The organism is Cypionkella sp. (assembly GCF_034376685.1).
Taxonomy (GTDB): domain Bacteria; phylum Pseudomonadota; class Alphaproteobacteria; order Rhodobacterales; family Rhodobacteraceae; genus Cypionkella.
On record NZ_JAXMJJ010000078.1, the window covers coordinates 1 to 56,084 of the forward strand.

The window sequence follows — 56,084 nt, forward strand, 5'->3', positions numbered from 1 at the left end:
CCACAAACCGTGAAGCTTTTAACTAGATCATCGGTAGCGTGATCACTCACATTCCCTACTAGCCCAGATATGAGAACGTTTTGACGCCGATGCGCCCAAACCGCCCACATATCCCTTCAACTACTATCAATTTCAAAGAGCGATCTTCCGACAAAAATTCCAACGGGCGCTAAACTCTTAGCGCTTCGTCGAAGGCCTTATCTTCAGATTTTCCGAACCTTAACAACCGCTTACGCTTCGTTTCGTTTCGTCACCGTCACTGTTTCGCTTCGGTAAGGCGGTGTTTAGGGAAAGCCGCCGGAAGCCGCAATAGCAAAAAACACCTCTCAACTCACTTTTTTACAGATTTGTGAATTTATCCATGAATTCGCACAGTTGGCGGAAGCTTCATCCGCGAACACCCCCCTTTCGCGCAACAATCTTACCGCTGATTGCTGCGTCGCGGCGCGACTCAGGCGGTTTGCAGTGCCTTTTTCCGCGCCTTGAGTCGGCGGGCGAGCAAAAGTCCCGCCACAGCCGCAAAATAAAGTGCTGATTCCAGTGTGTAGACCTTCCCGATCATCACAAAATGCACCGCGCCCGCCAAAGTCGCCGGATAAGCCAGCCAATGCAGCCGTTTCCAGCGCAAAGCGCCGAGTCGCTTCACCATCGTATTGTTCGACGTCACCGCCAGAGGAATCAGCGCCACGAACGCCAGCATGCCCACGATGATAAACGGCCGCTTGGTAAGCTCGGTCAGAATCTCGGACCAGCGCAGTGCGAGGTCCAGCACCACCCATGTCATCAGATGCAGTGCGATGAACATGAAGCCCGTCAGCCCCAAGGCGCGGCGGAATTTCAGCAGGTTCACCCCATACCAGCGCAAGGGGGTGATGCAGAGGGTGGCGATCAGAATTTGCAGGCCCTTGGTGCCCAGATCGCGCTCCAGCACCTTCGCGGGGTCAGGCGTGGCGAGGGCTGCGTAGATCACCCAGGCCGCCAGCGCTATGCCAGCTATATATATAGTATAGGCCGGGATGCGGCGGGCGGTTTGATTGATGGCGTCGAGCATCAGTAATCCTTCGTCAGATCTTGGCCCGTATATAGGCTGGCGACCTGATCGCCGTAGCCGTTGAACTTCACCGTATCGACACGGCCCGCGAACAGCCCGCCCCCGATGCGGCGTTCCGAGGCTTGGCTCCAGCGCGGGTGATCGACCTCGGGGTTCACGTTGGCATAGAAGCCGTATTCATTCGCGGCGAGGGTGTTCCAGGTTGTCACTGGCTGTTCGGCCACCAGACTGATCCGCACAATCGACTTGATCGACTTGAAGCCATATTTCCACGGCACCACCAAACGGATCGGCGCGCCGTTCTGGTTCGGCATCGGTTTGCCATACAATCCCGTCGCCATGATGGTCAGCGGGTGCATCGCTTCGTCCAGCCGCAGGCCTTCGCGGTAGGGCCAGTCGATCATACCGCCGTTGATGCCGGGCATCTCTTCCGGGCGGACCAGAGTTTCAAACGCCACATATTTCGCTTCCGGCTTCACCCCCAGCTTTTGCAGCAGGCCCGACAGTTGGAAGCCTTGCCACGGCACGATCATCGACCACGCTTCCACGCAGCGGAAACGATAGATGCGTTCCTCGATGGGTTGGCCTGCGATCAGGTCCGCCAGCGCATAGCTGCCGGGGTTGTCGACGAGGCCGTCCACCACCACAGACCACGGGTCGGTTTTCAGTTTGCCTGCGTAGGCGGCGGGGTCGGCCTTGTCGTAGCCAAATTCGTAGTAGTTGTTGTAGGTGGTGATGTCCTCGAAAGTATTCGGGGTCTCATCGGTGGAATAGGGGCTGGTCTGGGCGAGGGCGGGGCTTGCGATGGAAAGCGCGGCGGCTCCGGCGATCAGGGCGCGGCGGTTCAGGAACAGGTGTTGCGGGGTGATGTCGGCGGCCGTGTATTCGGGACGGTAGGGCATGACGGGTCTCCTCTGAAGCTTGAGGATTAAGATGGCTCAGCTTCAGGAAAAGACAAAATCATCTGATCTCACATCTGTGACAGGGGGTTGAAATATATCAAGGCGGGTTATGTCCACGTGTGGACACAGCCGCTGCTCTAGCAATTTCAATATGTTATGGGGTGCTCGTTAGGAACTTATTAAGACTTAGGGCAAAGCGGTCTGGCCGTATCGTCATGCAAACGGAATAAAACTCTGCCGCAGCCTCTGTCAGATCAGCCGCTCCGCCAGTGTTTCGCAGATTTCCCACGCATTATTACAAGTGCCGATTGTCTCGAGCAGCAGTACGGGCAGCCCTGCCCAGTATCAGAAAGGCTGCCCGCAGTGTCTTACTTCATCAGATCCGCCACCGGGATCGGGGCCGAGATGGTCCAGCTATCAACCACGGCGGGCTTGCCCTTTTCAGTATCGACGATCAGGTATTTCGCCGAATTCTGGTGATGTAGTTCAGAGGTGAACGTGCGCGGGCCGAACAGGGTCGGCTCGTCCTTCATCTTCTCCAGCTCGGCCACCACGGCAGCGGTTTCGGTGGTGCCTGCACGCTCCACCGCTTTGGCCCAGACGTCGATCATCACATAGCCGGGATAGACGTATTGAGTGGACGGGTCCGCGCCCGTGGCTTCCTTATACTTGGCGTTGAACTTGGTGACTTCCGGGTTCGGATCGTCGCCATAGACCGAGCCTTGCACCGGGACGTAGAAGTTCGAGAGGTCCGGCACCGCCGACTGCCAATAAGACCCATCGACGCCCGAGCCGTTCAGGATCATCGTATTGATCCCAGCGGCGCGGATTTGCTTGATAGCAGAGACGGCCCCCGGCATCATGGTGCAGAGCATGATCGCATCGGGTTCTTCTGGCAGCGATTTGATCCGGGTGATCTGGGCGGCAATCGAGGCATCTTCATTCTTGAAGGTATCTTCGCCAACCAGTGTTGCACCTTCCAGCTTGGGTAGCATGTAGTCAAAGCCATCGCAGATGCCTTTGTTATACTCGGTCCAGGTGTCGAGCAGGCGGTAATAGGTGCGGGCTTCTTTCTTGGTGTAGGACCATTCCGCCATCGTGGCACCCTGAACCGCTGCCAGCACCGAGGCCGAGAACGAATTCGGGCCAACGCCTTGGATCCCGGCCTTGATCGACTCGGCGCAAAGGAAGAAAGACGGCAGGCCTGCACCTTCTGCCGCAAGCGCCGCCGGGGCACCAAAGTCATAGTCGCAAGAGACCACGACCATATCAGCGCCAGCGTCGATCACTGACAGGCCCGCTTTGGCCCCCTCGGCACGGTCGGTCTTGGTGTCGGCATTCACAACCTCGATCTGCTTGCCGAGCAGACCGCCCGCCTCGTTAATCTCCTTGATGCGAATCATCGCGGCGTCTTGGGCGGGCTTGTCATAGCCCTGCATGAAGCCGGATTCGGCGGTGGCAAAGCCGACGATGATCTTGTCGTCATCTTGCGCAAGCGCCGGGGTGACAAGGGCGGTCGCCCCCAGCAGCGCGAGGCTGAGTTTGGTTAGGGTTTTCATCTGGATACTCCTTGTTGGGTGGGCTTATTGCCGGGGTCTTCGCCCGGATTCTTTAGGTTGGCCGTTTCGGATCGAGGAAACGGCCAGCGCAATTCGGAATTGGCCATGATGCCAGCGGGGCGGCGGATCAGGATCAGGATCATCACGATGCCCAAAGCGATCTCTTGCAGCCCGTTCGGGATGGCGAGGGTGGTGGTGCCGACGGTCACGCCCGCCTCTAGCCAGCGCAGGGCCTGGATCAGCGAGGACAGGATCACCACGCCCAGCACCGCGCCCGACAGGCTGCCGATGCCGCCGACGACCAGCATCGACAGGGTGGTGAAGGTGAGTGTCAGATAGAACGTGTCAGGGGTGACGACGCCGATGGAATGGGCAAACAGCGCGCCGCCCATGCCCATTACCGCACCGGACAGGATGAAGGCGATCAGACGTTGCTTGGGGATATCGACGCCCGAGGCGGCGGCGGCGGTGGGTTCATCCCGTGCGGCACGCAGAGCAAGGCCCGCGCGGGAAATCGCATGCAGCCATGCCACGATCACGGCGATGATGGCGGCGATCAGATAGGGCCAGATTGAGCGGATGATCGGGATGCCGACGACGGATGAGGTTGCGGCGGTGACGCTCTCCCAGTTGGAATAGATGGTGTTGATCATCGCCAACATGGCAAAGGTGGCGATAGAGGCCGCAATGCCGGACAGCCGCATCAGGATCTTGCCGAACAATGCCGCCCAGATAGCGGCCCATAAAGCGGCGAAGATCGCCCCGGCCCAGTAGGGCAGTTGCGTGTTCATCAGCCAATCGGGCAGGCCGGGCAGCAGGGTTTGCTTCATCATCGGTGGCATGGTCAGCCAGGCTGCGGCGTAGGCTCCCAAACAGGTGAAGCCGATATGGCCGAACGACATCACCCCGGAGTTGCCGATGAAGATATAGAGGCCGACGACGAGAATGACGCGCAGGAAGATGTCGATCACTGTCTGGTTGAACGGGCGCGAGCCTGCGGCGACGGCGATCAAAGCGATGGCGATCAGGATCAGCGTCAGCAGGATCGGGGTGGAAATGGTGCGGCGGATCACCGACATGTCAGACCCTCTCTTTCGTGCCGCGCGCGGCGATCAGGCCTTGGGGGCGGAAAATCAGCACCATAATCACCGCGCCATAGACGAAGGCATCGCGGAACGGGCGCGCATCAATCGGCAGCACGGTTTGCATGACGACCGAGGCCGCCCCGAGCAGGAAACCCGCAAGGACGGCTCCGGGCAGCGACCCGAGGCCGCCGATCACCGTGGCGATGAAGGCCATCAGCATCACCGACGCGCCCATCTGGATATCAACGGTTCCGGTTTGCGCGGCAAGGATCAGGCCGATGGCGGCGGCAAGTGCGCCCGACAGCGCGAAGGCCCCCATGATCACCCGGTTGGCGCGCACGCCGAGCATGCGGGCCATGGTGAAATTCTCCGCCGCCGCGCGCATTTCCAACCCGAAGCGGGTGCGTTTCAGAAAGGCGGTGAGGGCGAACAGGATGGCGATGGTGGCTGCGATGGTGATGACTTGCAGCAGGGGAATACGCGCGCCAAGGATTTCAACGGGTTGGCTGAGGGCGGGCAAAAGTGAGATGGATTTCGGGCGGCTGGAGAACAGCATCAGCAGGAAATAGCGGATCACGAAGCCCAGCGCGAAAGAGGCGATCATCATGGTGGCCGGATTGGCGCGGCGAAAGCGGCGGAACACGATGATTTCCGACAGCACCGACAGGCCAGCCCCCATCGCCAGCACAAAGGGGATCAGCAGGAACCACGGCAATTCGCCCGCGAACACGATGGCGACGGCATCAACCGAAGGCCACAGCAGCGCGAAGATCGAGAACGAGATCACATCGCCATGCGCGAAGTTGACCAAACGCATCACGCCGAAGATCAGCGCGATGCCCAGTGCGCCAAGGGCATAAAGCGAACCAAGGCTGAGCGCGTCAAACAGGGTTTGCATCAATGCTCTCCATATCCAAAATAGGCGGCTTGCATGGCTTCGGATTGGCCCATCGCGCGGGCATCGCCATCCAACAGGATTTCACCGCCGCGCATCAGGATCATCCGCCCCCCCACCAGTTGCGCGCGGGTCGAGGATTGCTCGACAATCAGCAGGGTCAGCGCGCGGTGGGCGCGCAATGCGATCAATCGTTCATAAACCTGATCGGTGATGTTGGGGGCAAGGCCGAGACTGGGTTCATCAATCGCGATCAGCCGCGGGTTGGTCATCAGTGCGCGCCCGATCACCAGCATTTGCTGTTGGCCACCCGACAGCAGACCCGCCTGCGAATGGCGGCGGTCTTTCAGGATCGGGAAGGTGGCATAGACGGCTTCCAACTCGGTCGCGGCCCGGCTGCGCCAGTTGCGGGTGGCGGCGTGCATCCCGGTGCCGACCAGCAGATTTTCCTCGATGGTCAGGCTGCCAAACACCTCGCGCCCCTCGGGCACCATCGACAGGCCCATGCGGGCGATATCCTCGGGCGCGTGTCCAGTGATGTCTTGGCCGCCAAAATCAACCCGACCGCCAGCAGGCGGCGTCACCCCGGCGATGGCGCGCAACAGGCTGGATTTGCCCGCGCCATTCGGCCCAGTGATAAACAGAATCTCACCTTCGGTCAGGGTGAAGGTGACGTTGCGCACCGCGGTCAAGCGGCCATAGCGGATCGTCAGGTTGGACAGCGCAAGCAGGCTCATGCCAACACCTCCAACACCGGAAGGTTGGTCTCGGCGGCGGTGCCCATATAGGCGTGGCGGACTTTCTCGCTGGCGCGGATGCTGGCAGGATCGCCCGTCTCAATCACCACACCGGAATCCAGCACGACGATATGATCGCACAGGCTGAGGACCAGCCCGACGTTATGCTCGATCAACAGCACGCCGCAGCCGATCTCGGAGGCGATGCGGCGGATCAGGGCGGCAAGATCGGCGGCTTCGGGGCCAGACATGCCAGCGGCGGGCTCATCCAGCAGGATATATTCAGGCTTGCCGATCAAGGCGCGGCCAATCGCAACCCGGCGTTCATCGGTATAGGGCAGGGTTCCGGCGATGCGGTTTTGCAGCGCGCCAATGCCGATCCAATCGAGCATCGCGGCGGCTTCAGCCCGCGCCTTGCTGCGCGATTGACCCAGACCGACGCCGGTGACTTCCAGATTGTCGATCACCGCCAGATCGCGGAACAACCGCCCACCTTGAAAGGTGCGCGCGATGCCGCGGCGGCGGATTTCATGTGGCTTCAACCCCGAGAGGTTCAGTTTGGCCGAGGCGGTGTTCAAAGACACCGCCCCGCCCGTGGGGCTTTGAAACCCGGTCAGCACATTGACAAGCGTGGTTTTGCCCGCACCATTCGGGCCGATCAGCCCGGTGATCTGGCCGGGCGTGATCGTCAGATCGACATCCGACAGGGCCTTCAGCCCCGCGAAGGCAACCGACAGCTTGTCTGCGCTGAGTTGGCTCATTTCTTCTCCTTGCGGGTGATCAGGTAAGAGCCGGAGGCGTCTAAAGTGGCGCTCCACCCCGGCTCGATAACGATGGTGGTCGTGACTTCTTCGATCACCGCAGGGCCTGCGATCTCTGCCCCAGCCCCCAACGCGCCGCCTTCGTAGATCGGCGTGCGGATGCGGCTGCCATCGGCGGAAAACACCGCTTCCCGGTAGGCTTTGATCGCCTGATCGGCGGCTTTGCCGGGGGCGATGTGCATCCGCTTCGGCTTATCGACCAGCCCGTAAACCGTGCTTTCGATGTTCACCACCTCGACCGTCGAGTGCGGTTCCGAATAGGTATAAAGCTGTTCGTGGCGGGCGTGGAAGGCGGCCTTGATCTGGTCGATGGTTTGGGCGTTCACCGGGAAGTTGCCGATTTCCACCGTGCATTCATGGACTTGGCCGACATAGCGCATATCAAGGCTGCGCTTGATCATGGTGTTGCCAGCCGCAAAGCCATCGGAGGTCAGATGCGCGATACCTTGCGCTTCAATCTCGGTGAACAACTGGTCAATCCGGGTATAAGCCGCGTCATTGTCCAGCCGCAGCACCGCCGTGGCCATGTAGTTATACTTCACGTCCGAGATGATCTGACCAAAGGCGCACAGGCCCGAAGCGAGTTTCGGCAACACGATGGTGTCGATGCCCATATCCGCCGCCAGCGCTGTGATATGCGCCGCCGTGGCACCGCCCGCGCCCACCAGCACGAAATCGCGCGGGTCATAGCCGCGTTCAATCGTGACGCGGCGGATGCCGTTGACCATGTTGGCGTTGACGATGGTGAACATGCCATAGGCGGCGCGTTCCACCGTCAGGCCCAGAGGATCAGCGATGCTTTTCACCGCGTCATAGGCCTTTTGCGCATCCAGTGGCAGGCGGCCGCCAACCAAGCCATCGGGGTTCAGATAGCCCAGCACGATGTTGGCGTCCGATACCGTCGGCAGTTGCCCGCCTTGACCGTAGCAGGCTGGCCCCGGATCGGACCCCGCCGATTGCGGACCCATTTGCAGCAGGCCCATCTCATCAATCCAACCGATTGACCCGCCGCCTGCGCCCAGAGTTTCGACCTGAATCATCGGCACGCCAATGCGGTAACGCAGGAAGTCGATGTTCTTGTTGATATTGGTCGAGCCGTCTTTGGTCAGGGTGATGTCAAACGAGGTGCCGCCCATATCCACCGTGATCACATCGGTTTTGCCAAACGGCGCACAGACATAGAGGCCAGCGGCGGGGGCCGAAGCGGGGCCGGAGTTGATGGCATAGACCGAGCGGTCGGTCATCGCCTGCCCAATCGCAAGGCCGCCGTTGGATTGGTAATACCGCACGGGTTGCTTCGCGCCGAGCTGCTGGAAATAGGCATCCACGGCGGTGACATAGCGCTTCATGATCGGTGCCAAGTAGGCGTTAACCACCGCCGTTGAGGTGCGGGTGTATTCGCGGACTTGCGGATAAAGTTCCGATCCCATCGTCAGGATCACCCCCGGCATCATCTCGCGCACAATCTCCCCGGCGCGGCGTTCATGACTGGGGACGAGCACCGACCAGACGAAGCTGATCGCCACGGTTTCCACCCCCTCAGCGATGAAAATCTCGCAGGCGGCGCGCACATCTTCTTCGGTCAGCGGCGTGCGGATTTCGCCGTTGGACAGGATACGCTCGCGCACGCCGCGGCGCAGGTAGCGCGGCACCAGCATGGTGGCGGGCGGGTAATCGGGATCGTAGCGGTAGCCGTCTTCTTTATGGCCGAGGCGGATCTCAAGCGAGTCCTCATGCCCCGCCGTGCAGATCAGCCCGGTTTTCGCCCCCTTGTGCTGGATCAGCGCGTTCAGGCCCACGGTGGTGCCGTTGATACAGAGATCGCAGTTCGAGATGATCTCGGTGGCCGAGACCCCGAGCTCTTCGGTCATCAGCGCTAGACCGTTCTTGATCGCCAAGGTGGGGTCTTGCGGGGTGGAAAGCGCCTTGAACAGCCGGACTTGCCCGGTTTGATCGGCGAGGACGAAATCGGTGAAGGTGCCACCGGCATCAATGCCCAAACGGTAATCGGTTTTCATCGCGGCGCCCTCCTATTTCGCGGCCACGGCGCGACGACGCGCACGCAGGGTTTCGGTTGCCGCCATATCGACGGTCAGGCTTTCGGCATCGCTGACGATCACGCCGTAATCGGCTTCCGCCCCCTTCACGGAAACAAGGCCGTTCTTGATATCCCACACCACCTTTTCCACCGCCCGATCCATCGGGTCGCCATAGCCACCGCCACCGGGGTTCATGTTGGTGATGCGATCACCGGGTTTGATCACCTTGATCACGTTCTCGCGGATGGTTTCGGAATGCGCGCCCTCGACCAGTTCCAGCCGCCCGACCTTTTCGTCGATCATGGTCGAACTGGCCCCTGCCGCGCCGACTGCCGGGATGCGGCGACCTTCGCCAAAGGTGATGAAGGTCATGTCGTCAGACAGCGGCTCCACCTCCCATGCGGTGCCGGAACCGCCACGGAATTTGCCCGCCCCGCCACTGTCGGTCATCAGCCCGTAGCGGTGGATGATGATCGGATAGCTGTATTCCAGCAGTTCCACGTCACCGCTGGTCAAAGCGCCAAAGCAGCATTCCGGGCCGCAGGCGTGCCAGCCGTCTTGCGCAGGCGTCGCCCCCGCGCCTGAAATAATGGTGGCCAGCACCATCGTCACATATTCCTCGTCGTGGCGCTTATCCCATCCGGCGATGTTCAGCCCGTTGGCATGGCCCCAGCTGGCCGACACTTTCGACGGCACGGCCTTTTCAAACGCCAGACGCACCGCATCGGTCAGGGTTTCCATCGGCGTGGTGGTACAGTTCATGTGGGGCGCGGGTTCGCGGGCGTTACACAACGTCCCCTTCGGCCCCATATCGACCGAGATGCAGCGATAGAGGCCCTCGTTATACGGCGGCGGCAGTTGCGCGAACATCATCAGGCCAAGGTAAACGCCGGAATAGCTGTTCCCCTCGTAGCTGTTGATGAAATACGGGATCTGCGGCGGGCTGGAGATTTCGATGTGGCAGCTGTCTGCCTTGATCGTCACCTTAGCGGTGATGGTCAGATCGCCAAAACCATGGCCAGCATCTTCAACAATCGCCGAGCCTTCATAGGTGCCATCGGGCACGGTGGCGATCAGGCTGCGCATCTGCTTTTCAGCCATGTCCAAAAGCGTGTCGATGCAGGCATCCACCACGTCTTCGCCATACTTATCCAACATCGCGATCAAGGCACGCTCGCCGACCTGACAGGCCCCGATCAGCGCGTTGAAATCACCTTCCTGATCGCGCCGCGCCCGCATGTTGGTGAAGATGAAGTTCAAAACGTCTTTACGCGGCACGCCGCGATCCCAGATTTTCACCGGGGGAATGCGCAGGCATTCGGCATAGATTTCCTTGGCATTGGGGTTATAGCCCGCAGGCACCGGGCCGCCGATATCGGTCAGATGGCCCTTGCAGACGGTCCAATACTTCAGCTTTCCCTTGTAAAACACCGGCTTGTAAAAACAGGTATCAATCGCGTGGCTGCCACCCCAGGCCGGATCGTTGTGGATCAGCAGATCGCCTTCATGGATGTCGCCCTCAAAATACCCCGCCACCACCTTCATCGCCGGGATCAAGCTGCCGAGGTGGATCGGAATATCCTGCCCCTGCAAGATCATCTCGGGCCGCGCATTGAACAGCGCGGTGGAATAGTCGTGCGCCAGATTGAACACCGACGAACGCGCGGTTTTCTCAAGCGACAGCGTCATCTCGCGCTGCGTGGTTTCCAGAATGCCGCGAACGACCGATAGTGTGATCGGATCAACCTTCGTGGCGGATGTGGTGGCGCTGGCCATGCCTATTCCCCTTCAAATGCGCGGCGCAAAAGGGGGGTGTTCGGGCAAGCGGCCCGAGACTTCAGCAAAAACTCCCCGTTGCGCGGCGTCTTCTGCACCGTTGCAGCGGTCAGGCTAGGCGGCGCGGGCGGCAGGCGTCTTTGCGCCGGGTGCATGGGTTTTTGTCGCAGAGCGCATTTTGACAAATTGCGCGCAACCGGCGCTTTACAGAAAGAATATTGCGTGGCCAGATTGGGGAAACTGCGGGGGCTGCGATGAAGACCACCATCACCACCAAAGGCGTCGATCTGGCCGCGCGCAGCCGTCACTGGCACGAGGCGATTGGGCAGGCCTATTTCCCACTCGACCTGAGCTTCCGCCGCCCCGAGGCATTTGATGGCGAATTGACCATGTGGCAGTTGGGCGAGGTGTCGCTGTCGCGGCTGACCTCTGACGCGTTGATGTATCGCCGCCTGCCGAAACATTTGCAGATCCAAGGCCCCGAGGAGTTTCTGGTCACTCTGCCCGCGAAATCGGAATTGCTGTTTGCCCAAGGCGGGCGCGAGGTGCGCGCCAATCCCGGCGCGTTCTTCATCGAGCGCAGCCATGAACCCTATGAGTTCAGTCATGCCGAACCCGCAGATCTGTGGGTGATGAAGCTGTCGCTCGCCATGTTGGGCGGCCGGGTGCGCGCGCCGGATCGGTTTTGCAGCTTGCAGTTCGATGCCACCAATGGCGCCAATGGGCTGTTCGTCGACATGGTGCATCTGATCCCGCAGCGCTACGACGCGATGACCGAAGAAGCCCGCAGCATGGTCGGGCGACAGTTGGCGGATTTGCTGGCGCTTGCCTTGCAGTCGGATGAACGGGTGCTGAGTTCGGGCGGCTCGACGGTGCGGATGGCGCATCTGGCGCGGATCGAAAGCTTTGTGCGCCGTCATATCGACAACCCCGATCTGGGGCCGGATGAGGTGGCGGCGGGCTGTGGCGTCTCGGTGCGCTATCTGCATGAATTGCTGCGCGATACCAACCAGACCTTGGGCAGTTGGATCCGCGATCAACGCTTGGCAGCGGCGCGCGAAGATCTGACCAACCCACGCGACAAGCGCGCGATTGGTGAGATCGCCTATGCCCGCGGCTTTGCCGATCAGGCGCAGTTCAGCCGCGCGTTTCGGCAGCGCTACGGCATCACCCCGAAAGAGGCGCGGGCGCGGGAGTGACGGGGAAACGGTGATGCGCATCGTTCCCCCCTTTTCTTAGCGCTGCAGGTGGGCGCGAACGCGGGCAATCGCGGCTTGGCGATCGTGGCGCGCGGCCAAGGCCTGATCCAGCGTCACCTCGACAAACCGCGCCGGGCTGTGCGGCTGCAACTGGCCGATCAGATCCATATCGGCGGAAATAATCGTGCCCAGCATCATGTAGCCGCCGCCCGACACCGCATCGCGGTGCAGCACGATGGGTTCAGTGCCGGATGGCACCTGCACCGAGCCATAGGGATAGCAGGCATCAACGATATTCGACGGATCAGACCCCGCCCCGAAGGGCGGCGTGCGGGGCACGAAATCCAGCGCTTTGCCGCCCTTGAAACGGTAGCCGATGCGGTCAGCCTCGGGCGCGACTTTCCAGGTGTCGGTGAAGAACTGCTTGCCCGCCTCCGCCGTAACACGGTGCCAATATAGCCCCGGCAGCATCCGCAACTCTGCCGGATTGCCGGGACCACGGCGCAGGTTGGCGGGAACGGAGCCTTTGCCCATACCCCCCTTCCCCAAAGGCAGCGTGTCGCCTGCCCTCAACGCGCGGCCCTCATGCCCGCCCAAAGCGCCCAAGGTATAGGTGGAGCGCGAACCGAGCTTCACCGGCACATCAATGCCACCGGAAACTGCAATATACGCCCGCGCGCCGGATTTCAGGAAACCGAATGACAGCTTGTCCCCGGCTTTCACCGGAAAAGCCTCCCATGTCGCACGCTCATCGCCGTTGACTTTGGGGGGCAACTCACCACCCGTCACCGCCACCGTCGCGGCTGTGGTGAATTCAATCTCCGGCCCCATGAACACCGCCTCCAGCACCGCGGCGCCTTCATCATTGCCGACCAGCATATTGGCCGCGCGCAAGGCGAAGCGGTCCATCCCGCCCGAAATCGGGATGCCGAGATGATAGTAACCGGGGCGGCCAAGGTCTTGCACGGTGGTCGACAGACCGGGGGTGAGGATCTTAACGGCCATGAAGAACCTCCATCAGCTTGGCATTGGTGGCGTCGATATTTTTGTTGAACTCGGTCAGCGAAAAGCTGGCCTCGCGGATGGTGGGCAGGAATGTGTTGGCGTTCACCGCCTCAATATCCGCGTCATATTGATCGCGATTGATCGGCTTCCACTTCACGATATCGCCGGGGCGGAACAGGCACATCTCATCGCGCAGGTAGCTAACCTGCTGGTTCGGATCGTAAATCGGCATCGGGGTGACGCCGAACATCTGATAGCCGCCCGCCCCGCGCACCGAATAGATGCAGCTGAAACAGCCGCCGTGACCAATGGTCAGCTTGGGCGTATCGGTGCGCGGGCGCAGGTATTTTGGCACCTGCAACTGCCGCTTGCGCTCCACCATCTGATACAGGAACGGCAACCCCGCCACGAAGCCGACCATCGAGACGAACCAAGGCTGGCTGGAATGCGCCTGCACAAAATCCTCAACCGTGCCAAGCCCGTTCACTGCCGCCGCATATTCCAGATCGGTGGCTTTGGGGTCTTGGTGACGCTCGCGAAACCGCATCAGGGTTTCATGCGTCCACGGGTCTTGGTAATAGACCGGGATTTCCATGATGCGGGTTTTCAGGGTGGCGTCAGATTTGGACGCTGCCCCCTCCATCGACTGCAATTCACGCAAAAGGTCGCTGGGCTTGATCTGGTCAGGATCGTATTTCACCTGAAAACTGGCATTGGCCGGGCAAATCTCGGTCACGCCCTTGATGCCCGCCTGCTTGACCGCGTTGGTCATCGACAGGCTGGTGAAAAACGCTTCCAGCGACATTTCTTCCGAGACTTCCGCGAAGATATGTTCGTCGCCACCAAAGCTGAAACGGATCGACATGGGCTTCTCCTATGGCTCAAGGGGGGTCAGGCGGGCGGCGTTGGCCTCAAGCCAACCCTCCAGCCAGCGGGTGTGAAAATCGCCTGCTTGGACGGAAGGGTCAGCGGCCAAAGCCTGAAACAGCGGCTTGGTGGTTTTCAGCCCGTCGATCTGCAATTCCGACAGCGCCCGGGCCATGCGGGTGATCGCGGCTTCACGGGTTTCGGCGTGGACGATCAGCTTGGCGAGCAGCGAGTCGTAGAACGGCGGCACGGTGTAGCCGGGATAGAGCATCGAATCAAAGCGCACGCCGGGGCCGCCGGGGATGCGCAAGCTGTCCACGGTGCCGGGGAAGGGCGCGAAATCGCGGGCGGGGTCTTCGGCGTTCAGGCGCACTTCGATGGCATGGCCTTTGACCGTCACATCGGCTTGGTTCAGCCGCAACGGCTCGCCGCCCGCGATACGCAGCATTTCAGCGACCAGATCAATGCCGGTGATCATTTCGGTGACCGGATGTTCGACCTGAATTCGGGTGTTCATCTCGATAAAATAGAAACGGTCGGCATCTTCATCGTAGAGATATTCCACCGTCCCCGCGCCGGAATAATTCACCGCAAGTGCCAGCCGAACGGCGCTGCTACACAGCTCATCGCGCAACTGCGGCGACAAAGCGCGCGACGGCGCTTCCTCCCACACCTTCTGACGGCGACGTTGCAAGGAACACTCGCGTTCAAAGCAATGGATCGCGTCGGTGCCATCGGCCAGCACCTGCACTTCGATATGCCGCGCCTTGGTGATGACCTTTTCCATATAAAGCCCGCCATCGCCAAAGGCGGCCAAAGCCTCGGCCTGCGCTTGCGGGAAGGCTTGTTCAAACTCGACCAGATCCTGCGCGATGCGGATACCGCGCCCGCCGCCGCCCGCTGCGGCCTTGATCATCACCGGAAAGCCGGTGTCGATCAGAATATGCCGCGCGGCGTCAATGCCATCGACCCGCCCGATTGATCCGGGCACGATGGGAACCCCCGCCGCATGGGCCGCCCCCCGCGCGGCGACCTTATCGCCCATCAGCCGGATCGCATCACCGGAAGGCCCGACAAACACCAGCCCCGCCGCCGTCACCGCATCGGAAAAGCCCGCGTTTTCAGCGAGGAACCCATAACCCGGATGCACGGAATCGCAGCCGGTATCCGCCGCCGCTTTCAGGATCGCCGCGATGTTCAGATAGCTTTTCTTCGCCGCTGGTGGGCCGATATTCACCGCTTCATCCGCCAGCTGCACATGCAAAGCGGTGGCGTCGGCGTCGGAATACACCGCAACGGTGGCGATCCCCAGATCCTGCGCGGCGCGGATGATCCGCACCGCAATCTCGCCCCGGTTGGCAATCAGCAGCTTTTTCAGCATCAGGACAATTCCGCCAGAACCGCGCCCGCCATCACTGGCTCTTCATTGTCGGTCACGAAGGTGATCGCAGAACCCGCGACTTCGGATTTCACCTCGTGGAAGCTTTTCATCACTTCGATCAGCCCGATCACATCGCCCACCGCCACCGCATCACCATCCACCTTGAACGGTGGGGTTTCGGGGGAAGACCAGCGGTAGAAGGTGCCGGGAAGCGGCGATTGGATGACGGGCATAATGGCCTCCGTTAAGAAAGGATAGCGCGCACGGCGCGGGCGATGTCGATGGCATTCGGGGTATCGGAATGGATGCACACGCTTTCGCAGCGCAGCGGAATGTAGCTGCCATCGGTCGCGGTGCCGAGGTTTTCCTGCATGGCGCGGCGCACCCGCTCGGCCATCAAAGCAGGGTCTTTGGCGTCATGTTCGCGGGTGACGATCAGGCTGCCATCGGGGCGATAGTCCAGATCGCCGTAGAATTCCGCGATGAAAGCATGGCCGCGCGCGGGGTAGATGGTTTCGTGCAAGGTGCCGGTCATGCCCAGCAGCGGCACGCCATACACATCGGCAACATCGCAGACCGCATGGGCAATCTCTTCCTGCCGCGCCGCCATACCATACAGGCTGCCATGCGGCTTGATATGGTTCAGCTCGACCCCTTCGGCGCGCAGAAACCCGCACAAAGCGCCGATCTGGTAGATCATGCAGTTGGCCATTTCCTCGCGGCCCATCTTCATCTCACGGCGGCCAAAGCCTTGCAGATCGGGCAAGGACGGATGCGCGCCGACCTTGACGCCATGCTGTTTCGCCAGCCGCACCGTGGCGCGCATGTGGTCGAAATCGCTGGCGTGAAAGCCGCAAGCGACGTTGGCAATGTCGATAAACGGCATCATTCCGGCATCATCGCCCATCCGATACAGCCCGTAGCTTTCGCCCATGTCACAGTTGATGGTTACAGCCATAGTTCCCCCAAGGCGTTGACATACATCAGCCTGCGACGGACGCGCTCTATTGTAAAATATGGTTTTTTGTGGTGCGTTATCTAAAATTCAGATACATTATCTTCAGGGCTGGAACAGACGGAGGCGGCTTTGGCTTTGACCTTGAAACAGTTGCGCTATTTCATGGCGGCGGCGGAAACCGGCCAGATCAGCCATGCCGCGATGGAGCTGAATATCTCGCAATCCGCGATCACAACCGCCGTGCAGGGGCTAGAATCGCAACTGGGCGTGCGGCTGTTTGAACGTTCCGCGCAAGGCGTGGTGCCAACGATTGAGGGCGCGCGATTCCTGAACCACGCCCGCAACATTCTGGCCGCCGTCGAGGATGCCGAGCGTCTGCCGCTGGGCCGCGATCGGCAGGTGACCGGGCGGTTGCGGCTGGGCACCACCTATACCGTCGCCGGCTACTTCATGTCGCGCCACTACGCCCGCTTTCGCCGCGCCCATCCTGACATTCAGATCGAAATGATGGAAATGCCGCGTTTGGCAGTCGAGGAAGGTCTGGCGACCGGCAGTCTGGATATGGCGGTGATGCTGGTGTCGAACCTTGCCAACTCTGCCGGGCTGGAGCAGGAAATCTTGATGCGTTCGCGGCGCAGGCTTTGGCTGTCAACCGATCACCCGCTGCTGACGCGCGAGCGGATCACCTTGCATGACGTCTCGCAGCAGCCCTATGTGATGCTGACTGTGGATGAGGCGAAGGATACCGCCAGCCGCTACTGGGCGAAAACCGGCTTTGCGCCTGCGGTGTGCTTCACCACCAGTTCGGTTGAGGCCGTGCGCTCAATGGTCGCCAATGGCGTCGGGGTGACGATCTTGTCCGACATGGTCTATCGGCCGTGGTCGCTGGAGGGCCAGCGGATCGAAATTCGCGCGGTGGCCGATACGATCCCCAGCATGGATGTCGGGCTCGCCTGGCGCAAATCACAGCCGCTGACGCCCGCCGCCGCTGTGTTCCGCGCCTTCATGTCGGTGGCGATGGGCGGCGGCGGTTAAGCGGGTTCAGTCGACCACCACTGGAATCGCGTCGTGATCATGCGCGCATTGGCCGTGATCGCCCAAAATCTCGATCACACGGCAGTCGGCAATGGTGCCGTGAGCGCATTGGACGACCATGCGTTGCAGCTCTTGCTCCAGCGCCTTCAGCCGGGCAATACGCGCCTGCACCGCACCCAGCTGGGCCTTTGCAATCGCATCGGCGGCAGAACAGGGCAGATCAGGACGATCCGACAGGCTGAGCAGATCGCGGATCGCCTCCAGCGGAAAGCCAAGCTCCCGCGCGTGGCGGATGAAGGCCAACCGCTGCCGCGCGCCACGGCCATACAGCCGCTGATTGCCGCTGCTGCGTTCGGGTGGCGGCAGCAGGCCGATTTGCTCATAATAGCGCACCGTCGGCACCTTCACCCCGGTCTCGGCGGCCAATTTTCCGATGGTCAGCATGAAAAACCTCTTGAAGCTATAGCTACTAGAGACATTAGCTTTAAGGCTCACAGACGGCAAGGGGCCCGTCTTGGGGGTATAAGAGGCTGAAATGACTGCACTATCCAGCAAAGAATCACTTGAGTGGCACATATCCGGCATGGATTGCGCCGCCTGTGCGCGCAAAATCCAGACCGCCGTTGAACGCTTGCCGGGGGTCAGTGGCGTTGAAATCACCCTGATGAACGAACGCCTGCGGCTGATCCTTGCCCCCGACATCACCGCCGCAGATCAAGTTGAGCGCGCCGTGCAGTCGCTGGGTTACGGCATCGCAGCGCCCACGCCTGCATCGCAGGACCAGCACGGCCATGATCACGCCCCGCACAGCCCCACAAAACAAACCGAACCGCGCTGGTATCAGACCGCCAAGGCGCGGCTGGTGTTTTTCACCGGCATCCTGCTGGCCGCCAGTCAGATCGCAACATGGACGGTGCTCGCCGATCACGCGGTTTGGGCCTTTGCGCTGGCCTGTCTGGTTGGCCTCTTGCCAGTGGCGCGCAAAGCACTGGCGGCGCTGCGGGCGGGTATGCCGTTTACCATCGAAATGCTGATGACGATTGCTGCAACCGGCGCTTTGTTCATTGGTGAGGCGCAGGAAGCCGCACTGGTGGTGTTCCTGTTCGCGGTGGGGGAATTGCTGGAAGGCGTCGCCACCAACATGGCGCGCGACGGCATCCGCGCTTTGGCCAAACTGGTGCCCGCCACAGCACTTCTGGAACATGACGGCCACAGCCACGAAGTCGCCGCCGAAACCCTGCGCCCCGGTCAGATTATTCAGGTGCGCCCCGGTGATCGGCTGGCGGTCGATGGCGAAATCGTCACGGGCACCTCGGGCATCGACGAAAGCGCTGTGACCGGCGAAAGCATTCCGGTGACCAAAGGGCCGGGGGCCACGGTGCTGGCGGGCACCATCAACACCGAGGCCGTGCTGCGCGTCCGCGTGATGAAGGCGAGTGCGGACAGCACGCTCGCCCGCATCGCCCAGATGGTCGCCGATGCCGAAGCCGCCCGCGCGCCCACCGAGCGCTTCATCGACCGCTTCAGCCGCTGGTATATGCCCGCGATTGTCGGCGTCGCTGTGCTGCTAGCCCTGCTGCCGCCGCTTGCGATGGGCGCGGATTGGGGCACCTGGACCTACCGCGCGCTGGCGCTGTTGCTGATCGGCTGCCCCTGCGCCTTGGTGATCTCGGTGCCCGCCGCCATTGCCGCAGCGCTTTCCACCGGCGCCCGGCACGGCTTGCTGATCAAGGGCGGCGCGGTGATCGAAGCGATGGCAAACCTGCACACCGTGGCTTTGGACAAGACCGGCACCCTGACCGAAGGCCGCCCGGTGCTGACCGACACTCTGCCCGCTGACGGCACCCCGGCGGCCACACTGTTGCAACTGGCGGCGACGGTCGAGGCAGGTTCCACCCATCCGCTGGCCAAGGCGATCCTCGCACAGGCCAAGGCCGACGGGTTGACGCTGCTGGCCAACAGCGATGCCCGCGCCCATCCCGGCAAGGGGGTCGAAGCCCGCATCGACGGCGCGCTGGTGCAGGTCCGCGTGGCCGATGCCGTCGTGCCTGCGGTGGCGCAGCTGCAATCCGAGGGCAAAACGGTGGTGCAGGTCACCCGTGACGGTGTCAGTCTTGGTCTGCTGGCCCTGCGCGACGAGCCTCGCGCCGAGGCCGCCGAAGCCTTGGCGCAACTGGCGGGCCTTGGGCTGGAGACGGTGATGCTGACCGGCGACAATCTGGGCTCGGCCACGGTGGCGGCAAACCGTCTGGGCATCCGCGCGCAGGCGGGTCTGCTGCCCGAAGGCAAGATCGTCGCCATTCAAAAGCTCGCGGCAGAGGGCGGCGTGATGATGGTCGGCGACGGCATCAACGATGCGCCCGCCTTGCGGCAGGCCAGCGTGGGGGTGGCGATGGGGGCGGGCACCGATGTGGCGCTGGAGACCGCCGACGCCGCGATCCTGCGCAACAAACTGACCGACCTGCCCGCGATGATCCGGCTGTCGCGCGCCGCGATGGCGAATATCCGGCAGAACGTCGCGGTGGCCTTGGGGTTGAAAGCGGTGTTTCTGGTGACCTCGGTTCTGGGCCTCACCGGCCTCTGGATCGCCGTGCTGGCCGATACCGGGGCCACCGTGCTGGTCACCCTGAACGCGATGCGGCTTCTGGCACGCGATCCCCGGAAGGCCGGGTGAGTGTCCACGCGTGGACAGGGTGGGGGCGGATGGAATTTCAAGGGGTTAGCGGGTGGGTGTTAGGGAGTTGTTAAGGGTTGGGATATAGTGCCAAATGCATTCCACAACGTCCAAAGGATAGTACCAGTGAAATATGACGCGGATATCTTGTTCAATCGTGCGCGGTGGCAAGACCTGATTGTATCGCAAGACTTGCTGTTCAAACCCGAGGCTCTGTCGAAAATGTCAGATGGTCTTCGCTCGGACTTCCATGAAGGGCACGCGCAAGGACGCAAGCTGCCCGTCATCCCCACCGAGGCCTACGCCAATGACCTCCTAGTATCATTTGACAATCACGTTGCTGGCTATGATCTACCATGTCTTCTATCAGCAAACCGTCCAACGCGCGGACGCGTGATGTTTTGCGCACAAGACCCTTTGCGCAACGGCGACCAAAAAGGCATCACCGTTGGCACTTTCTTTGGGATCGACAGTGATTACTTGCGCCAATCACGCCGCCACTACGGTGTTCTATGGCAGTTGATTCGGCGCTGTGTGGAAAATGGCTATGATGTCTGGGTGACTGACGCGATGAAGCTGTATGCGAAGGAAGCGCCCATAGCTTCGCAACTCTATGACATCTGTGGCGACGTGTTGCGCCGCGAAGTGGAACTGTTCAATCCAGATCACATTGTAGCCTTTGGAAATCGCGCAAGATATCTTCTTGATAGCTTCAAATTGAGCAGGCCAGTGATCTACGAGCGCCATCCAACGGCGCGAGGATCATCCGCAGCTTGGGCGAAGGAAGGCGCAACGCGCAGTTACTGCGCAACACCGCAAGGTCGGCTTGAAGCAAAGGTCGATAGGTATTGCCGGGACATTTTTGGGTTTGATCTGCCTCCCGCCAACCTAATTGATTCCTCAAATAGCTGAGGGCCGCCGAGCAAAGGCGTTTGTACTACAGGCTTCTGTACTACAGGCTTCGACCAAAAATGGGGGAAGTGTTTGGCTGGTTACGCCGGGTGTATGCGTGGTACGAGAAACCACCACGGGGCAGCGCCTGACCGTCGGGTGGGCGCTGCAATCGTTGTTCTAGGCGCGTTATGCCTCAGCCAACTCCCCAGAAATTCGGCGCGGGACGCTGCAATAGCGCCTGCCCGATGGGGCGGTCAGGCGCTGCCCGGCGGGCTTCGCCCTTGATTCCGGGCAAGGGGAGCGGTTTGCTTGGCAGGCGGGAAAGGGGAATGCGGACCCAATAGAAAACGCCTGCCCAAGCGAATGGGCAGGCGCACGTCTTAGACCCCAGCCTTAGAACGGCGAGTCGGGGAAGTAATAGGCGGCGGCGTTGTCTTTGGTGATCAGCGTCGCATCCAAGGTGAAGGTGCCGCGCATCGGCACTTGGCCGTAGAGGTTGGCCACGGTCATCTCCAAAGCGGTGCCGACCATCGCTGGCGGATACAGCACGTCAACCGGGATCATCTTGTCGCCGTCCATGACCTTCTTGATCATGTCTTTCGACCCAGCCCCTGCCACGACATATTGAATGTCGGTACGGCCCGATTGCTCAATCGCCTGCAACACGCCAACGGCCATGTCGTCATCCTGGCACCAAACCACGTCGATTTTCGGGAACTTGGTCAGGTAATCCTGCATGACTTTGAAGGCGTCATCGCGGTTCCAGTTGCCGAACTGACGGTCCAGCACCTTGACGCCCGAGCCTTCGATCGCCTTGTCAAAGCCGTCCTGACGGGTCTGGTCGATCGGAATCGGCATGCCACGGATCACCACAACTTCGGCCTCCGGGGTGGTGGCTTTGATGTAGTTGCCCGCGGTTTCGCCCAAGGCATAGTTGTTACCGGCGATATAGAGATCGCGCACGGTGTCGTCGTTCACCGACGGCGCGCGGTCCACGATGGTCACGAAAGTGCCCTTGGATTTGATCTCTTTGATCGAGTTCACCAGCGGATCGGGGTCGCTTGGCAGGATCACCAGCGCATCCATCCCTTGAGTTTCAAGGTCTTGCAGCGCGTTGGCCTGAGACGCCGGATCGGGCGAGGTCTTGACGATGATGGTCAGGCCCGGATGTTTCGCCATCAGGCTTTCGGCCACCCGGTTGGCGTGAAACACCACGCCCGAGGTCCAGCCGTGGTCAGCCGCCGGAATTGAGACGCCGACGGTGTAGGCTTGATCCTGAGCAAACCCCGCCGTGCTGCCCAATGCCAGGGTCGCGACGGTCGCAAGACTTAATAGTCCTTTACGCATTTTATTCCTCCCTTTGGTCGGGTCTGGCAGAATGCAGCCGGGCGACCCAAACCCCGGCCGATGTTTCAGGATTTCCGCACCAGTGACCGCTGCACCAGCATGGCGATGATGATGATCGCGCCTTGGATTGCGCCGATCAGGTATTCGGAAATGAAGTTCGACAGCAGCATGATGTTGCCCACCAGCTCCAGAATAAAGGCGCCACAAATGGTGCCCCAGACCCGGCTTGCACCGCCCTTCAGCGCGGTGCCGCCGATCACCACGGCGGTGATCGCCTGCAGCTCCCACAGGATGCCGGTGGTGGCCGAGGTCGACCCCAAGCGCGGCACATAGAGCATCACCGCGATGGCGACGCAGACACCTTGAATGACGAACGCCGTGGTGCGGACGCGGTCGACCTTGATGCCGGAATAGCGGGCGACATGGGGGTTCGAGCCGACAGCCACGACATGGCGACCATAGCGCATCCGGTAGAGCACGAAGGCTGCGATCGAGGTCACCACCAGCACGACGATAATCGGAACCGGCACGCCCAGAACCACACCAAAATAGGCCGGGCGGTACAGGTCTTGCTGTTCCGCCGATTGCAGGGTGATCGCCCCGCCCTGTGACAGCCAAGTGGTCAGGCCGCGATAGATCCCCATCGTGCCCAGCGTGGCGATGAAGGGTTCTATCTTGCCGACCGTTGTTATCAATCCGTTCGCCAACCCGCACAGCCCACCCACCACCAAGGCCAGCAGGATCGCCGCCGCAATCATCATCCCCGGATCGGCAATCGCGTTGGAATTCATGAACAAGATCATCAGGCTGGCAACAAAGGCCACCATCGAACCCACCGAAAGATCCAGATCACCCGAGGAAATCACAAAGGTCGCCCCCACCGCGATCAGCGCGATAAAGGCGCTGCGGGTGGCGACATTGGCCAGATTGTTCACGCTGATGAAGTTGGAATTCACCATCGCCCCCAGCAAAAGCAGCAGCGCCAGCGCCACGAACGGCGCCACCGCGCGCAAATCCACATCCTGCCAGCGCCGTTTCGGCTCCACCTGATCTTCGGTTGTCACATTGTCCCCCATCTATGCCCCCAACCTAAGCCACGGCCTTCTGCTTCAACCCTGCGGAATAGCGCATGATTTCCTGCTCGTTGATCTCATCGCCTTCCAGCACGCCAACGATCCGCCCGGCCCGCATCACCACCACGCGGCTGCACATGCCGATGATCTCGGGCATCTCCGACGACACCACGATCACCGAGCAGCCCTCGCGCGCCAAAGCCGCGATGAAATGGTAAATCTGTTGCTTGGTGCCAACGTCGATGCCGCGCGTCGGCTCGTCGATAATCAGGATGTTCGGGGTGATCTCCATCACCTTGGCCAGCAGCAGTTTTTGCTGGTTGCCGCCCGACATCCGCCCCGCCACCACGCTTGCATCCCGCACCCGGATATCAAACCGCCGCCGCGCCCGTGCCAGCGCCTTCTTCTCACTCGCCGGGCTGAGATAGCCCCAGCGGCCATGCTGATCCAAGGATTGCAGCGTCAGATTGCTGGTCATATCCGACCCCAGCAACAAGCCCTTGGATTTGCGATCCTTGGTCATATAGGCCAGACCCGCCGCCGTGGTCGCCTGAATATCGCCTGACGGCATCAGCTTGCCACCCACGCGCACCTCACCCGAGACACGCGGATAAAGCCCGGCAATCGCCTCCATCAACTCGGTGCGACCCGAGCCGATCATGCCGGAAAATCCCAAAATCTCACCCTTGCGCAGATCGAAATGCGCGTCGCGGACATGCAGGGTGTTCAGCCCCACCACCGACAGCACACGGGCCTCATCGACGTTGGGTTCCGATTTCTGCGGATACAGGCTGGAAAGCTCGCGCCCCACCATCAACTGCGCAATCGACTCACCATCCAGCATCGCGGTCGGCGCGGTTTTCACCCATTGGCCATCGCGCAGCACCGTCACCCGGTCGGACAGTTCAGTGACTTCATCCAGCTTGTGCGAGACGAACACAAAGCTGGTGCCCAGATCGCGCAGCTTGCGCACTTGCTTGAACAAGGCTTCGGTCTCATCGCGCGACAGCACCGCAGTCGGCTCGTCCATGAACACAATGCGGGCGTCGCGGCTGATCGCCTTGGCAATCTCGACCATCTGCTTGTCAGCGACCGACAGGCTAGAAATCTGCGCGGTCTCGCTGATGTGCGAGCCGAGCATATCCAGCACCCGCCGCGTCTCACGCCGCATAAACTTGCGGTCCAGCAGGCCAAAATGCGCAACTTCTCGGCCCAGAAACAGGCTTTCGGTGACGGTCAGATGTTCCGCCAGATTGAATTCCTGATGGATCACCACGATGCCAAGCGCCTCTGCCGAGCCGTTCGGCGGCAGTTTGACCGGTTGGCCATCCAGAAAAATCTCGCCCGAGGTGGGTTGTTCAAACCCGGAAAGCACTTTCACCAGCGTCGATTTGCCCGCGCCATTCTCACCCATCAGCGCGTGAATCTCGCCGCGCCGCAGGTCGAAATCGACGCTGAACAGCACCTGAACGCCGCTAAAGGATTTGCTGATCCGCTGGGCCGACAGCACGACATCGCCGCGCGTCGCTGACACGGTATCATCGCGTGCAGACACCAGAATGTCGCCACCGCCCACAGGCTCTGACTCCATGACTTCCCCCCTCGCGGCTCCTCTCCGCCCTCTATGTGTAGTGCGTTGCATTTTTTATGTAAAGGTTTACATTCGAACATTGCAACGTCCGCTTTGCACCTTGAGCGCGACCCCTATAGGCTGTGGTCAAGCAACCAAAGGCTCTGCCCCCTTGTCGAACTCCCCCGCCACCATCGAAGATGTCGCCCGCATTGCCGAGGTGTCGATCGCCACGGTATCGCGCGCGATCCACCTGCCGGAAAAGGTTGCGGTCTCGACCCGGCTGAAGGTCAATCAGGCGATCGCGCTGACCGGATATACCCCCAACGCTATGGCACGCAGCCTGCGCTTGGGCAAATCCAACATGATCCTCGTGGTCGCCCCAGACATTGGCGACCCGAACTTTTCCAGCATTCTGGTGGGGTTGGAGAATGAAGCCCGCGCGCATGGCTACGGCGTGCTGATCGGCCATACCCAGAATGATGCGCAGCGCGGCATGGAGTATCTGAAATTCTTCAGCTCGAACCAAGCCGCCGGGATGATCCTGTTCACCGGCATTCTGCCGTTCGGCCACCAGTCGATGACCGCCCGCCTGCCCCCCACCGTGGGCGTGTTTGAACCGGTGTTCAACGGCGGTATCCCCTACGTTGGCGTCGATGATCTGGAAGGCGCGCGCAAGGCGGTGGATCTGCTGATCTCGGAAGGCCACCGCAAGATCGCCTTCATCGGCGATGCGCGCAACCGGCTGGCCTATGTCCGCCGCCGGATGGGCTGCGAGGCAGGGCTGGACGCCGCAGGGATTCCCGCCACCTCTCGCATGGTGATCGACGGCGATGGCACGATTGAAAGCGGCCGCCTCGCGGTCGATCAGCTGTTCCTGCGCGACACCCTGCCCACCGCCTTCATGTGCGTAAACGACCAGACCGCGATTGGCGTGATGCTGGGGCTCACCGCGCGTGGCTACGATGTGCCGCGCGATTTCTCGGTGACGGGGTTCGACGACGTGCCGCAGGCCAGCTTTATGCAGCCGTCGCTGACCACGATTCGCCAGCCACGCGGGCTGATCGGCAAGCACGCGATGACCCTGCTGCTGCAACTTTTGTCCGATACCCAACCGGATGAGACCGAGATTCTACTGCGCCCCGATCTGGTGGTGCGCAATTCCGTCGGCCCGCCGCCGCGGCGTTAGTGCAGGCCCAACCGCGCCGCATCAAACCCGGCCTCGGCAAAGATCGCCAGCAATCGGGCATCAAAACTGTCGGCGGCAATATCCAGACAGTGCTGGCCAAAATACCAATGTAGCGCCTTTGCATAGTCCGGCGGATCGGCCAAAGCCTGCGCCAAAGCCGCACTGAACTCCCCCGGCTGCCGCACGGTTTCGACCAACGCGTGGAAATCCGACCGCCCGAACAGCACCGCAGGCTTGCCGTGCAAAAACCCCTCCATCGCGGTGGCGGAGTTGATCGACACCGTCGCCACACACGCTGCCAGAATGTCATGCACATTCGCATCAGTGGTGATCGGCGCAAACCCCTTCGCCTGCACCGCCGCGATGATCTCTGCCCCCAGTTCCGGCTTCAACGGATGCGGCTTGACCAGCACCGGACGACCCCCGGCGCCTGCGCAAACCGCCTCCAACATCGCTTCAAAACTGCAATAGGCCTGCCCGATCCGCTGCGGCGCAGGTCCTTGCAGGAACACCGCAATCGCGCCCTGCGGCAGATCACTGACCGCCTTCGCTGTTTGTAGCGCGAGCGTCGCGGCACCGCGAAGCGCTGCTGCAACGCGACAAGATAGGCCTGCGCCACCGCCTCATCGACCGCCGCCGGATCATAGCGCAAGCCGCCTATCCGGCTCGCCGCCTGTATGCCAACAGGATCGACGTGGAAGAACCCTTCAAAATAAGCCGTCGCGGCGTTCAGCACGCCCGGCCGCTGCCCACGCCCATTCTCGACGATATGCAGATCGCCATCTTCGCGCCATGCATCGGCGTCAAAGCCTTCCACCAGCGCAACACCGACACCCCGCGCCGCCAGACAGTCCCGAATCCGGCCATAAAGCAACGGCGGCCTCAAACCGCCCATCGCTGCAACCATCCGCGCCGGAACATGCAGCACGACGCGAGCTGTCACAGCCGCGCCTCTACAATCGCCACGGCTGCGGCAATCGCGGCCTCTATTGGCAGTTCCGAGGTATCAATCACCACCGCATCCAGCGCAGGCTTTAGCGGAGCAGCACTGCGCCCCATATCCCGCGCATCGCGCTCGATCACTTCCGCCAGCACGCGGGCTTCATCGCCGCCAACCTCCAGCCAACGCCGATGCGCCCGCACTTCGGCACTCGCCGTCACATACAGCTTCACCTCGGCCTCGGGACAAATCACCGTGCCAATGTCGCGACCATCCAGCACAGCACCGCCCTCAGCCCGCGCAAACCGCCGCTGAAAATCGACCAAAGCCGCCCGCACTTCGGGGATCACCGCCGCCACACTCGCCGCCTGCCCCGCCGCCAATGTCCGCAAATCATCGCGCGCCAGATCGGCCGCAGAAAGCCCGCGCGCCGCCGCCACCGGATCACCGCCCAGCGCACCCACCGCCCGATACAACAACCCAGTATCCAGATGCGCAAAACCAAACCGCGCAGCCAGCGCCCGCCCAATCGTGCCCTTGCCCGCCGCCGCAGGCCCATCAATGGCCACTGTAAAGCGCATGGTCATCCTCTGTGCTCAAATATCCTCGGGGTCTGAGGGGGCGAGCCCCCTCACTTAGCTGTCCAGCTTGCGCGGCGCTTCCGGCGGATAGGCATAGGCATTCGAGACAATCATGCCGCCCTGCTCCAGCACCTCCGACACCGCATCATCTTCCTCAAACTGGAACTCATAGGCGTCAAACGGGAAGGCCTTGGCATCGACCAAGCCCTCCAGCGAAATGATGATGATGCCCTCGGCCTCAAAATCTTCCACCAACTGCTGCAAGGCTTCGGCAGCGGTTTCGGCCTTGATCACCGCCAGTTGGTAGTGCCCGCCATACTCGCCCTCATCCTCATCAGCCCATTCCATATCAAACGCGTCGATGCAGACCGCATAACAGCCCGAGGCCACACCGTCCGACTCATCCGGTTCAAACGGATGCGGTTCCGAGACACAAATCTCGCCCGAGCCTTGGGCGGTTTCCGCCATGCCATCAATGTCGATCTCAAACGGCAGGATTTCATCGTCAAACGCCTCAACTGCACCGGCGTGCAATACGCGGTCCAGCCGCAAGCCATTGACGGAAATCGAGTTCGCCAAGGTCGCCAAGGCCTCCGACAAATCCTCAGCCGTCAACACAAAGAACCGCGCCTCGCCGCCATACTCGGCCCCATCGGGCATATTGACCGGGCCTTCCGAGTCAAACACCTCGACGGCTGCATAAAAAGTTCCCATCTGATGCCCTTCCTTTGGCGTAAGAACGGCCCGCTAAAGCGCGCCTTTCCGTCTCTATACCCCGACGCAAAGCCAAGCGCCACCAGACCCCGCGCCCGGAGTCTGGCGTAGGCTGCGCGATTCACGCACCGCCCGCTAGCGCACGAGCCGCCGTTTCCGCCACAGACTTGCCAGCGCCAAAGCTGCCGCCAGCCCCAGACAGCCAAATTTCAACCCGGTCACAATCCTCAACGTGTCCGTCGCAGCGCCGCCAGGGATGCCCGTTTCCAGCACGCTGGTGACAAGCCGGTTTTCCGCCAGATCAAAGCAAAGATACAGCAGCGCGGGCACAGCCCAAAGCCAACCCCGCCGCCAGACCGCCGCGATCAAGCTCGCCGCAAGGCAGATCATCAAGACAGAGTCAGCCCTGTGCAGCGGGCCAAGGTAGATCGCCTTGGCAGTGGGGGTCAGCCCCGCAAGATAGGCCTGCGCTTGCTCAAAACTGTAAAGATGCAGATCAAACGGTGGCAGAGCGCCGACATAGACTTGCCCTGCAAAGTATCGCCAAACGCCATAGGCGAGCGCGGTTCCCACCGGCAAAGCCCAATACAGATATTTCATCCCGCCCCCCCTGCCGCTGTCGCGACAACGCGATCATGCCCTGTCGGTTCGGTCAAGCTTGCAGCGTCAAAGGTTAAGAAAGCCTTAAATTGATCGACCTAAGTATTTGATTTTAAGGTATATAAAATGGTCCCGAGTTGGGACCAGCCAAATCCTACTGCCCGCCGTGGCTCAAAGTCGCGCCCAAGCCGGTCATCAGCCCCTCAAAAATCGGGAACGAGGTCACGATGGGCGAGGCATCATCCACCGAAACCGGCTTCTTCGCGGCCATCCCCAGCACCAGAAAAGACATCGCAATCCGGTGATCAATATGGGTGGCACAGGTGACCCCACCGGGCACCCCGCCTGCCCCCATGCCGTGAACGATCAAGGTATCCTCATCCTCCTCGATCTTCACTCCGCAAGCCTCCAACCCCCGCGCCATCGCGTCGATGCGGTCGGATTCCTTGACCCGCAGTTCCTTCACCCCGCGCATGATCGTCTTGCCCGTCGAACAGGCCGCGACCACCGACAGGATCGGATATTCATCAATCATCGACGGCGCGCGCTCCGGTGGCACCTCGATACCCTTCATATTATCGCTGAACCGCACCCTCAGGTCAGCGACAGGCTCGCCCCCCTCGGTGCGCGGGTTCTGAAACTCAATCACCGCGCCCATTTCCACCAACGTCAGGTAGAGGCCGTTGCGGGTCAGGTTCTGGCTGACGCCGGGCACGAAGATATCCGAGCCTTCGACGATCAGTGCGGCACAGACCGGGAAAGCTGCTGAAGACGGATCGCGCGGCACTGCCACAGTTTGCGGTCGCAGTTCCGGCTGGCCGGTCAGGGTGATGACATTGCCCTCGCTGGTCTTCTCGACGGTCAGTTGCGCGCCAAACCCCAGCAGCATCCGCTCGGAATGATCCCGCGTCGGCTCGCGTTCAATCACCACGGTCTGCCCCGGCGCGTTCAGACCCGCCAGCAGCACCGCCGATTTCACCTGCGCCGAAGCGACGGGGAGGGCATAGCGCACCGGAACCGGATTGGCCGCCCCCACCACCGTCATCGGCAAGCGGCCACCCTTGCGGCCATAAGCCTGAGTGCCGAACAGCGACAGCGGATCGGTCACCCGCCCCATCGGCCGTTTGCGCAGGCTGGCATCGCCGGTAAAGGTCGCGGTCATCGGCGTCGTCGCCATCGTGCCCATGATCAAGCGCACCCCGGTGCCCGAGTTGCCGCAGTCAATCACATCGGCAGGCTCCTGAAAGCCACCGACACCGACACCATTCACCGACCAAGCGCCCGGACCGTGCTGGATCACCGTCGCCCCAAACGCCCGCATCGCTTTCGCGGTATCCAGCACATCCTGGCCTTCCAGCAGCCCGGTGATCTTGGTTTCCCCCACCGCCATCGCGCCGAAAATCAACGCGCGATGGCTGATCGACTTGTCGCCCGGCACCGAAGCGGTGCCTTTCAGCGGCCCGGATTTCGAGGCGGTCATCGGTTGGGCGGTGGCATGGGCGGACATCGGCACTCTCCTGCGCGGAATTTGCAAGTCTGATAGCGCAAGCAACGCGCGGGGTCCACGGTTGACCTTATAGGGCTGCGCGCTTGGCCCCCATCGAGGGGGCCGCGCACGCTGCTGCCGCAGGATGGATTTGAAACAGCTGCAAGGGTTTTGACCGAGAAGCCTCCGGCGGGAGTATTTCGAAAAGAGCAACGGCTTCAGGGTTTGCTCTTTCTGAAATACTCCCGCGCGGAGCGCATCCGACCGTCGTGTCAGGCGTTGCGCTGGAAAGTGAGGTAATACGGTGGGCGGCCTTCACGCAGGGCTTTTTGCTCGTAGCGGGTGGAGAGCCAGTCAGACCACGGCTGATCACCTTGATCGCGCAGGGTGAAGCCTGCTTGTGGGACTTCTTCCAGGGTTTGGCGGACATAGTCGGGGATATCAGTGGCGACGCGGAACTCGGCACCCGGTTGCAGGGTGCGGGCGAGGGCTGCGAGATAGCCTTGGGTGACAAAGCGGCGGCGGTGGTGACGGGCTTTTGGCCAAGGGTCGGGGTAATTCAGGAAGGCTTTCGCAATCGACGCGGCGGGCAGCACATCGAACAGGTCGCGCACATCGCCGGGGTGGATCGCGAGGTTATTCACCTCAGCCGCGCGGATTTTGCCCAACAGCATGGCGATACCATTCACGAAAGGCTCGCAGCCGATGAGGCCAATCTCGGGATAGGTTGCGGCCATGTGGACCAGATGCTCACCCCCGCCGAAGCCGATTTCCAGCCAGAGCGGTTTGCCCGCAAAGCGCGTGAGGTCAATCGGGCTGCGGTCGGGGTTATCTTCCCGCGTCACACCCGGCAGGCTGAGGCGTTCGAGATCTTCCTCAAGATAGGTCTTCTGGCTGGCGCGCAGGGTTTTGCCATGCACACGGCCATAGAAATTGCGCCGCTCTACGGGATCATACATCGGATGCGCCTTGTGGTTGTTGCGGGCCTCTAGCCTTGCTTTGTGCGCCGCGTCAACCCGTGGCGTCGGCATCAGCCGCGCTGGATCAGCGCAAGCCCGGCAACCATCGCCACGATTCCGGCTGCACGCGTGGCGGTGACGGTGTGCACCGCCGCGCCAAACAGGCCGAACTGGTCGATCAAGGTGGCGGCGATCATTTGGCCGAGCAGCACGCAGAACACCGCATTGCCGACACCAAAGCGCGGCGCAACCCATGTCACTGTCAGCACATAGAAGGCGACGAAAAGCCCGGCTGCAAACAGATGTTTCGGTTGAGCGGGCAGGGCTGCAAGGGCGGATACCTGACCCGAAAACGCCAGCACGAGGATGCAGGCCAGCAGCGCCACTGCGAACAGCACCACCGATGCCGCCACAGGGGCCGCGATCCGCGCGCCCAACTGGGCATTGAGTGCCGCCAGCACCGGAATACCGATGCCAGCCAGCAGCATGATCAGAGCATAGCGCAACGTGTCGGTGGACATTCGCGGAACCTCAGAGCGCCGCGCCTGCAGATGATCGCGGCTTTTGCAGCGGTGGCTCGGTGAACGACGTATCGTTCACCGATGGGACGATCGCTTAAACTGCGGCTTTCAGCGCCTCAACCAGATCGGTTTTCTCCCACGAGAAACCGCCATCCGCCTCGGGTGCACGACCGAAATGGCCATAGGCCGAGGTGCGGGCGTAGATCGGGCGGGTCAGTTGCAGATGCTCGCGGATGCCGCGCGGGGTCAGATCCATGCAGGCCGCGACAGCCTTTTCGATCTGCACAGCCTCGACCTGGCCGGTGCCGTGGGTGTCGACATAGATCGACAACGGCTTGGCCACGCCAATCGCATAGGACACTTGCAGCGTGCAGCGATCTGCCAGACCTGCAGCCACCACGTTCTTCGCCAGATAGCGTGCCGCATAGGCCGCCGAACGGTCGACCTTGGTCGGATCCTTGCCCGAGAACGCGCCGCCGCCATGCGGGGCCGCCCCGCCGTAGGTATCAACGATGATCTTGCGACCGGTTAGGCCAGCGTCGCCATCCGGCCCGCCGATCACGAATGTTCCGGTCGGGTTGACCCACCATTCGGTTTTCTCGGTGATCCAGCCCGAGGGCAGCACTTCGCGGATATAGGGTTCGACAATCGCGCGAATGTCCGCCGAGCTTTGGCTTTCCAGCGCATGCTGAGTCGACAGCACGATCGAGGTCACTTCCACCGGCTTGCCATCTTCATAGCGCAGCGACAGTTGCGATTTGGCATCCGGGCGCAGCGTCGGCTCTTGGCCGGATTTGCGCACTTCGGCCAGACGGCGCAGGATGGCGTGGGAATACTGAATCGGGGCCGGCATCAGCTCTGCCGTCTCGCGGCAGGCATAACCGAACATGATGCCCTGATCGCCCGCACCGTCCTTATCGACGCCCTGCGCGATATGGGCGGATTGCTTGTGCAGATAGTTCTGCACTTTCAGGGTGTTCCAGTGGAATTCATCCTGCTCGTAGCCGATGTCTTTGACACAAGCCCGCACGATGTCTTCAACGCGTTCCATCATGCCCTTCAGGGCTTTCTTGTCAGACAGCCCCACTTCGCCGCCAACCACAACCCGGCCCGTGGTGGCAAAGGTCTCACAAGCCACCCGCGCATTGGCTTCTTCGGTCAGGAACGCATCGAGGATAGCATCTGACACGCGGTCGCAGAGTTTGTCAGGATGGCCCTCGGACACGGATTCCGAGGTGAAAATGTAGTTCTTGCGGCTCATGGGGAAGTGCTCCGTTGGGTTATCCACGCACGCCAGGAAGCCGTTGTGCGGGTTTTATCGGCCTGCCTTAGACCCAATCCAGCGCAAAGGTCAAGGCATGCGGCGTTCGCGGGGCCGCAACAGGCCTGCGGCGAGTCCGCACAGCAACACCAGAAGCGGGATCTCGCCGAAGCGGGCAAAGGGGGTGATCGGCAGGGCGGCCGGCAGGGTGGCATCAAGAAAGCTGGCGATTTCGAACGGCAGGCTGGCGGTGATGCGGCCGCGCGCGTCATACACCGCCGTGACACCGGTGTTGGCAACGCGGACCAGCGGCAGGCCTTGCTCGATCGCGCGCAGGCGGGCTTGGGCGGCGTGCTGGAACGGACCAGTCCAGCGGCCAAACCACGCATCATTGGTGATTTGCAGCAGCCAATCCGGGCGCTCGGTGCCGCGCAGATCTTGCGGGAACACCGCCTCATAGCAGATCAACGGCAGCGCACGACCCAGTTTCGGGCCAAAATCCAGCAATTGCGGACCCGGCCCCGCCATATAGCCATTGCCCATCTGCGAGGCGAAGGCCGAGATGTTGGCCCATTGGAACAGCGCATCGCCGAAGGGGATATATTCGCCAAACGGCACAAGATGGTGCTTGTCGTAAGTTGGCCCCGTCGTGCCGTCTGGGGCAATCACCGCCAGCGAATTCCACGCCTTGTCGCCCTCCACCCGCTGCATTCCGATGGCTACAGGGGCACCGTTGGCAGCACTTGCGATCATGCCGCCGATTTCAGGGTGCAGATCCAGCAGATAGGGCAGCGCGGTTTCCGGCCAGATCACCAGATCGGGGGTAGGTTTCACCGCCGTCAGGCTGAGCAAGCGGTCAAAGAACTGCCGGGCCAGCGCCGGATCCCATTTCGCCTGCTGTTCGGCATTGGGCTGCACAAGGCGCAACGTCAGCGGGCGGTCGGCGGGCATCGGCTGTGCCAGCAGCCACAGGCCATAGCCCCAAACGGCGGCGAGACAGGCTACAGCCAGTGCAACCGGCAGCGGGCGGCGCAGCGCAAGGCCTGCTGCCAGCAAAGCCGTCAGCAAAGACAACCCGCTTGGGCCGATGAACGCCGCCAGTTGCGCCACCGGCGTGTCGATCCAGATATGGCCGATCAGCGCCCACGGGAAGCCGGTCAGCACATAGCCGCGCAGAAGATCAGTGGCGGCCAAGGCGACAGCAAAGCCAAGGGCAGCGTTGCGGCTATAGCGGCTAAGCCAACCCGCCAGCGCCCAGAACAGCGCCATGCCAAACGCCATGAACACCAATGCAAAGGGTGCCATCCAGCCATCACGCGCGGCATCGACCATGAAGGGTTGCACGATCCAGTTCAGAGCGGCGGCGAAATAGCCTGCACCCGCGAACCACGCCAACCAGATCGGCGCAGTACTGCGCCCGATCTGCCAGCACAGCACCGCCAAGGCGGGGAGGCTTATATACCACGCGCCCAGCGGAGCCTGCCCGCAGGCCACAACCACGCCCAACAGTGCCGCCCCTCCGACGGGGCGCAAGCCGGGCCAGCCCGCCCGCAGCCTCAGCATCATCTTAGCCTTCGACCTCGGGCACCGCAGGCTCGGGCACCACCGGCGCTATCGCCCCCGGCAGCCGCACCCGCAGGCGTTTGATCCGGCGCGGATCGGCGTCGAGCACCTCAAACTCCGCCCCGGATTCGTGTGGCACGATCTCACCCCGCACCGGCACCCGGCCTGTACGCAGGAACACCAGCCCACCCAGCGTGTCGATATCTTCGTCATCCTCGCCATTGCGCAGGGTCATGCCGATGGCAGCCTCGAAATCATCCAGCGACACCGTCGATTGCGCGACGAATACACCCGGAGATTCTTCCTTCCACAGCGCGCCTTCAACCTCGTCGTGTTCGTCCTCGATCTCGCCGATGACGGTTTCGATCAGGTCTTCGATGGTCACTAAGCCATCGACGCCACCATATTCGTCAATCACCAAAGCCATATGCACCCGGTCGCGCTGCATCTTCTGCAACAAAGTCGCGGCGGGCATCGAGGGTGGTGCGAACAGCACCGGGCGCAGCAGTTTCTTCAGCGAAAACCGCCCCGAGGCACCAAAACCATGCTGCAGCGCCAGATCCTTTAGCAGCACCAGCCCCTGCGGATGGTCCAAGGTGCCTTTGTAAACCGGTAGCCGCGAAAAGCCATGCTGACGAAACGCCTCAACCAGATCATCCTTGCCGATGTCCAAGGGCACGGCGGCAATCTCAACCTTTGGTATCGCCACATCATCGACCCGCAGCCTGCGCAAGTTGCTCAACCCCAACAACCCACCCTTCGCGGGCGTCAGCGCCGCCGCTTCTTCGTCGCCCTCGCTGCTGTCAGAGGAGTTGAAGGCGGACAACAGCCGCCCGAAGAATCCGCGTGGCGAGGCCTCGGCCTCATCGGCATCCGCGCGCTGCGCTGCGGGTAACCCGTCGTTGCTACTGCCCATTGGTCCTTGTTCCAAAACGCCCCGAAAGGCCGATGCTGTTAGTATGGGTCAGAAAGCCCCAGACGCGCAAGTATGCGCACCTCGGTCGCCTCCATCAGATCGCCATCAGCGGCGCGGATGTGATCATAACCGAGCAGATGCAACAGCCCATGCACGATCAGATGCGTGACATGATCGGCCATAGGCTTGCCCGCCTCGGCAGCCTCACGCGCGCAAGTGTCATAAGAAATCGCGATATCACCAAGGGATACGGGATCATCCACCGCACCCGGCTCTGGTAGATCGGGCACTTCCCCCGCATCCGCGCCGCGTTCTTCGGACGGCCAGCTCAGCACATTGGTCGGCTTGGCCTTGCCCCGAAAATCGCCGTTCAGCTCCAGAATCCGCGCATCATCGCAGCCCATCAGGCAGAAGGTAAACCCGGCCTCGGCCAGCCCCAGCTCTGCAAACGCCGCCCCCACAGCGGGTTCGGCGATGGCGTCCAGCCCAAAGGCTTCCCAGCGCGCATCCTCAAGGACAATATCAACCAAGGGTTCCATGCCGCCCCATAGCGCACCAAAGCCTGTCTCTCAAGCTTTCATATTGGCCTAAATACTCTGGGGGGCAAGGGTTTGGCTTGCCAAAGCCTTGGGGGGCTAGCCCCCCCGCACGCGCGCAAGCGCTTAAGAAGACTTGCGCGGCACGCGCTCCGTCAGATCGCGTGCCGCAGCCTGTTCAACCCAGACCTTTCAGCCCTGCGCTTCGTCGCGCTCGTAAGCCTCGATCACGCGGGCAACCAGCGGGTGCCGCACCACATCCTTCGAGGTGAAATAGTTGAAGGTCACACCCTTCACCCCTTTCAGAATCCGCTCGGCATCCTGCAGCCCCGAGGCGGTGCCGCGTGGCAGGTCGACCTGCGTGCGGTCGCCGGTGATCACCATGCGCGAACCCTCCCCAAGACGGGTCAGGAACATCTTCATCTGCATCGTGGTGGCGTTCTGCGCCTCATCCAGCACCACGAAGGCGTTGGACAGAGTGCGCCCACGCATGAAGGCCAGCGGAGCAATCTCGATCCGCTTGTCTTCGGTCAGCTTTTGTATCTGCTTGGCGGGCAGGAAATCGTTCAGCGCATCGTACAAAGGCTGCATGTAGGGGTCGATTTTTTCCTTCATATCGCCGGGCAGAAAGCCCAGACGCTCGCCGGCCTCAACCGCCGGACGCGACAGGATGATTTTCTCGACTGCGCCCGAGATCAGCATGGTCACGCCAACCGCCACGGCAAGATAGGTTTTCCCGGTGCCAGCCGGACCAATACCGAACCCCATCTCATTGGCGAACAGGTTTTTCACATATTCCTTCTGCGCCTCGGTGCGGGGTTCAATCGGCTTTTTACGGGTGCGCAGTTCAATACCGCCGCCGCCAGTAAACATCTCGATCTGTTCCGAGCCTTCCAGCTTGGTATCCGGCATTGGCCGCCCCATCCGCATCGCGCCGTCGATATCGCCTGCCTCTACGCCACGGCCCGCTTCAAGCCGCGCATACAAAGACCGCAACACGGCAGCCGCCTGTTCGCGCGCCGCCTTGTCACCAATGACGGAAAGGCGATTGCCCCGCCGCAGCACATGCACCCCCATCTGATGCTCGATCTGGGCCAGATTGCGGTCAAACTCGCCGCAGAGGCTGATCAAAAGCCGGTTATCGGGAAATTCGAGGACAGTCTCGACAATATCCTCGGAACGGGTCGGGGGCGTTAGCGCGCTGATGCCCAAAGGGATCTCCTTGCGGTTCAGGTGACGTCTATATGTAGTGTAGGCCCGCCAAATACTCTGGCAAGAACAACCTGCGTGTTCTTGATATCAAAGTGATGACAGCGACATCTTTGCGCAAGAACCGGGCAATAAAAAAAGACCACGGAGATTTCCGTGGTCTTTGTGATGATACAGCTTCGATGGACCGGGAATTAATTCCGGCGCGCCGGAACGTAATCTCGAAGCGGTGCCGACGAGCTCTGGTAATTGCCCAGAACCGTGCCCGGCGGATAGTGGTTGTTGCAAACCGGTAGACCCGAAACCGGATCGTAGCGGCGGCCCGAATAGCCTTCGATGCCATCGTCGATGATCCAGCCCTGGCAGCCATCCGGGTCATAAGCGATGGCGGCTTCGCCCTCGATCAGACCGGTATGGTCACGTCCGGTGTCGCGTGCGGTGGCGATCACCGTGTCCGGCCCCGCAGTATAGGGGGTCAAACCATCAACGCAGGCGCTAAGCGCCAGTGCGGCGAAAGCCAGAAGCGGGAAAACTGTAATTTTTGACATGTTCATCACCACTTATAGCAGACGACTTCGACGCGGCGGTTTTGCTGCATCCCGGCGGCGGTTGCGTTGGTGGCGCGCGGTTGACGCTCGCCATAGCCAATCTCACGGTCCACCATAGCCCCGACCGAGCGGGCAACACTTGCCACCGAAGCAGCCCGGCGCTGCGACAGTCGGATGTTGTACTCATCCGAGGCGCGGCTGTCGGTGTGGCCGTAGATCGCGTAGCCAAAGGCACCGGCGTTCTGGAAGAAATCGGTCAGGTAGCGGCGGCCATAGGCCGTCAGCTTCGAGCTGTCGGTGGCAAACAACGTGTCGGTGTTCTGCACCAGACAGGTGTTGCGCTTCAGACAAACCGGTTTGCCGGTCTTGGGATTGACGCGGTCAAGCATATAGCCTTCGACGCCGCCATCTGCCCACCAGTGCATACAGCCATCGTCGTCAACCCAGACGCCCCATTCGATCTTGCCCGCGACCTGCGGCGCGCTCTGCGCCACTGCCCCGCTTGCCATCATCAGGCCTGCGGCCAGTGCCGCGCCCCCGATTGCCATTCGCACTGCTCTGGAAAAACGCTCCACTGTGGCAGCTCCCCTTTAACCATTCTGAATTCACATAGATATGAGCGAAGGTTTGCCGAGGCGGCCTTGTGAAGTAAAGCAAAATCTATGGATTTATGGCTTTTTCAAGACTAGCTGTTGCGTGTCTGGCTATAAAATCGTCACTTTGTAACCTTTGCTGACGCAAGGGAAACGATGCCGGTTGAGTGCCAATCAGGAAATACGCGCGCCTGCCAAAGAGTTGGACGACGAAGCTAAGATTCTCACCCGCACCAGCTCTCCAACGCGGCCATTCGGGTCATTCACGAACACCGCATGCAGGTGGTCAGACTTGCCAATCATCTGCCCGGCCTCGCGCCCGGCTTTCTCATAAAGCACCCCAACTTCACGTCCGACCATCGCCTCTTGCAACCCGCGCTGTTGCTCGGTGATCAGGGCTTGCAGGGTTTGCAGGCGGGCATCCGCGACGGCGCCATCAATTTCGGGCTTTTCCGCCGCAGGCGTGCCGGGGCGGGCGGAGTATTTGAAGCTATAGGCCGCACCATAATTCACCGCACGGATCAGCGCCAAGGTATCTTCGAAATCCTGATCGGTCTCGCCGGGAAAACCGACGATGAAATCCGACGACAGCAGAATATCGGGCCGCGCCGCGCGGATGCGTTCGATCAGGCGCAGATAGGCTTCCGCGGTATGCTTGCGGTTCATCGCTTTCAGGATGCGATCTGATCCTGATTGCACCGGCAGATGCAGATAGGGCATCAGCTTGGGCAGATCACCATGCGCCGCGATCAGGTCATCATCCATGTCGTTGGGATGGCTGGTGGTGTAGCGGATGCGCTGCAAGCCGTCGATTTCGGCCAGTTCGCGGATCAGGCGGCTCAGGGTCCAGCCGTCGCCATGGTAGGCATTCACATTCTGCCCCAGCAACGTCAGGTCGCGCACGCCCTTATCCACCAAGCCGCGCGCTTCGGTCAGAATACGCTGCGGATCGCGCGACACTTCGGACCCACGGGTATAGGGCACCACGCAGAAGGCGCAAAACTTGTCGCAGCCTTCCTGCACCGTCAGAAATGCCATCGGGCCACGGCTGGCTTTGCGTTCCGGCAAAAGATCAAACTTATCTTCCAGCGGGAAATCGGTATCGACTTGCGGCGTCCCCGCCCGCGCCATCTCGGGCAGACGGTGATAGGATTGCGGCCCAACCACCAGATCGACAATCGGCATCCGCCGCATGATCTCGGCACCCTCGGCCTGCGCCACACAGCCCGCCACGCCGATCTTCACATCCGGTCGCGCCAGTTTCAGCTTTTTCAGCCGCCCCAGATCGGAATACAGTTTTTCGCCGGCTTTCTCGCGGATATGGCAGGTGTTCAGCAACACCATATCGGCATCTTCGGCGCTGTCTGTCGCGACATAGCCATCCGCGCCCATAGCCTCGGCCATGCGCTCGCTGTCATAGACGTTCATCTGACAGCCATAGGTCTTGATGAAAAGCTTCTTGGGATCAGCCATAGCGCACCTCTGTCTGGCCTGCCCTCTATGCCAAAGTGCCGGGCTTCGCAACGCCGGGGCTTGCGTTGCATGGATTGTTAACAGATTCTGCCGACAAACAAGCCAAAGGCACATAGGCAGGGCATGAAATACGCGTCGCTTGATCAGTTTCTGTCCGAGGCCAAGACCGTCCTGGCAAAAGGCCCGCTGGCGCTGGTCTTTGCCGAAGATGCGGTCGAGGTCGACACCACCATCCGCCATCATCTTGAGGCCGGGTTTGTCCAGCTTGTGCTGTTTGCCCCCGACGAGATTCCCGTCACCGCCGAGCTTGAGGCCAAAATTCACCGCATCCGCTATGATGTGCCGACCGTCGAGACCTTGGTAGAGGCGGTGAACAAGGTCATCGCCGCCGCCCCCGGCATCTGGCTGTATTACTGCTATAACGCCGAATTCCTGTTCCACCCGTTCTGCGAAACCCGCAACATCCGCGAAATGCTGGCCTTCCACAGCGAAGAACGCCGCGACGCGATGCTGTCCTATGTGGTTGATCTTTACGCCGATGATCTGAACACCTTTCCCAATGCGGTATCGCTGGATCACGCGCATCTGGATAAATCCGGCTATTATGCCTTGGGTCGCCCCGATGTCGCCAATCACAACTACCCGAAAGAACGCCAGCTGGATTTCTTTGGCGGGTTGCGTTGGCGGTTTGAAGAACACATCCCGGTGCCGCGCCGCAAGATCGACCGCATCGCGCTGTTCCGCACCAAGCCGGGGCTAACGCTGCGGCCCGATTTCACCCTGTCGGATGAAGAATACAACACCTACGCCTGCCCGTGGCACCACAACATCACCACCGCCATCGTCAGCTTCCGCACCGCGAAAGCCCTGCGCTCGAACGCGGGTTCCCGCTTTGATATCCATGATTTCAAATGGCACAACTCGACGCCGTTCGATTGGCACAGCCAGCAGTTGATGGATCTGGGGCTGATGGAGCCGGGGCAGTGGTTCTAAGACGGCTCAACAGCGGGGATTGATGAATATGTTTTCCGGCAATCGGATGGACGGCAAAATCTGCGTGATCACCGGGGCGACCCAAGGTCTCGGTGCTGCCATTGCGCACAGGCTGGCCGCAGCCGGGGCCGCGGGCATCATCATCACCGGACGCAACGCCGCACGGGGTGAGGCTGTCGCGCAAAGCCTGACCGCGAGCTATGGCACCAAAGCCCATTTCATCGCCGCCGATTTTGGCACGGTCGAGGATTGCCGCGCCGCCATCGCCCAGACCGACCGCCTGTTTGGCCGTCTGGATGTGCTGGTCAATGCCGGGGCTTTGACCGATCGCGGCACCATTCTGGATACCTCGCCCGAACTCTTTGACCGGATGTTCGCCGTCAATGTGCGCGGCCCATATTTCCTGATGCAAGACGCCATCAAACTGATGATCCGCGATAGCGTTCAGGGGGCGATCTGCAACATCGGCTCAATCTCGGCGCTGGCGGGGCAACCCTTTATCAACGCCTATTGCGCCAGCAAAGGCGCGCTGACCACCCTGACCACCAACACCGCGTTTTCGGTGATGGCCAACCGCATTCGGGTCAATCAGTTGAACATCGGCTGGATGGCCTCGGACAACGAACGCGCCTTGCAAATCGCCGCAGGTGGCGCGGATTGGGAGGCTGAAGCCGCCACCAAACTGCCCTTCGGCCGTCTGGTAGACCCGGCAGAGGCCGCCCGCGCAGTGAACTTTCTGGTCTCTGATGACGCTGGCCTGATGACCGGAGCCGTCGTCAACTTTGACCAATCCGTCTGGGGTGCGGTGGCGGGCGGTATGCCGGTGCCGGATGGCCCGATGACGCTGTAGCACGCGGGCCAATCCCACAGGGTTCTGCGCCGTGATGGCTTTTGACGAACCTGCGCCCCCGCGCGCTTGACCAGACCCAACCCCAACCCTATGGCGGATTTCACCCCACACCCGCCAGAAGGACGCCCCGCCATGAGCAAACCCAAACTCCGCATCGGCCTGATTGGCACCGGTTTCATGGGCAAGGCGCATGTATTCGGCTTCACTTCCGCCCCACGGGTGTTCGAATTGCCGTTTGATCTGGAACTCCACACGGTCGCCGACATCACCGATGAGGCCGCCGCCCGTGCCGCACAAACTCTGGGTTTTGCAAATGCCACCGCCGACTGGCGCACCATCATCGCGGACCCTGCGATTGATCTGGTGTCGATCACCGCCCCCAACGCTTTGCACAAGGAAATGTCGCTGGCGGCGATTGCCGCTGGCAAGCACGTCTATTGTGAAAAACCGCTTGCCCCGATGGCCGCTGACGCGCTGGAAATGACCCTCGCGGCAGAAGCCAAAGGCGTGAAAACCCAGGTCGGCTTCAACTACCTGTGCAACCCGATGCTGGCCCTTGCGCGCGATATGATCCAAGCCGGTGAGCTGGGCGAGATCAGGGGCTACCGTGGCCTGCACGCCGAAGATTACATGGCCGATGCCAGCGGCCCCTATGCCTTCCGCCACGACCCCGCAGGCGGTGGCGCTTTGGCCGATATCGGCAGCCATGCGCTTGCCACCGCCGAATTTCTCTGCGGCCCCATCAACCGCGTGATGGGCGATTGCGTCACCATGATCACCGAGCGCCCCGATGGCAAAGGTGGCCGCAAGGCCGTCATGGTCGATGACATTGGCCGCGCCTTCCTGCGGTTTGAAAATGGTGCCACGGGCAGCATTGAAGGCAACTGGATCGCCACCGGTCGCAAGATGCAGCATGATTTTGAGATCTACGGCACCAAAGGTGCGCTGGCGTTCAGTCAGGAACATTTCAACGTTCTCAACTACTTCTCCACCGCCGATGCCAAGGGCCGCCAAGGCTTTCGCCGGATCGAGGCTGGGCCGGATCACGCCCCCTACGGGTTGTTCTGCGTCGCCGCTGGCCATCAGATCGGCTTCAATGACCTGAAGGCGATTGAAGTCGCGGGCTATGTCAACGCCATCGCAGGCAAAGCGCCCGAGCCGTTCAACTTCCGCAAGGGCCTGCGCATTCAGACATTGGTGGAAACCATTCAAGCCTCGTCGCAACAGCAAAGCTGGCTCGACGTCGCATAAGGCGCAAAACCGCCGTCCCTTGTCGCTGAGCGGATTGACAGCGGCGGGCAAACCCGATCTTTTGCGCGGGATGGTTCCGGCAAGCGCAAAGCTGCGTCGGATGAAAAGGGAATACGGTGTGGTGTAGGCATTAGCCGCCAAATCCGTGACTGCCCCCGCAACTGTAAGCGGTGAGCGAACCTGCAAAGTCCACTGCCCCGATGGGGTGGGAAGGCGCAGGCAAGCCACGACCCGCGAGTCAGGAGACCTGCCATCATAGCCGAAACAACCGACCGGGCGGGGCGCCTGGGGAAGGATGCTATGATTGAACTGCACGGGTCCGCGCTGACCCAAGAACCTGCCATGCGGCAGAGCGCACCGCGTCACCAAATTTTGGTCTGCCAAAGCTGTCGCCACAAAGACAGCCCCTGCCGACCCGGCCTTGCGCTGCTGGAAAAGCTGCGTGCGGCGGTCTCGCAAGCCAAAGGACTGGCGGCAGATTTTGAGATTTCCGGCACCGCCTGCATGGCGGGCTGTGATCGGCCCTGCACCGTCGCTTGGCGGGCCACAGGCAAGGCGACATGGCTGTTCGGCGACATTGACCCGGATGCCGACATTGATGCGCTGGTCGATTTTGCCAAGCTGTATCAACGACTTGAAGATGGTTGGTGCCGCGCGGCGGATCGCCCCGGCAAACTGGCAAGCGCAACCCTCGCCCGCATCCCCGCCGCATTGATCGTCACCGCAGAGGGTCAGTTTCAATGACCCAACCCATTCTGGAAGCGCGCGGCCTGTATTGGGGGCCACCGCGCAGGCCCGACATCCTCAGCGACATCAGCTTTGCGCTGGCAGAGGGCGAGGTGATGGCGATCTGCGGCGCGAATGGCGCAGGCAAATCATCTTTGCTGCGGATGCTGTATCGCTATGTCGCGCCACGCAAAGGCACCGTCAGCCTGATGGGCCGCGATATCTGGCTGCATTCGGCCCGTGACACGGCCCGTCTGGTCGCCGCCGTGCTGCAAGAACAGCCCACGGATTTCGCCTTGACCGCGCGTCAGATCGTGGCCTTGGGACGCCTGCCGCACCGAGCCGGTTTCGCCGCTGCCAGCCTGCGCGATGCCGAGGTGATCAATGCCGCGATCACCCGCCTCGACCTGACCCGCTTTGCCGACCACGCTTTCAGCACCCTGTCCGGCGGCGAGAAACAGCGCGTCATGGTCGCCCGCGCCCTCGCACAAGAACCCCGCGTGCTGATTCTGGATGAGCCGACCAACCATCTGGATATTCGCCACCAGCTTGAACTGCTGGCGCTGCTGCGCGGTCTTGGCCTGACGGTGATCTGCACCCTGCATGACCTTACCCTCGCGGCACAATTCGCCGACCGGGTGTTGGTGCTGGCCGAGGGCCGCGTGCTGTCGGATGGCCCGCCCGATCAGGCACTTTCGGTGGATCACATCGCCACCGCGTTCAACGTCACCGCCCGCGTCGACCGCTCTGGTCCCGCGCCGCGCTTTTCTTTTCATCTCTAGGAATACCACATGAAACTCGCCCTCATTGCCCTGCTGCTCTCCGCCACCTCTGCCGCAGCCTTTCCCGTCACGGTGAAAAGCTGCAACCGCGACGTGACCTTCGATGCCGCCCCCGCCGCCGCTATTTCCAACGACGTGAACCTGACCGAGATGATGCTGGTGCTGGGTCTGCGGGATCGCATGGTCGGCTATACCGGCATTTCCGGCTGGAAAACTCTCGATCCCGAAATGCGCGAAGGCGTGGCGGAGTTGCCGGAACTCTCGGCCAAATACCCCACCAAAGAAGTGCTCGCTGGCGCTGATGCCGATTTCTTCTTTGCAGGCTGGAATTACGGCATGAAGGTTGGCGGTGAAGTCACGCCTGAAACTCTGGAGCCTTTGGCCATCAAGACCTACGAGCTGACCGAAAGCTGCATTTTCGTCGGCGCGAAGGCGAAAAGCAGCATGGATGACATGTATAATGACATTCTGAACCTTGGCACCATTTTCGGCGTTGAGGATAAGGCTAAAACGCTGGTTGAAGGGTATAAGACCCGCCTCGCCGAAGTCACCGCAGGCGTCGATCATGCCAACCCGCTGCGGGTGTTCGTCTATGACAGCGGCGAGGACACCCCCTTCACCGCCGGAAAATACGCCATGCCCACCGCGCTGATTGAAGCGGCAGGTGGCGTTAACATCATGGACGATCTGGATAAAAGCTGGGCCACCGTGGCGTGGGAGCCTGTGGTAGAACGCAACCCGCAGGTCATCGTCATCGTCAACTACGGCGATGTGACGGCTGAGCAGAAGATCGCCTTCATGAAGGGCAACCCGGCCTTCGCGGGCATTGACGCGGTGAAGAACGACCGTTTCGTCGTGCTGGAATATGTCGAGGCCACCCCCGGCCCGCGCAATATCAAAGCGGTGGAGAAGCTGGTCGCGGGTTTCGCGGCGCAGTAACGATTTGCTACGCGCCGGGGCTTAACCTCCGGCGCGAACGACCATGAAGGGCAGGACAATGGCTGATCTGACGCAAACCACCACCGCCACAACCGTGTGGCACCTGTCTCGCCGCACCGCGTTTGTGCTGGCGGGCCTTGGCGCTTTGCTGCTGTCGATCCTGCTCGCCGTTTCCATTGGTGCTGTGCCGATCCCGCTGGCCACCGTCTGGGGCGTCGCCGTCAATCACCTCGCCCCCGACACAATCCCGGTCACTTGGAGCCAAGGTCGTGAGGCCATCGTCTGGGACATCCGCTTTCCCCGCGCCATCCTCGCCGCCCTCGTCGGTGCGGGATTGGGTCTGACCGGAGCCGCCCTGCAAGCCGTCACCCGCAACCCCCTCGCCGATCCGCACTTGCTGGGCATCTCCTCTGGCGGCGCGTTCGGGGCGATCCTTGCGCTGATGCACACCGGCATGTTCCTTGGCCTGCTCACCGTCCCTTTGCTGGCATTCGCCGGAGCCTTGGCCGCCACCGCCCTCGTCCTTGGCATCGCCCAATTCGCCCGCGCCACATCCGCCGACCGCCTTGTGCTGGCAGGCGTTGCTGTCAGCTTCATCATCATGGCGGGCGCAAACATCCTGATCTTCCTCGGTGACCCGCGCGCCACCCATACCGTTGTGTTCTGGATGCTGGGCGGCCTTGGCCTCGCGCAATGGCCGCATCTGTTGTTCCCGCTGGCCGTGTTGATCCCCACCGGCCTGTGGCTGTGGCACCGCGCCCCCGATCTGAACGCGATGAGCCTGGGCGATGAAACTGCGGCCAGCCTCGGCATCCCCATCGCCCGCTTTCGCCTGTCGGTGTTCGTCGCAGGCGCGCTGATCACCGGGGTGATGGTGGCGTTTTCCGGCATCATCGGCTTCGTCGGTCTGATGATGCCGCATCTGGTCCGCCTGATCGTTGGCGGTGACAACGCCCGCGTGCTGCCGCTATCGGCACTGGCAGGCGCGATCTTCCTGACATGGGCCGACACCACCGCCCGCATCGTCATGGCCCCCGAGGATATGCCGATCGGCATCGTCACCGGCCTGACCGGCGGGCTGTTCTTCGTCTGGCTGATGGCCCGCAGAACGTCCTGAATCAGCAGCTAACCCTATTCCAGCGGCTGTTCCGGCCCGACGATATGCACCGCCAGCAGGCAGCCGTTCGGGGTGTAGGAGTTATGCTCGGTGCCATCGCGGTAAAACACCAGATCGCCGGCGCGAAACACCGTGCCGTCGCTTTCAATCAGCTCGCCCTCAAGGATCAGAAACTGCTCATGCCCCATGTGGCGATGGCTGCGCGTCGTCATCCCTGCGGGCATCCGGTAGACGTGGAACCCCGTGCCCAGCGGCAGATCGGTGTCATGCTGCAAGATCGCATCGCCCAACGCCAGACCATCCGGGTAGACAAATTCCTCAAACTTCGCGGTGTGGATATTGGCAATCCGGCGGTCACCCGCTGCCATCGGTTTCATCTCAAGGGTCATTTCAGCAGCCTTTCAGTTGGAAAAATGCGGCGCGCGGTAAACTTCGCGGCCTTTGAACAGCGTCATCAGCACCCGCGTTTCGGCAATCGCGTAAGGATGAACGCTGAAAATATCGCGGTCGAGCACGATCAGATCGGCGGAATAACCCGGCTTCAGCGCGCCGGTATAATGTCCGCGCCAGCAGGCCGCTGCGGCGTGGGTGGTGTAGCCCAAAACCGCCTCGGCCACCGTCATCCGCTGATCCGGGAAGAACGGTTCCGCCACGCCGCGCGCCCGTGGCGGTTCGCGCGTCACCGCCGTGCCGATGATCTCAAACGGGTTCAACGTGGTCACCGCCCAGTCCGAGTTGATGCAATAGGGCGCGCCCGCGTCGATCAAGGACCGAAACGCATAGGTCTGCGCTGCGCGATCCGCGCCGATCATCAGCATGGTTTCATCCGGGATGATCGGGTCATTGCAGGCCCAAAGCGGTTGCAGATTCGCCATCACCCCCAAAGCCGCAAAGCGCGGGAAATCGGCAGGATCCACCACCTGACAATGCGCAATCTGGTGCAGCGAAGGCCAAGCCCCATTCGCAGCCCGCGCCGCAGCAAATCCGTTCAGCGCGGCATGGGTTGCCGCATCGCCAATGCAATGCACATGAATCTGAAACCGTTCCGCATCCAGTGCTACAAACAAAGCGTCGATCTGCTCTTGCGGAAACATCAGCGCCGCATTGCCCCCCGCCGTATCGGCATAAGGCGCCAGCATCGCCGCCGTGCGGTTCTCCAGCCCGCCATCAAGGAAAAACTTCGCCGCGTTCAGATGAAAATCCTGCCCGCCATGCGCCGCGCGAAGACTGCGCAGCCGGGTCATCATCGTCTCGACCGTATCCGCCGCCGTCACCAGACAAGCCCCCGCCACCCGCAGCGTCAACGCATCGCGGTCAAGCGCTCCGCTGTAAATCCGCGCATGATGATCGAGAATCCACGGATCAATCACCCCGGTGATGCCGTGCTTGTTGGCCAAAGCCATCCCCGCCCGCAACCCCTGCCGCCGCACCTCGTCACCCGTCTGCGGCAGCCGCGCCGTCGCCCAGTTGATCGCCTCTTCATGCAGCATCCCCGTCGCCACCCCCCGCGCATCGCGCACGATATGGCCGTTCAACGGGTCAGGCGTGTCCGCCCCCACCCCGATCATCGCCAAGGCAGCCGAGTTCAGACAGGCGTTGTGAAAGTTGCCATCGTAGATCAGGCAGGGCCGATCCGGCACCACCACATCCAACACCGCGCGCGTCAGGTTATGGTCGCCGAAGAAGCCACTCTGCCAGCCCGCGCCCCAGATCATCGGCCCGCCTTGCGTCGCCGCATGATCCGCCATCGCGGTCTGAATTTCGCCCAACGTCACGCAATCATAAAGCTGCGCAGTCTCCACCAGATCGGTGCCGCCATTCAGCAAATGGATATGTGCATCCTGAAACCCCGGCAGCACCAGCCGCCCGCCCGCATCAATCCGCCGCGCCCCGGCCCGCGCGGTCAGTTCAGCCGCATCGCCCAGCGCCACCACCAGCCCATCACGCAGCAAGACGGCCTCGGCCATCGGGCAGGCAGGGTCCATCGTCCGGATACGGGCGTTGTAAATCAAAGTCTCAGTCATGATGCTCCTTCGGCGGTAAATCCAACTCTCGCTCTAGCAGCAAAGACAGGGGATCTTGGCAATCTAAAGGCGAGCATATGCGATAAACTTCCAAAGCCGCCTCGGAAATCATCCCCGCCTGAAATAGTGTCATCGCCGCCGCATAGCGGTGCCGTCCCGATCCGGGCAGACCCAGCGGAATGTGCACGCCCTCACTCATTGGACCGATACGCCATCCGCGCATCCGCCTCGCGCCGCTTCTCAGCGCGGTTCAACAGATACCCCGCCAAAGCCACACCCACACCCACCACCAGCACCGTCAAAGTCGCCAAAGCATTGATATCCGGCGTCACCCCCAGCTTGACCTTCGACCAGATCAACAGCGGCAAGGTGGTGTTCCCCGGCCCGGTGGTGAACGAGGTGATCACCACATCGTCCAGCGAAATGGTAAACGCCAGCAGCCACCCCGACAGGATCGCCGGAAAGATCACCGGCAAGGTGATGTCAAACAGTACCGCCCAAGGCTTCGATCCCAGATCCATCGCGGCTTCTTCAATCGCCCGATCCGCTTGCAACATCCGCGACTGAATGATCGTGGTCACAAACACCATCGAAAAGGTGATATGCGCCAGAGTCACCGTGGTGAAGCCGCGCGAGGCTGGCCAGCCCAGCCATTTCGCCATCAGGATGAACAGCATCAGCGAGGAAATCCCGGTGATCACCTCGGGCATGATCAACGGCGCCGTCACCAGCCCGGAAAACAACGTCCGCCCCTTGAACCGCCGAAACCGCGCCAAGGTGATCCCCGCCATCGTGCCAAAAATCGTCGCTGCCGTGGCCGAAACCACCGCGATCTTCAGCGACAACAGCAGCGCCGCCACGACCTGTTTGTTCGAGAAAAGCGAGACATACCACTTGGTCGAAAACCCACCCCACACCGTCGCCAGCCGTGATCCATTGAAGGAATAGACCATCATCGACAAGATCGGGATGTAGAAGAACGCGAAGCCAAAACACATCACGGTGATCAGAAACACGGGGCGGCGTCTCATGGTGCGTCCTCCCCGGTTTCGGCGCGTCCTTGATAATGCGTGTACAGCATCATCGGCCCGACCATCAGCAACAGCAGCACAATCGCCACCGAAGCCGCCATCGGCCAATCCGAGGCCGAGGAAAACTCATCCGCAATCACCCGCCCGATCATCGGGCTGGAGGCATCACCCACCAATGTCGGAATAACCAACTCGCCCGCCGCCGGAATGAACACCAGCATAGCCCCCGCGATAATCCCCGGCAGGGATTGCGGTAGGGTCACGTCCAGAAACACCCGGAACGGACGCGAGCCCAAGTCCATCGCGGCCTCGTCCAGCACCGGGTCTAACCGCTCCAGATTGGCATACAAAGGCAGGATCATGAACGGCAGGTAGGTGTAGACCATCACCAGCACCACCGCGAAATTGCTGTGCATCATCGGCACCGAAGTGATCGCCCAGCTTGCCGGGGTCAGCAGATTATAGGCATCGGTCAGCAGGCCGTTGAACCACGAGTTTTTTCCCATCAGCCCCATCCACGCATAGACTCGCAAAAGGAATGAGGTCCAGAACGGCAAAATCACCAGCATCAACAAGATGTTACGCCAACTTGACGACACCCGCGTCAAAGCCAGTGACATCGGATAGCCCAGCAACAGGCACAAAACCGTCGCCGTCGCCGCATTGCTCAAACTGACCAGAAACGCCCGGATATACAGATCGTCGTGGAACAGTCGCGAATAGCCGACAAAGCTGATCCACGGATGTTCACCACCATAACCAAACGGCGGCGCGGTGGGCGTGCGGGTGCCAAAGGAAATCGCCAGCACCAGACAGAACGGGATGAAGAAAAACAGCAGCAGCCAGATATACGGCAACCCGATGATCACCCCGCGATAGCCGCGCCCCTGTAGCCAATGCGCGATCCGGTTGCGCATCATTCCACCAGCAAAATCGCGGCACTCGGCGCGAAGCTAAGGTAAACTTGGTCATCCCAATCTGGCCGTCCACCCGCAGAACGCCCCGCATTGACCGAATGCACCGAGATCAACTCGCCCGACGGCAGCGTGATGCGATAGAGACTATCCTTGCCGAAATAGGCCAGATCCTTGACCTGCCCCGCGAACACATTCTCCCCTTCGGGCCGCGCCTGACTGATCACCAGCTTTTCAGGCCGTACCGCCAGTGTCACCTCTTGCCCCACGTTTAGCCCCGGCACCGCCCGCGCCTGCACCGCAGCCTGAAACGCCGCCACCTGCACCGTCGCCATATCCCCCGTCAGCGCCGCAACCTTGGCCGGAAACGCGGTGATAGAGCCGATAAACCCCGCCACGAACCGCGAGTTCGGGTATTCGTAAATCTCGGTCGGTGCCCCCACTTGCCGCACCCGCCCCTTGTCCATCACCGCGATCCGGTCCGAAAGCGTCATCGCTTCCTCCTGATCATGCGTCACCACGATGAACGTCACGCCGGTCCGCTCTTGAATAGACATCAGCTCAAACTGGGTATGCTCGCGCAGCTTCTTGTCCAAAGCGGCCAGCGGCTCATCCAGCAACAACAGCTTTGGCTGCCGCGCCAAAGCCCGCGCCAAGGCCACCCGTTGCCGCTGCCCGCCCGAGATTTGATGCGGTTTGCGATGCCCAAACGGCGTCAACTGCACCAGTTCCAGCATCTCCGCCACGCGGGCTTTGCGCTGATCCGCCGTCATATCCTCATGTTTCAGCCCGTAGCCGACGTTCTTTTCCACGCTCATATGCGGGAACAAGGCGTAGCTTTGGAACATCATATGCACCGGGCGCTGCCACGGCGGCACCCCCGCCATATCCTGCCCGTCGATGAAAATCTGGCCCGCCGTCGGCTCTTCAAACCCCGCCAGCATCCGCAGCAGAGTGGTCTTGCCGCACCCCGACCCGCCCAGCAGCGAGAAGATCTCGCCCTGCGCCACGGTCAGCGATACATCTTGCACGGCCTGAAATGTGCCGAATTTCTTCGACACATTGTCGATACGGATGAACGGGTCCGCCACCTTAACCCGCCTTGATCTCAGCCCAGATCCGGGTGATCTCGCGATCCTGCTCCTCGGATTGCGGTGCGGGGGTGTAAAGTCGGCTCATGGTTTCGGCATCCGGGTACACCGCAGGGTCGGCGGTGATCGCAGGGTCAACCAAAGCCGTCGCGGCTTGGTTGGCATTGGCATAGCCGGTGAAATTGGTGCAAGCCGCGATCACTTCGGGCCGCAGCAGGTAATCCAGAAACTTGTGCGCGCCTTCGACATTCGCCGCATCGGTGGGAATGCACCAGTTGTCAAACCACGCAGGCGCGCCGGTTTTCGGCACGAAATATTGCAGGTCAATCTTGATCCCCGCCTCAGCCGCCCGGGTTTTCGCCACGCCGTAATCGCCTGACCAGGTGTTCGCCATGCAAATCTCGCCATTCGGCAGCGTGTTCAGGTAGTTGGCATTGTCGAAGGTGCTGACATACTGCCGGATCGGTGCCACCGCCTCGGCCATCTTGCGATATTCCGGTTCGCGCGCAGAACTTGCATCCAAGCCCAGATAGCTCAGCACCATAAAGCCAAAATCGGTCGGGCTATCCAGCAAGGATATCCCGCAATCCGCCAGCTTCGCCGCGTTTTCCGGGTTCAGCAGCACCCCCAGATCCGACAAATCCGCATCCGGCAGGCGTTCTTTCACCATGTCCATGTTGAAGGTAAAGCCAACCGAGCCCCACATATACGGCACGCCATATTGGTTGCCCGGGTCGAAGCCTTCAACAATCTTCAGGATCGCCGGATCAAGGTTCTTCCAGTTGGTCAGCTTGGCGCGATCTGGCTTCTGATACACCCCGGCGGTGATGAAACTTGCCAGTTTCAGGCTCGACATCAGCACCACATCATAGCCGGTCGATCCCGCCAGCATCTTCGCCTGCATCTCTTCGGCCGAGGCGTAAAGGTCGTAAACCACCCCGATCCCGGTTTCCGCCTCAAAATCCGCCAGTGTCGTCTCACCGATGTAGTCCGACCAGTTGTAGACATTCACCGTTGTCGCCTGCGCCCAAGAGGGCCGGGCATAGGGTGCGGCCAAAGTGCCGCCAAGCAGTCCAAGCGCGTGGCGTCTTGTCAGTTTCATGGCCGTCTCCCTGATTTTATGGTTTCCATGCAGGTTACGCCTGCACTTTGGTCTGGCAAATCAATTCATCATTGCGGCTGGCGATTTCAGCCTCGGGCGGGGCCACAGGCAAAGTCATCACCGGCATCAGCGCCCGCAGGCTGTCATGGTGCCGCTTCAGCCCATATTCGAGGTCTGACAGATGAAAGCCCTCAAACGCCGTCGACAGCATCGACTCGTTCGACCAGATCGACAGTTGCTGATCCTCGGCCGAGGTGTCGCGGTCAATCCGATACGCCAGATAGCGCGCGGCCTTCATGCGGCGGCTTTCCACGGGCTGCCGATAAATCCGCCCCGTCACCCGTGTCTTGCCCGGAGAGATCGGAATTTCCTGATAAAACTGCACCGATTCCGGCGTGAAGGCGAACACCGCATTTGGGAACAGCCCGTAATAGGTCCAGACCGTCTGCAAATGCTCTGGCAGCCACTCCTGCCGCTCGGTGATCGCCAGATACATCTTCACCGACCACCGCCGCGCCGGGGCATCACCAAAACTGCCGATTGACACGTTCAACCCGCCATCCAGATGCAGATCGCGATACGTCCGGCCATAAAGATCCTGCAACGCCGGATGCGCCATTGGCACATGGTAGCCCTCATTGTCGACATCGCGCACCGATTTCCAGTTCACCGGCAGATCGGTTGACCAATGCGGCATATCCAAGGGCTGCACGCCTTCGCTGCGATAGCCCGCGAAATCGGCGGCATAGGGGGCCAGCATTTCCGCCACGCTTGGCTGTGGCCCCGCAAAGAACCGGATGAAGATAAAGCCGTGAAACACCTCCATCTCGATCGGCTTCAGCCCGAACTGCGCCCGATCCAACCCGCCAAAGCTGGAAGGCTGCGCCGCCCCCCGCAACGACCCGTCCAGATTATACACCCAGCCGTGGAACGGACACACCAACGCGCCCTTGCAATGCCCCTTCTCGCCCTCCACCACCCGCGCACCGCGATGGCGGCACAGGTTGTGAAACGCCCGCACCACACCATCCTGCCCCCGCATCACCACCGCGCGCTCGCCCAAAAGGTCAAACGCCAGCCAATTCCCCGGCTCGGCCACATCATTGACGTGCCCGACCACCTGCCAATGCGTCAGGAACAGCCGCTCACGCTCCAGCGCGAACATCGCGTCCGAGTGATAAGTCCAGGCCGGAAGCCCCCGGCGATCCCAGTCATTCGGCACAGTCATGCTGGCTGCATCATGTTGGGTCATCAGCTGACCTCCATTTCCTGTAAAAGCCATTGGTGAAAGCGGTGAATCTCATATTCCTCGGGCATCAACGTGCCACCGCGATAAGCGAGCGACATCATCCCCCGCTGGTTCATCTCTGCCGCGCAGCCATCCTGCCGCAGCACGATCTTGGCGAAATCGGCCACCTCGCTTGCATCAAACCCCGGCTGCGCCAAGGTCTCAGCCGGGAAATACCACTCCACCATCAGCGCCGTCCTGAGTGGCCCCAGCGGCACGATCCGCACCGAGCGCACATGATCGACATGCGCCACCACATAAGCCGTCGGCCAGAACGTCACGAACTGATACCCCGCCGCCCGCTCCGCTTCGGTCAGCCCCGCAAACACCGGCCCACACGCCGCCCCGCCAACAGTCCAGCTTTCCGCCCCCAGCTTCAGGTTCCCCGAGGGCACTTCCCCCGCCAAACCGACAGCCTCCGACGCCGCCATGATCCCCCGCCCATAGATCGGCACCAGGTCGCACAGCTCAGGATGTATCCCCGGACAATGCAGACATTCCGAGTAATTCTCCCAGAACACCTTCCAATTACAGGCAATCTGGGCCCGCCAGACATGCCCCGTCACCAGCCCCTGCATCGGCCAATGATCGAGCACGGCCAGATCCACATCCGCCACCAGATCGCGCGGCGCGTCAGCCGTATTCAGAAACAAAAACCCCGCCCAAACCCGCCAAGCCACCGCCAGCAAGCCATGCGCAGCCCGATCAAAATCCGCCGTAGGCACCGCATGCCCCGTCGCCACCAACCGCCCGTCATCCGCCGCATAGGCAAAGGCGTGATAGGGGCAGCGGATCAGCTTGCCCAACGGCTCCACCGCCTCGCGGCACAATTCCGACCCGCGATGCCGACAGCTGTTATGGAACGCCGAAACGCCACCCGCCGCCGCCCGGCACACGATCACATCCGCAGCGCCCACCTGCACCCGCCGCATCATACCGCGGCCAAAATCCTCCAGCCGCCCGACGCAAATCCAGTTCTGCGCGAACACCGTTGCCATCTCGCGCGCATACCAATCGGCATCGACATAGACCGCTGCCGGAAGCGTCGCAGGGCAGAACTCCAGACGTGGCGAAGGCAGAGGCGAGACCTGAGTCATGGCAAACCATTGCTGTTTCCGCATGCTCGCAAGATTCTGACTGGTCTGTCAATCAGAATATCTGTAGCATATCAAAAGCGATATTTCAGCTAAGAAAGCGCCATGAACCACGCACCCACGATTCCCCCGCCGCGCAAACTGTCGCGCGAAACCCGCCGCGCCCAAGTGATCGAGGCCACCATCGAGGTGCTGGCCGAGCAGGGCTATGCCCGCACCACCCTCACCGATGTGGCGCGCCGCGCGGGCATCTCGCATGGCCTCGTCAACTTCCATTTCCAGACCAAAGACGCGCTTTTGGCCGAAACCCTCGGCTATCTGTCCGACGAATACCGCCAGAACTGGGACGCAGCCCTCACCGCCGCTGGCCCCTCCCCCGCCCATCAACTCGACGCCCTGATCCGCGCCGATTTCGAACCCGCGATCTGCACCCCCGCCCGTCTCGCCGCATGGCTGTCGTTCTGGGGCGAGGCGCAAAGCCGCCCGCTCTACCAAGCCAAATGCGGCGAGAATGACCGGCTCTACATCACCAAACTGGAAGAAATCTGCGCCGCGCTACTCCGCGAAGGCCGCTACCCCGGCGACCCCATCCTGATCTCCCGCGTCCTGCGCGTCACCTCCGAAGGCGTCTGGGTCGACCTGATCTCCACCCGCGAACCGTACAGTGCGACCGAGGCCCTGCAAACCGTCCACGCCGCCGCGATGGCGTTCTTCCCAAAGCATTTCGGGGCGGAGGGGTTGTTATAGGGGGGCGCAGCTAAAACGCTTCCAAACACACAGAACCCCTCTAGACTGGCGGGATGGCGCACCTCGTTTCAACCGACCGCTTCCACGTCACCGCAGAAACATCGGCCCTTCAAGGCCGCGTCAGATGCCTGCCCGTCAAAACGCTCTGGCTGTTCGGGCATGGCCTTGCCGGGATCAC

General features: G+C 61.5%; 56 protein-coding genes and 2 riboswitches (1 of these 58 running past the window's edge). Of the genes, 14 read left to right on the forward strand and 42 right to left on the reverse strand.

Annotated elements, in window-relative coordinates:
- Positions 1-451: 451 nt before the first annotated feature.
- The 9 genes from U1A24_RS14470 to U1A24_RS14510 form a co-directional block, all read right to left on the reverse strand.
- Positions 452-1,051, reverse strand: coding sequence for a protein-methionine-sulfoxide reductase heme-binding subunit MsrQ (locus U1A24_RS14470; RefSeq protein WP_322322681.1), 600 nt, complete (start codon positions 1,049-1,051; stop codon positions 452-454).
- Complete coding sequence (msrP, locus tag U1A24_RS14475) at positions 1,051-1,953, reverse strand: protein-methionine-sulfoxide reductase catalytic subunit MsrP (RefSeq protein ID WP_322322682.1); 903 nt, start codon at positions 1,951-1,953, stop codon at positions 1,051-1,053. The genes U1A24_RS14470 and msrP overlap by 1 nt, the downstream gene beginning before the upstream one ends.
- A gap of 368 nt (positions 1,954-2,321) precedes the next feature.
- Positions 2,322-3,512 carry an ABC transporter substrate-binding protein gene (locus tag U1A24_RS14480; RefSeq protein WP_304924988.1) on the reverse strand — a complete coding sequence of 397 codons (1,191 nt, stop codon included), beginning with the start codon at positions 3,510-3,512 and terminating at the stop codon, positions 2,322-2,324.
- On the reverse strand, positions 3,509-4,591 hold the full coding sequence (locus U1A24_RS14485) for a branched-chain amino acid ABC transporter permease (RefSeq protein ID WP_322322683.1): 1,083 nt from the start codon (positions 4,589-4,591) through the stop codon (positions 3,509-3,511). The genes U1A24_RS14480 and U1A24_RS14485 overlap by 4 nt, the downstream gene beginning before the upstream one ends.
- Before the next feature lies 1 nt (position 4,592).
- Positions 4,593-5,495, reverse strand: a complete 903-nt coding sequence (locus U1A24_RS14490) for a branched-chain amino acid ABC transporter permease (RefSeq protein WP_322322684.1) — start codon at positions 5,493-5,495, stop codon at positions 4,593-4,595.
- Positions 5,495-6,229 carry an ABC transporter ATP-binding protein gene (locus tag U1A24_RS14495; RefSeq protein WP_322322685.1) on the reverse strand — a complete coding sequence of 245 codons (735 nt, stop codon included), beginning with the start codon at positions 6,227-6,229 and terminating at the stop codon, positions 5,495-5,497. The genes U1A24_RS14490 and U1A24_RS14495 overlap by 1 nt, the downstream gene beginning before the upstream one ends.
- Entirely contained in the window at positions 6,226-6,990 is a 765-nt protein-coding gene (locus U1A24_RS14500; RefSeq protein WP_322322686.1) for an ABC transporter ATP-binding protein, read from the reverse strand. The genes U1A24_RS14495 and U1A24_RS14500 overlap by 4 nt, the downstream gene beginning before the upstream one ends.
- Complete coding sequence (locus U1A24_RS14505; RefSeq protein WP_322322687.1) at positions 6,987-9,068, reverse strand: hydantoinase/oxoprolinase family protein; 2,082 nt, start codon at positions 9,066-9,068, stop codon at positions 6,987-6,989. The genes U1A24_RS14500 and U1A24_RS14505 overlap by 4 nt, the downstream gene beginning before the upstream one ends.
- A gap of 12 nt (positions 9,069-9,080) precedes the next feature.
- A complete protein-coding gene (locus U1A24_RS14510; protein ID WP_322322688.1) occupies positions 9,081-10,865 on the reverse strand; it encodes a hydantoinase B/oxoprolinase family protein in 1,785 nt (594 codons plus the stop codon).
- A 254-nt stretch (positions 10,866-11,119) separates the two neighbouring features.
- Between U1A24_RS14510 and U1A24_RS14515 the strand changes: the two genes are divergently transcribed.
- Entirely contained in the window at positions 11,120-12,064 is a 945-nt protein-coding gene (locus U1A24_RS14515) for an AraC family transcriptional regulator (protein ID WP_322322689.1), read from the forward strand.
- Positions 12,065-12,100: 36 nt separating this feature from the next.
- Here U1A24_RS14515 and U1A24_RS14520 read toward each other — a convergent pair whose 3' ends face one another.
- The 5 genes from U1A24_RS14520 to U1A24_RS14540 are packed head-to-tail and all read right to left on the reverse strand — an operon-like array spanning position 12,101 to position 16,275.
- A complete protein-coding gene (locus tag U1A24_RS14520; RefSeq protein WP_322322690.1) occupies positions 12,101-13,069 on the reverse strand; it encodes a biotin-dependent carboxyltransferase family protein in 969 nt (322 codons plus the stop codon).
- The gene (locus U1A24_RS14525; RefSeq protein WP_322322691.1) at positions 13,059-13,934 is read right to left on the reverse strand and encodes an allophanate hydrolase subunit 1; all 876 of its coding nucleotides are present in this window, start codon (positions 13,932-13,934) and stop codon (positions 13,059-13,061) included. The genes U1A24_RS14520 and U1A24_RS14525 overlap by 11 nt, the downstream gene beginning before the upstream one ends.
- A gap of 9 nt (positions 13,935-13,943) precedes the next feature.
- On the reverse strand, positions 13,944-15,320 hold the full coding sequence (locus U1A24_RS14530) for an acetyl-CoA carboxylase biotin carboxylase subunit (RefSeq protein ID WP_322322774.1): 1,377 nt from the start codon (positions 15,318-15,320) through the stop codon (positions 13,944-13,946).
- The gene (locus U1A24_RS14535) at positions 15,317-15,550 is read right to left on the reverse strand and encodes an acetyl-CoA carboxylase (protein ID WP_322322692.1); all 234 of its coding nucleotides are present in this window, start codon (positions 15,548-15,550) and stop codon (positions 15,317-15,319) included. Before U1A24_RS14535 ends, U1A24_RS14530 begins: the two co-directional genes overlap by 4 nt.
- An 11-nt stretch (positions 15,551-15,561) precedes the next feature.
- Complete coding sequence (locus U1A24_RS14540; protein ID WP_322322693.1) at positions 15,562-16,275, reverse strand: LamB/YcsF family protein; 714 nt, start codon at positions 16,273-16,275, stop codon at positions 15,562-15,564.
- Positions 16,276-16,404: 129 nt separating this feature from the next.
- On the opposite strand from U1A24_RS14540, the gene U1A24_RS14545 reads away from it, so the two are divergent.
- Positions 16,405-17,310: a LysR family transcriptional regulator gene (locus U1A24_RS14545; protein ID WP_322322694.1), complete on the forward strand. Its 906-nt coding sequence runs from the start codon at positions 16,405-16,407 to the stop codon at positions 17,308-17,310.
- A gap of 6 nt (positions 17,311-17,316) precedes the next feature.
- Here U1A24_RS14545 and U1A24_RS14550 read toward each other — a convergent pair whose 3' ends face one another.
- Positions 17,317-17,754 (reverse strand): helix-turn-helix domain-containing protein, encoded by a 438-nt coding sequence (locus tag U1A24_RS14550; RefSeq protein WP_322322695.1) that lies wholly within the window; start codon positions 17,752-17,754, stop codon positions 17,317-17,319.
- A 91-nt stretch (positions 17,755-17,845) separates the two neighbouring features.
- Between U1A24_RS14550 and U1A24_RS14555 the strand changes: the two genes are divergently transcribed.
- On the forward strand, positions 17,846-19,984 hold the full coding sequence (locus U1A24_RS14555) for a heavy metal translocating P-type ATPase (protein ID WP_322322696.1): 2,139 nt from the start codon (positions 17,846-17,848) through the stop codon (positions 19,982-19,984).
- A 126-nt stretch (positions 19,985-20,110) separates the two neighbouring features.
- Positions 20,111-20,896: a hypothetical protein gene (locus U1A24_RS14560; RefSeq protein ID WP_322322697.1), complete on the forward strand. Its 786-nt coding sequence runs from the start codon at positions 20,111-20,113 to the stop codon at positions 20,894-20,896.
- A 375-nt stretch (positions 20,897-21,271) separates the two neighbouring features.
- Here U1A24_RS14560 and U1A24_RS14565 read toward each other — a convergent pair whose 3' ends face one another.
- The 3 genes from U1A24_RS14565 to U1A24_RS14575 all read right to left on the reverse strand — a co-directional run bounded on the left by U1A24_RS14565 (position 21,272) and on the right by U1A24_RS14575 (position 24,889).
- Positions 21,272-22,225, reverse strand: a complete 954-nt coding sequence (locus U1A24_RS14565; RefSeq protein WP_322322698.1) for a substrate-binding domain-containing protein — start codon at positions 22,223-22,225, stop codon at positions 21,272-21,274.
- A 65-nt stretch (positions 22,226-22,290) separates the two neighbouring features.
- Positions 22,291-23,289 carry an ABC transporter permease gene (locus U1A24_RS14570; RefSeq protein ID WP_322322699.1) on the reverse strand — a complete coding sequence of 333 codons (999 nt, stop codon included), beginning with the start codon at positions 23,287-23,289 and terminating at the stop codon, positions 22,291-22,293.
- Positions 23,290-23,314: 25 nt separating this feature from the next.
- Complete coding sequence (locus tag U1A24_RS14575) at positions 23,315-24,889, reverse strand: sugar ABC transporter ATP-binding protein (RefSeq protein WP_322322700.1); 1,575 nt, start codon at positions 24,887-24,889, stop codon at positions 23,315-23,317.
- Positions 24,890-24,989: 100 nt separating this feature from the next.
- Between U1A24_RS14575 and U1A24_RS14580 the strand changes: the two genes are divergently transcribed.
- Entirely contained in the window at positions 24,990-26,057 is a 1,068-nt protein-coding gene (locus tag U1A24_RS14580) for a LacI family DNA-binding transcriptional regulator (RefSeq protein WP_322322701.1), read from the forward strand.
- Here U1A24_RS14580 and U1A24_RS14585 read toward each other — a convergent pair.
- The 16 genes from U1A24_RS14585 to miaB form a co-directional block, all read right to left on the reverse strand.
- The gene (locus U1A24_RS14585; RefSeq protein ID WP_322322702.1) at positions 26,054-26,470 is read right to left on the reverse strand and encodes a hypothetical protein; all 417 of its coding nucleotides are present in this window, start codon (positions 26,468-26,470) and stop codon (positions 26,054-26,056) included. The two genes, U1A24_RS14580 and U1A24_RS14585, sit on opposite strands and share 4 nt — an antisense overlap.
- A complete protein-coding gene (locus U1A24_RS14590; RefSeq protein WP_322322703.1) occupies positions 26,446-27,000 on the reverse strand; it encodes a hypothetical protein in 555 nt (184 codons plus the stop codon). Before U1A24_RS14590 ends, U1A24_RS14585 begins: the two co-directional genes overlap by 25 nt.
- Complete coding sequence (locus tag U1A24_RS14595; RefSeq protein ID WP_322322704.1) at positions 26,997-27,578, reverse strand: (d)CMP kinase; 582 nt, start codon at positions 27,576-27,578, stop codon at positions 26,997-26,999. Before U1A24_RS14595 ends, U1A24_RS14590 begins: the two co-directional genes overlap by 4 nt.
- Positions 27,579-27,632: 54 nt before the next feature.
- Complete coding sequence (locus U1A24_RS14600; protein WP_322322705.1) at positions 27,633-28,292, reverse strand: hypothetical protein; 660 nt, start codon at positions 28,290-28,292, stop codon at positions 27,633-27,635.
- Between the two features lie 135 nt (positions 28,293-28,427).
- Positions 28,428-28,892, reverse strand: coding sequence for a hypothetical protein (locus tag U1A24_RS14605; RefSeq protein ID WP_322322706.1), 465 nt, complete (start codon positions 28,890-28,892; stop codon positions 28,428-28,430).
- A gap of 154 nt (positions 28,893-29,046) precedes the next feature.
- Positions 29,047-30,399 (reverse strand): 3-phosphoshikimate 1-carboxyvinyltransferase, encoded by a 1,353-nt coding sequence (gene aroA / locus U1A24_RS14610; RefSeq protein WP_322322707.1) that lies wholly within the window; start codon positions 30,397-30,399, stop codon positions 29,047-29,049.
- 251 nt (positions 30,400-30,650) lie between these two features.
- Positions 30,651-31,337, reverse strand: coding sequence for a tRNA (guanine(46)-N(7))-methyltransferase TrmB (gene trmB / locus U1A24_RS14615; protein WP_322322775.1), 687 nt, complete (start codon positions 31,335-31,337; stop codon positions 30,651-30,653).
- A gap of 71 nt (positions 31,338-31,408) precedes the next feature.
- On the reverse strand, positions 31,409-31,858 hold the full coding sequence (locus tag U1A24_RS14620) for a DMT family transporter (RefSeq protein WP_322322708.1): 450 nt from the start codon (positions 31,856-31,858) through the stop codon (positions 31,409-31,411).
- 94 nt (positions 31,859-31,952) lie between these two features.
- On the reverse strand, positions 31,953-33,119 hold the full coding sequence (gene metK / locus U1A24_RS14625) for a methionine adenosyltransferase (RefSeq protein WP_322322709.1): 1,167 nt from the start codon (positions 33,117-33,119) through the stop codon (positions 31,953-31,955).
- Positions 33,120-33,126: 7 nt separating this feature from the next.
- Positions 33,127-33,174: riboswitch (SAM-SAH riboswitch) on the reverse strand.
- Positions 33,175-33,209: 35 nt separating this feature from the next.
- Positions 33,210-34,682, reverse strand: a complete 1,473-nt coding sequence (gene lnt, locus U1A24_RS14630; protein ID WP_416173495.1) for an apolipoprotein N-acyltransferase — start codon at positions 34,680-34,682, stop codon at positions 33,210-33,212.
- A gap of 4 nt (positions 34,683-34,686) precedes the next feature.
- A complete protein-coding gene (locus U1A24_RS14635) occupies positions 34,687-35,598 on the reverse strand; it encodes a hemolysin family protein (RefSeq protein ID WP_322322711.1) in 912 nt (303 codons plus the stop codon).
- A 38-nt stretch (positions 35,599-35,636) separates the two neighbouring features.
- Complete coding sequence (ybeY, locus tag U1A24_RS14640) at positions 35,637-36,137, reverse strand: rRNA maturation RNase YbeY (protein WP_322322712.1); 501 nt, start codon at positions 36,135-36,137, stop codon at positions 35,637-35,639.
- Between the two features lie 189 nt (positions 36,138-36,326).
- Entirely contained in the window at positions 36,327-37,346 is a 1,020-nt protein-coding gene (locus U1A24_RS14645) for a PhoH family protein (RefSeq protein WP_322322713.1), read from the reverse strand.
- A gap of 191 nt (positions 37,347-37,537) precedes the next feature.
- A complete protein-coding gene (locus U1A24_RS14650; RefSeq protein WP_322322714.1) occupies positions 37,538-37,891 on the reverse strand; it encodes a hypothetical protein in 354 nt (117 codons plus the stop codon).
- Between the two features lie 5 nt (positions 37,892-37,896).
- Positions 37,897-38,439: an OmpA family protein gene (locus U1A24_RS14655; RefSeq protein ID WP_322322715.1), complete on the reverse strand. Its 543-nt coding sequence runs from the start codon at positions 38,437-38,439 to the stop codon at positions 37,897-37,899.
- Positions 38,440-38,658: 219 nt separating this feature from the next.
- The gene (miaB, locus tag U1A24_RS14660; RefSeq protein ID WP_322322716.1) at positions 38,659-39,957 is read right to left on the reverse strand and encodes a tRNA (N6-isopentenyl adenosine(37)-C2)-methylthiotransferase MiaB; all 1,299 of its coding nucleotides are present in this window, start codon (positions 39,955-39,957) and stop codon (positions 38,659-38,661) included.
- Between the two features lie 123 nt (positions 39,958-40,080).
- Between miaB and U1A24_RS14665 the strand changes: the two genes are divergently transcribed.
- The 7 genes from U1A24_RS14665 to U1A24_RS14695 all read left to right on the forward strand — a co-directional run bounded on the left by U1A24_RS14665 (position 40,081) and on the right by U1A24_RS14695 (position 46,615).
- Positions 40,081-40,950 (forward strand): glycosyltransferase family 2 protein, encoded by an 870-nt coding sequence (locus U1A24_RS14665; protein WP_322322717.1) that lies wholly within the window; start codon positions 40,081-40,083, stop codon positions 40,948-40,950.
- A gap of 22 nt (positions 40,951-40,972) precedes the next feature.
- The gene (locus U1A24_RS14670; RefSeq protein WP_322322718.1) at positions 40,973-41,800 is read left to right on the forward strand and encodes an SDR family oxidoreductase; all 828 of its coding nucleotides are present in this window, start codon (positions 40,973-40,975) and stop codon (positions 41,798-41,800) included.
- A gap of 132 nt (positions 41,801-41,932) precedes the next feature.
- Positions 41,933-43,051: a Gfo/Idh/MocA family oxidoreductase gene (locus tag U1A24_RS14675; RefSeq protein WP_322322719.1), complete on the forward strand. Its 1,119-nt coding sequence runs from the start codon at positions 41,933-41,935 to the stop codon at positions 43,049-43,051.
- Between the two features lie 54 nt (positions 43,052-43,105).
- A riboswitch (cobalamin riboswitch) is annotated at positions 43,106-43,321 on the forward strand.
- Between the two features lie 30 nt (positions 43,322-43,351).
- Positions 43,352-43,795: a DUF1636 domain-containing protein gene (locus tag U1A24_RS14680; RefSeq protein WP_322322720.1), complete on the forward strand. Its 444-nt coding sequence runs from the start codon at positions 43,352-43,354 to the stop codon at positions 43,793-43,795.
- Positions 43,792-44,559, forward strand: coding sequence for an ABC transporter ATP-binding protein (locus U1A24_RS14685; protein WP_322322721.1), 768 nt, complete (start codon positions 43,792-43,794; stop codon positions 44,557-44,559). The genes U1A24_RS14680 and U1A24_RS14685 overlap by 4 nt, the downstream gene beginning before the upstream one ends.
- Positions 44,560-44,568: 9 nt before the next feature.
- On the forward strand, positions 44,569-45,498 hold the full coding sequence (locus U1A24_RS14690; RefSeq protein ID WP_322322722.1) for an ABC transporter substrate-binding protein: 930 nt from the start codon (positions 44,569-44,571) through the stop codon (positions 45,496-45,498).
- A 58-nt stretch (positions 45,499-45,556) separates the two neighbouring features.
- Complete coding sequence (locus U1A24_RS14695; protein ID WP_322322723.1) at positions 45,557-46,615, forward strand: iron ABC transporter permease; 1,059 nt, start codon at positions 45,557-45,559, stop codon at positions 46,613-46,615.
- A gap of 14 nt (positions 46,616-46,629) precedes the next feature.
- On the opposite strand, the gene U1A24_RS14700 is transcribed toward U1A24_RS14695, so the two are convergent.
- The 8 genes from U1A24_RS14700 to U1A24_RS14735 all read right to left on the reverse strand — a co-directional run bounded on the left by U1A24_RS14700 (position 46,630) and on the right by U1A24_RS14735 (position 55,186).
- On the reverse strand, positions 46,630-47,004 hold the full coding sequence (locus U1A24_RS14700) for a cupin domain-containing protein (protein ID WP_322322724.1): 375 nt from the start codon (positions 47,002-47,004) through the stop codon (positions 46,630-46,632).
- Between the two features lie 12 nt (positions 47,005-47,016).
- Entirely contained in the window at positions 47,017-48,639 is a 1,623-nt protein-coding gene (locus tag U1A24_RS14705) for an amidohydrolase (RefSeq protein WP_322322725.1), read from the reverse strand.
- A gap of 191 nt (positions 48,640-48,830) precedes the next feature.
- Complete coding sequence (locus U1A24_RS14710; protein WP_322322726.1) at positions 48,831-49,670, reverse strand: ABC transporter permease subunit; 840 nt, start codon at positions 49,668-49,670, stop codon at positions 48,831-48,833.
- Positions 49,667-50,587 carry an ABC transporter permease gene (locus tag U1A24_RS14715; protein ID WP_322322727.1) on the reverse strand — a complete coding sequence of 307 codons (921 nt, stop codon included), beginning with the start codon at positions 50,585-50,587 and terminating at the stop codon, positions 49,667-49,669. Before U1A24_RS14715 ends, U1A24_RS14710 begins: the two co-directional genes overlap by 4 nt.
- A complete protein-coding gene (locus U1A24_RS14720) occupies positions 50,587-51,675 on the reverse strand; it encodes an ABC transporter ATP-binding protein (RefSeq protein ID WP_322322728.1) in 1,089 nt (362 codons plus the stop codon). Before U1A24_RS14720 ends, U1A24_RS14715 begins: the two co-directional genes overlap by 1 nt.
- 1 nt (position 51,676) lies before the next feature.
- The gene (locus U1A24_RS14725; protein ID WP_322322729.1) at positions 51,677-52,777 is read right to left on the reverse strand and encodes a polyamine ABC transporter substrate-binding protein; all 1,101 of its coding nucleotides are present in this window, start codon (positions 52,775-52,777) and stop codon (positions 51,677-51,679) included.
- 34 nt (positions 52,778-52,811) lie between these two features.
- Positions 52,812-54,029: an aromatic ring-hydroxylating dioxygenase subunit alpha gene (locus tag U1A24_RS14730; RefSeq protein ID WP_322322730.1), complete on the reverse strand. Its 1,218-nt coding sequence runs from the start codon at positions 54,027-54,029 to the stop codon at positions 52,812-52,814.
- On the reverse strand, positions 54,029-55,186 hold the full coding sequence (locus U1A24_RS14735; RefSeq protein WP_322322731.1) for an aromatic ring-hydroxylating dioxygenase subunit alpha: 1,158 nt from the start codon (positions 55,184-55,186) through the stop codon (positions 54,029-54,031). Before U1A24_RS14735 ends, U1A24_RS14730 begins: the two co-directional genes overlap by 1 nt.
- Before the next feature lie 78 nt (positions 55,187-55,264).
- Here U1A24_RS14735 and U1A24_RS14740 point away from each other — a divergent pair, with 78 nt between their 5' ends.
- Together U1A24_RS14740 and U1A24_RS14745 are read left to right on the forward strand one after the other, a co-directional pair.
- Positions 55,265-55,906: a TetR/AcrR family transcriptional regulator gene (locus U1A24_RS14740; protein WP_322322732.1), complete on the forward strand. Its 642-nt coding sequence runs from the start codon at positions 55,265-55,267 to the stop codon at positions 55,904-55,906.
- 53 nt (positions 55,907-55,959) lie between these two features.
- Positions 55,960-56,084, forward strand: the 5' portion of a protein-coding gene (locus U1A24_RS14745) for an acyl-CoA desaturase (protein ID WP_322322733.1). 775 nt of this gene lie beyond the right edge of the window; only the first 125 of its 900 coding nucleotides appear in the window; the start codon lies at positions 55,960-55,962; the stop codon falls past the right edge of the window.

What these genes read in the sequence shown, in the direction of transcription:
- U1A24_RS14470 (WP_322322681.1), bottom strand. Translation starts at nt 1,051, where the DNA reads ATGCTCGACGCCATCAATCAAACCGCCCGCCGCATCCCGGCCTATACT.
- msrP (WP_322322682.1), bottom strand. Translation starts at nt 1,953, where the DNA reads ATGCCCTACCGTCCCGAATACACGGCCGCCGACATCACCCCGCAACAC.
- U1A24_RS14480 (WP_304924988.1), bottom strand. Translation starts at nt 3,512, where the DNA reads ATGAAAACCCTAACCAAACTCAGCCTCGCGCTGCTGGGGGCGACCGCC.
- U1A24_RS14485 (WP_322322683.1), bottom strand. Translation starts at nt 4,591, where the DNA reads ATGTCGGTGATCCGCCGCACCATTTCCACCCCGATCCTGCTGACGCTG.
- U1A24_RS14490 (WP_322322684.1), bottom strand. Translation starts at nt 5,495, where the DNA reads ATGCAAACCCTGTTTGACGCGCTCAGCCTTGGTTCGCTTTATGCCCTT.
- U1A24_RS14495 (WP_322322685.1), bottom strand. Translation starts at nt 6,229, where the DNA reads ATGAGCCTGCTTGCGCTGTCCAACCTGACGATCCGCTATGGCCGCTTG.
- U1A24_RS14500 (WP_322322686.1), bottom strand. Translation starts at nt 6,990, where the DNA reads ATGAGCCAACTCAGCGCAGACAAGCTGTCGGTTGCCTTCGCGGGGCTG.
- U1A24_RS14505 (WP_322322687.1), bottom strand. Translation starts at nt 9,068, where the DNA reads ATGAAAACCGATTACCGTTTGGGCATTGATGCCGGTGGCACCTTCACC.
- U1A24_RS14510 (WP_322322688.1), bottom strand. Translation starts at nt 10,865, where the DNA reads ATGGCCAGCGCCACCACATCCGCCACGAAGGTTGATCCGATCACACTA.
- U1A24_RS14515 (WP_322322689.1), top strand. Translation starts at nt 11,120, where the DNA reads ATGAAGACCACCATCACCACCAAAGGCGTCGATCTGGCCGCGCGCAGC.
- U1A24_RS14520 (WP_322322690.1), bottom strand. Translation starts at nt 13,069, where the DNA reads ATGGCCGTTAAGATCCTCACCCCCGGTCTGTCGACCACCGTGCAAGAC.
- U1A24_RS14525 (WP_322322691.1), bottom strand. Translation starts at nt 13,934, where the DNA reads ATGTCGATCCGTTTCAGCTTTGGTGGCGACGAACATATCTTCGCGGAA.
- U1A24_RS14535 (WP_322322692.1), bottom strand. Translation starts at nt 15,550, where the DNA reads ATGCCCGTCATCCAATCGCCGCTTCCCGGCACCTTCTACCGCTGGTCT.
- U1A24_RS14540 (WP_322322693.1), bottom strand. Translation starts at nt 16,275, where the DNA reads ATGGCTGTAACCATCAACTGTGACATGGGCGAAAGCTACGGGCTGTAT.
- U1A24_RS14550 (WP_322322695.1), bottom strand. Translation starts at nt 17,754, where the DNA reads ATGCTGACCATCGGAAAATTGGCCGCCGAGACCGGGGTGAAGGTGCCG.
- U1A24_RS14555 (WP_322322696.1), top strand. Translation starts at nt 17,846, where the DNA reads ATGACTGCACTATCCAGCAAAGAATCACTTGAGTGGCACATATCCGGC.
- U1A24_RS14565 (WP_322322698.1), bottom strand. Translation starts at nt 22,225, where the DNA reads ATGCGTAAAGGACTATTAAGTCTTGCGACCGTCGCGACCCTGGCATTG.
- U1A24_RS14575 (WP_322322700.1), bottom strand. Translation starts at nt 24,889, where the DNA reads ATGGAGTCAGAGCCTGTGGGCGGTGGCGACATTCTGGTGTCTGCACGC.
- U1A24_RS14595 (WP_322322704.1), bottom strand. Translation starts at nt 27,578, where the DNA reads ATGCGCTTTACAGTGGCCATTGATGGGCCTGCGGCGGCGGGCAAGGGC.
- U1A24_RS14600 (WP_322322705.1), bottom strand. Translation starts at nt 28,292, where the DNA reads ATGGGAACTTTTTATGCAGCCGTCGAGGTGTTTGACTCGGAAGGCCCG.
- U1A24_RS14605 (WP_322322706.1), bottom strand. Translation starts at nt 28,892, where the DNA reads ATGAAATATCTGTATTGGGCTTTGCCGGTGGGAACCGCGCTCGCCTAT.
- aroA (WP_322322707.1), bottom strand. Translation starts at nt 30,399, where the DNA reads ATGTCCGCCCATGCCACCGCCCAACCGATGACCGCCTCGAAATCCGGG.
- trmB (WP_322322775.1), bottom strand. Translation starts at nt 31,337, where the DNA reads ATGTATGATCCCGTAGAGCGGCGCAATTTCTATGGCCGTGTGCATGGC.
- U1A24_RS14620 (WP_322322708.1), bottom strand. Translation starts at nt 31,858, where the DNA reads ATGTCCACCGACACGTTGCGCTATGCTCTGATCATGCTGCTGGCTGGC.
- metK (WP_322322709.1), bottom strand. Translation starts at nt 33,119, where the DNA reads ATGAGCCGCAAGAACTACATTTTCACCTCGGAATCCGTGTCCGAGGGC.
- lnt (WP_416173495.1), bottom strand. Translation starts at nt 34,682, where the DNA reads ATGCTGAGGCTGCGGGCGGGCTGGCCCGGCTTGCGCCCCGTCGGAGGG.
- U1A24_RS14635 (WP_322322711.1), bottom strand. Translation starts at nt 35,598, where the DNA reads ATGGGCAGTAGCAACGACGGGTTACCCGCAGCGCAGCGCGCGGATGCC.
- ybeY (WP_322322712.1), bottom strand. Translation starts at nt 36,137, where the DNA reads ATGGAACCCTTGGTTGATATTGTCCTTGAGGATGCGCGCTGGGAAGCC.
- U1A24_RS14650 (WP_322322714.1), bottom strand. Translation starts at nt 37,891, where the DNA reads ATGTCAAAAATTACAGTTTTCCCGCTTCTGGCTTTCGCCGCACTGGCG.
- U1A24_RS14655 (WP_322322715.1), bottom strand. Translation starts at nt 38,439, where the DNA reads ATGGCAATCGGGGGCGCGGCACTGGCCGCAGGCCTGATGATGGCAAGC.
- miaB (WP_322322716.1), bottom strand. Translation starts at nt 39,957, where the DNA reads ATGGCTGATCCCAAGAAGCTTTTCATCAAGACCTATGGCTGTCAGATG.
- U1A24_RS14665 (WP_322322717.1), top strand. Translation starts at nt 40,081, where the DNA reads ATGAAATACGCGTCGCTTGATCAGTTTCTGTCCGAGGCCAAGACCGTC.
- U1A24_RS14670 (WP_322322718.1), top strand. Translation starts at nt 40,973, where the DNA reads ATGAATATGTTTTCCGGCAATCGGATGGACGGCAAAATCTGCGTGATC.
- U1A24_RS14675 (WP_322322719.1), top strand. Translation starts at nt 41,933, where the DNA reads ATGAGCAAACCCAAACTCCGCATCGGCCTGATTGGCACCGGTTTCATG.
- U1A24_RS14680 (WP_322322720.1), top strand. Translation starts at nt 43,352, where the DNA reads ATGATTGAACTGCACGGGTCCGCGCTGACCCAAGAACCTGCCATGCGG.
- U1A24_RS14685 (WP_322322721.1), top strand. Translation starts at nt 43,792, where the DNA reads ATGACCCAACCCATTCTGGAAGCGCGCGGCCTGTATTGGGGGCCACCG.
- U1A24_RS14690 (WP_322322722.1), top strand. Translation starts at nt 44,569, where the DNA reads ATGAAACTCGCCCTCATTGCCCTGCTGCTCTCCGCCACCTCTGCCGCA.
- U1A24_RS14695 (WP_322322723.1), top strand. Translation starts at nt 45,557, where the DNA reads ATGGCTGATCTGACGCAAACCACCACCGCCACAACCGTGTGGCACCTG.
- U1A24_RS14700 (WP_322322724.1), bottom strand. Translation starts at nt 47,004, where the DNA reads ATGACCCTTGAGATGAAACCGATGGCAGCGGGTGACCGCCGGATTGCC.
- U1A24_RS14705 (WP_322322725.1), bottom strand. Translation starts at nt 48,639, where the DNA reads ATGACTGAGACTTTGATTTACAACGCCCGTATCCGGACGATGGACCCT.
- U1A24_RS14710 (WP_322322726.1), bottom strand. Translation starts at nt 49,670, where the DNA reads ATGAGACGCCGCCCCGTGTTTCTGATCACCGTGATGTGTTTTGGCTTC.
- U1A24_RS14715 (WP_322322727.1), bottom strand. Translation starts at nt 50,587, where the DNA reads ATGCGCAACCGGATCGCGCATTGGCTACAGGGGCGCGGCTATCGCGGG.
- U1A24_RS14725 (WP_322322729.1), bottom strand. Translation starts at nt 52,777, where the DNA reads ATGAAACTGACAAGACGCCACGCGCTTGGACTGCTTGGCGGCACTTTG.
- U1A24_RS14730 (WP_322322730.1), bottom strand. Translation starts at nt 54,029, where the DNA reads ATGACCCAACATGATGCAGCCAGCATGACTGTGCCGAATGACTGGGAT.
- U1A24_RS14735 (WP_322322731.1), bottom strand. Translation starts at nt 55,186, where the DNA reads ATGCGGAAACAGCAATGGTTTGCCATGACTCAGGTCTCGCCTCTGCCT.
- U1A24_RS14740 (WP_322322732.1), top strand. Translation starts at nt 55,265, where the DNA reads ATGAACCACGCACCCACGATTCCCCCGCCGCGCAAACTGTCGCGCGAA.